Source organism: Pseudomonas sp. P1.31, from assembly GCF_001269815.1.
GTDB lineage: Bacteria > Pseudomonadota > Gammaproteobacteria > Pseudomonadales > Pseudomonadaceae > Aquipseudomonas > Aquipseudomonas rustica.
Genome location: NZ_LHVN01000023.1, coordinates 57,672 through 113,043, shown reverse-complemented (window position 1 = coordinate 113,043; position 55,372 = coordinate 57,672). Strand labels below are relative to the sequence as shown.

56 protein-coding genes (2 of these 56 only partly in view) are annotated in these 55,372 nt (G+C 59.1%); 23 read left to right on the top strand and 33 right to left on the bottom strand.

Features of this window, described 5'->3' with window-relative positions:
- From AD669_RS15515 to AD669_RS15505, 3 genes are all read right to left on the bottom strand, one after another.
- Nucleotides 1-227, bottom strand: the 5' portion of a protein-coding gene (locus tag AD669_RS15515; RefSeq protein ID WP_053121299.1) for an SOS response-associated peptidase. Its footprint begins 454 nt before the window's first position; only the first 227 of its 681 coding nucleotides appear in the window; its start codon is at nt 225-227; its stop codon lies beyond the left edge, outside the window.
- Between the two features lie 47 nt (nt 228-274).
- On the bottom strand, nt 275-1,117 hold the full coding sequence (locus AD669_RS15510; RefSeq protein WP_053121297.1) for an ABC transporter permease: 843 nt from the start codon (nt 1,115-1,117) through the stop codon (nt 275-277).
- 61 nt (nt 1,118-1,178) lie between these two features.
- Nucleotides 1,179-2,165 (bottom strand): aliphatic sulfonate ABC transporter substrate-binding protein, encoded by a 987-nt coding sequence (locus AD669_RS15505; RefSeq protein WP_053121295.1) that lies wholly within the window; start codon nt 2,163-2,165, stop codon nt 1,179-1,181.
- Between the two features lie 296 nt (nt 2,166-2,461).
- Here AD669_RS15505 and AD669_RS15500 point away from each other — a divergent pair, with 296 nt between their 5' ends.
- From AD669_RS15500 to AD669_RS15490, 3 genes are all read left to right on the top strand, one after another.
- Nucleotides 2,462-3,409, top strand: coding sequence for an ABC transporter substrate-binding protein (locus tag AD669_RS15500; protein WP_053121293.1), 948 nt, complete (start codon nt 2,462-2,464; stop codon nt 3,407-3,409).
- A gap of 131 nt (nt 3,410-3,540) precedes the next feature.
- On the top strand, nt 3,541-4,440 hold the full coding sequence (locus tag AD669_RS15495) for a polysaccharide deacetylase family protein (RefSeq protein WP_053121291.1): 900 nt from the start codon (nt 3,541-3,543) through the stop codon (nt 4,438-4,440).
- 108 nt (nt 4,441-4,548) lie between these two features.
- Nucleotides 4,549-4,788 carry a DUF1652 domain-containing protein gene (locus AD669_RS15490; protein ID WP_053121289.1) on the top strand — a complete coding sequence of 80 codons (240 nt, stop codon included), beginning with the start codon at nt 4,549-4,551 and terminating at the stop codon, nt 4,786-4,788.
- A 4-nt stretch (nt 4,789-4,792) separates the two neighbouring features.
- Here the strand turns inward: AD669_RS15490 and AD669_RS15485 are convergent, their stop codons facing one another.
- A complete protein-coding gene (locus AD669_RS15485) occupies nt 4,793-5,155 on the bottom strand; it encodes an NUDIX hydrolase (protein WP_053121286.1) in 363 nt (120 codons plus the stop codon).
- A 210-nt stretch (nt 5,156-5,365) separates the two neighbouring features.
- Here AD669_RS15485 and AD669_RS15480 point away from each other — a divergent pair, with 210 nt between their 5' ends.
- The gene (locus AD669_RS15480; protein WP_053121284.1) at nt 5,366-5,563 is read left to right on the top strand and encodes a hypothetical protein; all 198 of its coding nucleotides are present in this window, start codon (nt 5,366-5,368) and stop codon (nt 5,561-5,563) included.
- Nucleotides 5,564-5,674: 111 nt separating this feature from the next.
- Here the strand turns inward: AD669_RS15480 and AD669_RS15475 are convergent, their stop codons facing one another.
- A complete protein-coding gene (locus AD669_RS15475; RefSeq protein WP_053121283.1) occupies nt 5,675-5,914 on the bottom strand; it encodes a hypothetical protein in 240 nt (79 codons plus the stop codon).
- 186 nt (nt 5,915-6,100) lie between these two features.
- Here AD669_RS15475 and AD669_RS15470 point away from each other — a divergent pair, with 186 nt between their 5' ends.
- Nucleotides 6,101-6,436 carry a hypothetical protein gene (locus AD669_RS15470; protein ID WP_053121280.1) on the top strand — a complete coding sequence of 112 codons (336 nt, stop codon included), beginning with the start codon at nt 6,101-6,103 and terminating at the stop codon, nt 6,434-6,436.
- A 62-nt stretch (nt 6,437-6,498) separates the two neighbouring features.
- Here the strand turns inward: AD669_RS15470 and AD669_RS15465 are convergent, their stop codons facing one another.
- A complete protein-coding gene (locus tag AD669_RS15465) occupies nt 6,499-7,047 on the bottom strand; it encodes an Rrf2 family transcriptional regulator (protein ID WP_053121278.1) in 549 nt (182 codons plus the stop codon).
- Between the two features lie 293 nt (nt 7,048-7,340).
- Here AD669_RS15465 and AD669_RS15460 point away from each other — a divergent pair, with 293 nt between their 5' ends.
- The gene (locus AD669_RS15460) at nt 7,341-8,546 is read left to right on the top strand and encodes an NAD(P)/FAD-dependent oxidoreductase (RefSeq protein ID WP_053121276.1); all 1,206 of its coding nucleotides are present in this window, start codon (nt 7,341-7,343) and stop codon (nt 8,544-8,546) included.
- 167 nt (nt 8,547-8,713) lie between these two features.
- Entirely contained in the window at nt 8,714-9,319 is a 606-nt protein-coding gene (locus AD669_RS15455) for a DUF6338 family protein (RefSeq protein ID WP_053121274.1), read from the top strand.
- Nucleotides 9,320-9,580: 261 nt separating this feature from the next.
- Here the strand turns inward: AD669_RS15455 and AD669_RS15450 are convergent, their stop codons facing one another.
- Nucleotides 9,581-10,465 carry a LysR substrate-binding domain-containing protein gene (locus AD669_RS15450; RefSeq protein WP_053121272.1) on the bottom strand — a complete coding sequence of 295 codons (885 nt, stop codon included), beginning with the start codon at nt 10,463-10,465 and terminating at the stop codon, nt 9,581-9,583.
- Nucleotides 10,466-10,622: 157 nt separating this feature from the next.
- Here AD669_RS15450 and AD669_RS15445 point away from each other — a divergent pair, with 157 nt between their 5' ends.
- On the top strand, nt 10,623-13,643 hold the full coding sequence (locus AD669_RS15445; protein WP_053121270.1) for an FAD-binding and (Fe-S)-binding domain-containing protein: 3,021 nt from the start codon (nt 10,623-10,625) through the stop codon (nt 13,641-13,643).
- On the opposite strand, the gene AD669_RS15440 is transcribed toward AD669_RS15445, so the two are convergent.
- The 3 genes from AD669_RS15440 to AD669_RS15430 form a co-directional block, all read right to left on the bottom strand.
- Nucleotides 13,576-14,265 (bottom strand): paraquat-inducible protein A, encoded by a 690-nt coding sequence (locus AD669_RS15440; RefSeq protein ID WP_053121268.1) that lies wholly within the window; start codon nt 14,263-14,265, stop codon nt 13,576-13,578. The two genes, AD669_RS15445 and AD669_RS15440, sit on opposite strands and share 68 nt — an antisense overlap.
- Complete coding sequence (locus tag AD669_RS15435) at nt 14,262-14,858, bottom strand: paraquat-inducible protein A (RefSeq protein WP_053121267.1); 597 nt, start codon at nt 14,856-14,858, stop codon at nt 14,262-14,264. The genes AD669_RS15440 and AD669_RS15435 overlap by 4 nt, the downstream gene beginning before the upstream one ends.
- 167 nt (nt 14,859-15,025) lie before the next feature.
- The gene (locus tag AD669_RS15430; protein ID WP_053121265.1) at nt 15,026-16,417 is read right to left on the bottom strand and encodes an aldehyde dehydrogenase family protein; all 1,392 of its coding nucleotides are present in this window, start codon (nt 16,415-16,417) and stop codon (nt 15,026-15,028) included.
- Nucleotides 16,418-16,520: 103 nt separating this feature from the next.
- On the opposite strand from AD669_RS15430, the gene AD669_RS15425 reads away from it, so the two are divergent.
- The 4 genes from AD669_RS15425 to AD669_RS15410 all read left to right on the top strand — a co-directional run bounded on the left by AD669_RS15425 (nt 16,521) and on the right by AD669_RS15410 (nt 19,023).
- On the top strand, nt 16,521-17,399 hold the full coding sequence (locus AD669_RS15425) for a LysR family transcriptional regulator (RefSeq protein ID WP_008086098.1): 879 nt from the start codon (nt 16,521-16,523) through the stop codon (nt 17,397-17,399).
- 82 nt (nt 17,400-17,481) lie between these two features.
- Nucleotides 17,482-18,144 (top strand): M24 family metallopeptidase, encoded by a 663-nt coding sequence (locus tag AD669_RS15420; protein ID WP_008086100.1) that lies wholly within the window; start codon nt 17,482-17,484, stop codon nt 18,142-18,144.
- 9 nt (nt 18,145-18,153) lie between these two features.
- Nucleotides 18,154-18,498 (top strand): gamma-glutamylcyclotransferase family protein, encoded by a 345-nt coding sequence (locus tag AD669_RS15415; protein ID WP_053121263.1) that lies wholly within the window; start codon nt 18,154-18,156, stop codon nt 18,496-18,498.
- Between the two features lie 96 nt (nt 18,499-18,594).
- A complete protein-coding gene (locus AD669_RS15410) occupies nt 18,595-19,023 on the top strand; it encodes a molybdopterin-binding protein (RefSeq protein ID WP_053121261.1) in 429 nt (142 codons plus the stop codon).
- A 54-nt stretch (nt 19,024-19,077) separates the two neighbouring features.
- On the opposite strand, the gene AD669_RS15405 is transcribed toward AD669_RS15410, so the two are convergent.
- Entirely contained in the window at nt 19,078-19,701 is a 624-nt protein-coding gene (locus AD669_RS15405; RefSeq protein ID WP_053121259.1) for a glutathione S-transferase family protein, read from the bottom strand.
- A 98-nt stretch (nt 19,702-19,799) separates the two neighbouring features.
- Nucleotides 19,800-21,215: a cytosine permease gene (locus tag AD669_RS15400; RefSeq protein ID WP_053121257.1), complete on the bottom strand. Its 1,416-nt coding sequence runs from the start codon at nt 21,213-21,215 to the stop codon at nt 19,800-19,802.
- Nucleotides 21,216-21,599: 384 nt separating this feature from the next.
- On the opposite strand from AD669_RS15400, the gene AD669_RS15395 reads away from it, so the two are divergent.
- Nucleotides 21,600-22,511, top strand: coding sequence for a LysR family transcriptional regulator (locus AD669_RS15395; protein ID WP_053121255.1), 912 nt, complete (start codon nt 21,600-21,602; stop codon nt 22,509-22,511).
- An 18-nt stretch (nt 22,512-22,529) separates the two neighbouring features.
- Here the strand turns inward: AD669_RS15395 and argE are convergent, their stop codons facing one another.
- From argE to AD669_RS15370, 5 genes are all read right to left on the bottom strand, one after another.
- On the bottom strand, nt 22,530-23,678 hold the full coding sequence (gene argE / locus AD669_RS15390) for an acetylornithine deacetylase (RefSeq protein ID WP_053121253.1): 1,149 nt from the start codon (nt 23,676-23,678) through the stop codon (nt 22,530-22,532).
- Nucleotides 23,675-24,352 carry a DUF1028 domain-containing protein gene (locus tag AD669_RS15385; RefSeq protein WP_053121251.1) on the bottom strand — a complete coding sequence of 226 codons (678 nt, stop codon included), beginning with the start codon at nt 24,350-24,352 and terminating at the stop codon, nt 23,675-23,677. Before AD669_RS15385 ends, argE begins: the two co-directional genes overlap by 4 nt.
- A gap of 126 nt (nt 24,353-24,478) precedes the next feature.
- Nucleotides 24,479-24,895, bottom strand: a complete 417-nt coding sequence (locus AD669_RS15380) for a RidA family protein (RefSeq protein ID WP_053121249.1) — start codon at nt 24,893-24,895, stop codon at nt 24,479-24,481.
- A gap of 58 nt (nt 24,896-24,953) precedes the next feature.
- Nucleotides 24,954-26,273, bottom strand: a complete 1,320-nt coding sequence (locus AD669_RS15375; protein WP_053121247.1) for an NAD(P)/FAD-dependent oxidoreductase — start codon at nt 26,271-26,273, stop codon at nt 24,954-24,956.
- Between the two features lie 366 nt (nt 26,274-26,639).
- Complete coding sequence (locus tag AD669_RS15370) at nt 26,640-27,458, bottom strand: alpha/beta fold hydrolase (protein ID WP_053121245.1); 819 nt, start codon at nt 27,456-27,458, stop codon at nt 26,640-26,642.
- Between the two features lie 208 nt (nt 27,459-27,666).
- Between AD669_RS15370 and AD669_RS15365 the strand changes: the two genes are divergently transcribed.
- Nucleotides 27,667-28,197 carry a hypothetical protein gene (locus AD669_RS15365; protein WP_256218865.1) on the top strand — a complete coding sequence of 177 codons (531 nt, stop codon included), beginning with the start codon at nt 27,667-27,669 and terminating at the stop codon, nt 28,195-28,197.
- Between the two features lie 43 nt (nt 28,198-28,240).
- Nucleotides 28,241-28,657 (top strand): hypothetical protein, encoded by a 417-nt coding sequence (locus tag AD669_RS15360; protein ID WP_156316165.1) that lies wholly within the window; start codon nt 28,241-28,243, stop codon nt 28,655-28,657.
- A gap of 77 nt (nt 28,658-28,734) precedes the next feature.
- On the opposite strand, the gene AD669_RS15355 is transcribed toward AD669_RS15360, so the two are convergent.
- Nucleotides 28,735-29,778, bottom strand: coding sequence for an LLM class flavin-dependent oxidoreductase (locus tag AD669_RS15355; protein WP_053121241.1), 1,044 nt, complete (start codon nt 29,776-29,778; stop codon nt 28,735-28,737).
- Nucleotides 29,779-29,938: 160 nt separating this feature from the next.
- The gene (locus AD669_RS15350) at nt 29,939-30,424 is read right to left on the bottom strand and encodes a flavin reductase family protein (protein ID WP_053121239.1); all 486 of its coding nucleotides are present in this window, start codon (nt 30,422-30,424) and stop codon (nt 29,939-29,941) included.
- Nucleotides 30,425-30,748: 324 nt separating this feature from the next.
- Here AD669_RS15350 and AD669_RS15345 point away from each other — a divergent pair, with 324 nt between their 5' ends.
- A complete protein-coding gene (locus tag AD669_RS15345) occupies nt 30,749-32,155 on the top strand; it encodes a cytosine permease (protein ID WP_053121237.1) in 1,407 nt (468 codons plus the stop codon).
- 249 nt (nt 32,156-32,404) lie between these two features.
- Complete coding sequence (locus AD669_RS15340) at nt 32,405-33,505, top strand: polyamine ABC transporter substrate-binding protein (RefSeq protein ID WP_053121234.1); 1,101 nt, start codon at nt 32,405-32,407, stop codon at nt 33,503-33,505.
- 103 nt (nt 33,506-33,608) lie between these two features.
- On the opposite strand, the gene AD669_RS15335 is transcribed toward AD669_RS15340, so the two are convergent.
- Nucleotides 33,609-34,586: a TerC family protein gene (locus tag AD669_RS15335; RefSeq protein WP_053121232.1), complete on the bottom strand. Its 978-nt coding sequence runs from the start codon at nt 34,584-34,586 to the stop codon at nt 33,609-33,611.
- A gap of 196 nt (nt 34,587-34,782) precedes the next feature.
- On the opposite strand from AD669_RS15335, the gene AD669_RS15330 reads away from it, so the two are divergent.
- A complete protein-coding gene (locus tag AD669_RS15330; protein WP_053121229.1) occupies nt 34,783-35,727 on the top strand; it encodes a Dyp-type peroxidase in 945 nt (314 codons plus the stop codon).
- Here the strand turns inward: AD669_RS15330 and AD669_RS15325 are convergent, their stop codons facing one another.
- Nucleotides 35,728-36,516 (bottom strand): helix-turn-helix domain-containing protein, encoded by a 789-nt coding sequence (locus AD669_RS15325; protein ID WP_053121228.1) that lies wholly within the window; start codon nt 36,514-36,516, stop codon nt 35,728-35,730.
- 84 nt (nt 36,517-36,600) lie between these two features.
- Here AD669_RS15325 and AD669_RS15320 point away from each other — a divergent pair, with 84 nt between their 5' ends.
- The gene (locus tag AD669_RS15320) at nt 36,601-37,599 is read left to right on the top strand and encodes a bile acid:sodium symporter family protein (protein WP_053121226.1); all 999 of its coding nucleotides are present in this window, start codon (nt 36,601-36,603) and stop codon (nt 37,597-37,599) included.
- A gap of 268 nt (nt 37,600-37,867) precedes the next feature.
- Here the strand turns inward: AD669_RS15320 and AD669_RS28795 are convergent, their stop codons facing one another.
- The 3 genes from AD669_RS28795 to AD669_RS15305 form a co-directional block, all read right to left on the bottom strand.
- Entirely contained in the window at nt 37,868-38,311 is a 444-nt protein-coding gene (locus AD669_RS28795) for a hypothetical protein (RefSeq protein WP_082341455.1), read from the bottom strand.
- A gap of 702 nt (nt 38,312-39,013) precedes the next feature.
- A complete protein-coding gene (locus tag AD669_RS15310; protein ID WP_053121221.1) occupies nt 39,014-40,186 on the bottom strand; it encodes a cystathionine gamma-synthase in 1,173 nt (390 codons plus the stop codon).
- Nucleotides 40,183-41,559, bottom strand: a complete 1,377-nt coding sequence (locus AD669_RS15305; protein ID WP_053121219.1) for a pyridoxal-phosphate dependent enzyme — start codon at nt 41,557-41,559, stop codon at nt 40,183-40,185. Before AD669_RS15305 ends, AD669_RS15310 begins: the two co-directional genes overlap by 4 nt.
- Nucleotides 41,560-41,858: 299 nt before the next feature.
- On the opposite strand from AD669_RS15305, the gene metE reads away from it, so the two are divergent.
- Nucleotides 41,859-44,147: a 5-methyltetrahydropteroyltriglutamate--homocysteine S-methyltransferase gene (gene metE, locus AD669_RS15300; protein ID WP_053121502.1), complete on the top strand. Its 2,289-nt coding sequence runs from the start codon at nt 41,859-41,861 to the stop codon at nt 44,145-44,147.
- 731 nt (nt 44,148-44,878) lie between these two features.
- Here metE and AD669_RS15295 read toward each other — a convergent pair.
- The 8 genes from AD669_RS15295 to phnD form a co-directional block, all read right to left on the bottom strand.
- Entirely contained in the window at nt 44,879-45,814 is a 936-nt protein-coding gene (locus tag AD669_RS15295; protein ID WP_053121217.1) for a Ppx/GppA family phosphatase, read from the bottom strand.
- Nucleotides 45,815-46,164: 350 nt separating this feature from the next.
- On the bottom strand, nt 46,165-46,992 hold the full coding sequence (gene phnX / locus AD669_RS15290) for a phosphonoacetaldehyde hydrolase (protein WP_053121216.1): 828 nt from the start codon (nt 46,990-46,992) through the stop codon (nt 46,165-46,167).
- 76 nt (nt 46,993-47,068) lie between these two features.
- Nucleotides 47,069-47,938, bottom strand: a complete 870-nt coding sequence (locus tag AD669_RS15285) for a LysR substrate-binding domain-containing protein (RefSeq protein ID WP_053121214.1) — start codon at nt 47,936-47,938, stop codon at nt 47,069-47,071.
- A 10-nt stretch (nt 47,939-47,948) separates the two neighbouring features.
- Nucleotides 47,949-49,244 (bottom strand): MFS transporter, encoded by a 1,296-nt coding sequence (locus tag AD669_RS15280; protein WP_053121212.1) that lies wholly within the window; start codon nt 49,242-49,244, stop codon nt 47,949-47,951.
- 129 nt (nt 49,245-49,373) lie between these two features.
- Nucleotides 49,374-50,465, bottom strand: a complete 1,092-nt coding sequence (psrA, locus tag AD669_RS15275) for an iron-containing alcohol dehydrogenase PsrA (protein WP_053121210.1) — start codon at nt 50,463-50,465, stop codon at nt 49,374-49,376.
- Between the two features lie 110 nt (nt 50,466-50,575).
- Nucleotides 50,576-51,394: a phosphonate ABC transporter, permease protein PhnE gene (gene phnE, locus AD669_RS15270; RefSeq protein WP_053121208.1), complete on the bottom strand. Its 819-nt coding sequence runs from the start codon at nt 51,392-51,394 to the stop codon at nt 50,576-50,578.
- A gap of 2 nt (nt 51,395-51,396) precedes the next feature.
- Complete coding sequence (phnC, locus tag AD669_RS15265) at nt 51,397-52,188, bottom strand: phosphonate ABC transporter ATP-binding protein (protein WP_053121206.1); 792 nt, start codon at nt 52,186-52,188, stop codon at nt 51,397-51,399.
- The gene (gene phnD / locus AD669_RS15260) at nt 52,185-53,051 is read right to left on the bottom strand and encodes a phosphonate ABC transporter substrate-binding protein (protein WP_082341454.1); all 867 of its coding nucleotides are present in this window, start codon (nt 53,049-53,051) and stop codon (nt 52,185-52,187) included. Before phnD ends, phnC begins: the two co-directional genes overlap by 4 nt.
- 109 nt (nt 53,052-53,160) lie before the next feature.
- Here phnD and AD669_RS15255 point away from each other — a divergent pair, with 109 nt between their 5' ends.
- The 3 genes from AD669_RS15255 (at nt 53,161) to map (ending at nt 55,101) form a co-directional block, all read left to right on the top strand.
- Nucleotides 53,161-54,018, top strand: a complete 858-nt coding sequence (locus AD669_RS15255; RefSeq protein WP_053121205.1) for a LysR substrate-binding domain-containing protein — start codon at nt 53,161-53,163, stop codon at nt 54,016-54,018.
- 67 nt (nt 54,019-54,085) lie between these two features.
- Nucleotides 54,086-54,313 carry a ParD-like family protein gene (locus tag AD669_RS15250; RefSeq protein WP_007918027.1) on the top strand — a complete coding sequence of 76 codons (228 nt, stop codon included), beginning with the start codon at nt 54,086-54,088 and terminating at the stop codon, nt 54,311-54,313.
- Nucleotides 54,310-55,101: a type I methionyl aminopeptidase gene (gene map / locus AD669_RS15245; RefSeq protein ID WP_053121203.1), complete on the top strand. Its 792-nt coding sequence runs from the start codon at nt 54,310-54,312 to the stop codon at nt 55,099-55,101. The genes AD669_RS15250 and map overlap by 4 nt, the downstream gene beginning before the upstream one ends.
- A gap of 109 nt (nt 55,102-55,210) precedes the next feature.
- On the opposite strand, the gene AD669_RS15240 is transcribed toward map, so the two are convergent.
- A protein-coding gene (locus AD669_RS15240) for an alpha/beta fold hydrolase (RefSeq protein ID WP_053121201.1) crosses the window boundary here: on the bottom strand, nt 55,211-55,372 show its 3' end. It continues 732 nt past the right edge of the window; the window shows 162 of its 894 coding nt (coding positions 733-894); its start codon lies beyond the right edge, outside the window; the stop codon is at nt 55,211-55,213.

Genomic DNA, 55,372 nt, shown 5'->3' with positions numbered 1-55,372 from the left:
TTGATCGGCGCGGCGCGATCCTTGGCCCAATGCGGACGCCAGCCCCAGCGCAGGCTATCGGCGTAAATCTGCTGTTCGTGTTGATGAAGAATCGCCAGCGACGTGGTCGGCGCCGCGTTGTAATGCGCCAGTGGGGCATCGCCGACATGATTGATCAGTGCGTCGGGAATGCTCAGCACCGCGACAAAGTCATGGATGCCCCGGTACTGCGAGAGTCTTCCGCACATGGCTGAACCTCCGGTTGGACGCTTTCAGCTTAGATGCTAACGGTCATTCAATCCTTGGCGCCCTGACCGGTGAACGTGTCGCGCCAGTTCAGGCAGCGACGTTCGAGCGCTGCGAGCAAGCCATCGCTGAGTTTGCCAAGCAAGGCCAGCACGATGATCGCCGCCAGCACGATATCGGGACGCGAGGTTTCGCGGCCGTCACTGAGCAAATAACCCAGGCCTTTGGTTGCGGCGATCAGTTCGGCAGCGACAAGAAACATCCACGCCAGACTCATGCCGCTGCGCAGCCCGGTGAACAGGCCGGGCAGGGCGGCGGGCAACAGAATCCGGCGCACCAGTTGCAAGCGACTGAAACCGTAGATACGCCCGACTTCCACCAGTTTGCGGTCGATATTGCGGATCGCCGCGACCACGTTGACGTAGACCGGGAAGAACGCGCCGATGGCGATCAGGACGATTTTCGAGGTCTCGTCGATGCCCAGCCAAAGCAGCAAAAGCGGCACCCAGGCCAGACTCGGAATCGAACGCAACGCGGCGAACATCGGTTCCAGATACGCCTCGGCTTCGCGGCTCAAACCGACCCACGCCGCGAACACCAGCGCCAGGCTCGCACCAATGGCGAAACCCAGCAGCACACGAATCAGGCTGGCGCCGATGTGTTTCCACAGCGCACCTTCGGCAAGGTCGGTAAGCGTCACGGCGATCTCACTGGGCGCCGGCATCTGGTAGGACGGCAGCCAGCCGATGCGTACGATAATTTCCAGCACGACGATGATCAGCAACGGCAACGCGAGGCCTTTCAGACGGCGCTGCCATGCCGGGTTGAAAACGGATTTCGGCTGTCGCGACAGAGTAAGTGGCGCGGGCAGGTCTTTGCTGTGACTGGTCATGATCAGGGCTCCGCTCACCACAAATCCGCGCCGGGCGCGGATTCGTGGTGAGTCTGGTCAGTTACTGGCGAGCGACGGCTTGCTGCACACCGCTGTCGAGCAATTGATCGATGACTTGATCGACATTGACGCCACGGCGCACCAGTTCTTCCGATACCAGAATCGGCGCGGCAGCCTTGGAGGCGCTGACGTCGTTGGCGGTCAGTTGCGGGCTGCTCAGGTCGGTGCGCGACAGTTGCAGTTTGGCCACGTCCAGCGGCAGGCCGGATTCTTTGGCGAGGAGGGCGGCGAATTCATCAGGATTTTTCAGCGCCCATTCGCGCGCCTGCTCGTAGGCTTTGATCACGGTGTCGATGGTTTGCGGATGTTCCTTGGCGTACTGCTCGGTGACGCTGACCACGCCATAGCTATTAAAGGCAGGGTTGCGATAGAGCAAGCGCGAACCGGCCTGAACCTGGCTGGCGGCCATGTGCGGATCGAGGCCGGCCCAGGCGTCGACGTCGCCTTTTTCCAGCGCAGTGCGACCGTCCGGATGTTGCAGGTGCACCAGTTCAACGTCGTCTTTTTTCAGCCCGGCCTGTTGCAGGCTGCGCAAGGTGAACAGGTATGGATCGGTGCCTTTGGTGGCAGCGATTTTCTTGCCCTTGAGGTCGGCAACGGTCTGGTACGGCGAGTCTTTGCGCACCACCAACGCTGTCCATTCGGCACGGCTGTACACGTAAACCGATTTGATCGGGCTGCCATTGGCGCGGCTCAGCACCGCGGCGAGGCTGGCGCTGGAGGCGAAATCGACGCCGCCACTGTTGAGGTATTCCAGTGAACGGTTGCTGCCTTGGCTGAGCACCCAACTGACTTTGGTTTGCGGCAGGGCTTTTTCGAGGAAGCCGAAATGTTTAAGCACTAGGCTGACTGGCGAGTAATAGGCGTAGTCGAGGTGCACTTCGGCCGGCGCGGTCTCGGCGGCGTGGGCAATCGGTTGCAGGCTCAAGAGAATGGCGCTCGCAGCCAGCAGCGTCTTGATTCGAAAGAACGGGAAGAACGGTTTCATGGGGGAACGCTCCGGCAAAGGCACAGATTTCTTATGTCCAAAAAGATATTTTTAGCGAATGCTTCCTGCATCAATGGAATATTGCAGGCTCTGTGCCATATCCGTTTTAGCCCGTGTTTATTGGGTTTTTCGCTGGTTTGCTCGTTTTGAACTGTTGCCTGGTGAACAGCATGCCGAGCCACTGTTGCGCCGCGAACAGTTGGAAACGACAGTGATGAGCTTATGCATTAATCGAATTTCAAAACTGAATATTAAGAGCGTTATGGTCTATGCAAATCCCCTTTGCAGGACTCGCCATGAAGCTTTCCCGATTCCTACGCAGTGCGCTGACTGCGGCACTGTTTGCTTCACCACTTTCCTACGCGGCCGAGCCAGTCGTCCTGCATATTGGCGATCAGAATTACTACAACATCCGCGCCTCTATTGAAGCGTCCGGCGTGTTGAAAGATGCGCCGTATACGGTCGACTGGAAACATTTCCAGGCCGCCGCGCCACTGGCCGAAGCCTTGCAAACCGGCTCGCTGGATCTGGGCTTTTTAGGTGATTCAGGCTTTCTGTTTCTGGCAGCCAAGCAGGCGCCGGTAAAGCTGATCGGCGTGTCGCGGCAAAACCCCGACACCATTGCGTTGCTGGTACCGAAAGATTCCCCGGTGAAAACCATCGCTGATCTGAAGGGTAAAAAAGTCGCCTATTGGCCCGGTGCCTGGAGTCAGCAGTTGACCTTGCGCGCGCTGGAGCAGGGTGGTCTACCGGAGAACTACGTCGACTTCGTCAAATTGATGCCGATCGATGCAGCCGCCGCGTTGCCGCAGGGCAGCATCGACGCGTTCCCGGTGTGGGAACCGTACATTTCCCAACAGATCGTGTTCTCCGGCGCGCGACCGATTCTGACCGCGAAAAACCTGATGCCGGGGCTCAGTGCCATCGCCGCGTCGACACCGTCGATCGACAGTAAACGTGAAGCCATCGCCGATTTCCTCGGGCGTTTGAAACTGGCGCGGGCGTGGGTCGACAGTCATACCGATGAGTACGCCGACCTCTGGGCGAAGAAGGCCAATCTCGATCAACAGGTTTCGCGGCACTGGTTGCGCCAGGCGCACATGACGGTCGGCCCGGTTGATCAGCAGGCAGCGACGGATCTGCAAAGCACTGCGGACTTCCTGTTCAAGGTCAAGGCACTGCCGACGCGACTGGCCACCGCCGGCATTATCGACACCTCGTTTCAGCAAGCGTTGGCGCACTGAGCAAGCGCCGGAACCAAACCCTGTGTACCTTATCCAACCTCGGCTCGCGGATCGGAGCGCAGGGATGGATAAGGGCGAGGGAGTTTTGCCAATCGACAATATGACGGCAGCGGTCGGGCTCAAGGCAAAACATGACATCGCTATTCAAAATATTCTGTGCGGCGGCCATCGCTTTCGGGCTGGCTGGCTGCATTGCCGCGCCCATCGAATTGACCGCGCAAACCGAAACACAGCTGAAAGCGCAGGCGCCGGTGCGTTTTTTGCTGACCTTCGATGATGGCCCCAGTGCTTCAAGTTTCTGGAATCCGTCGGCGACGGTGCTCGATAGCCTCAAGGACAACCCGATTCAGCCGGGCATCAAAGCGGTATTTTTCGTGCAGACCCGCGCACCGAGGGCCGGTAACAGTGAGATCGGTCGCGGCATCATGCGTCGCGAACACGATGAAGGTCATATTCTCGCGTTCCACACTGCCACCCACTGGCACACCAATCACCGTTCACTGAGCCCGCAAGAACTTGAAGAATCGTTGAGCAATGGCACGGCAGACATCGCCGCGATTACCGGTGCGCCGCCGAAACTGCTGCGTCCGCCATTCTGGAATTACGACAAACGTACTTTCGCCGCGTATCAGCAGCATGGCTTGCACGTGTTGTTGACCGATTTAAGCGCCAATGACGGCAAGATCTGGGGCTTCAATGCCAGCCCGAGGCGTCGTGCGAACATGCTGCGGCAGTTGTCGGAAGTCCGTGAGCAGATTGCGCACGGAGAGTTTCCGGTGGTGGACGGTGTGATTCCGGTGGTGGTGACTTTCCATGATCTGAACCGCTACACCGCTCGGCATACGCGCGAATATCTGCAGATCCTGCTCGACAGTGCGGCGACGACAGGCGTGCCACTGGCGGATCAGCCGTTTTATGTGGATCACGCAGCACTGGAAAAAGCCGCGCTGGCACGCACGGTTCATCAAAGTTCTCAGCCGGTGCATTTGCCGGGGATCTGGAACTGGATCTGGGATCGTGATGCTGATTAAAGTCGACCGAAAAATGTGAGGGAGTTGGCATTTTTCGGGGCGGCGGATTTCAAAACGCTCATCTATGCTCTACGGGTCGACCGACTCATCGCCTGCGAGGCGTGCCCCATGCTTGCCATTACGGACATTTGCCGCATTGTCGAATCCGGGTTTCCGGGGTTCACATGCAACTGCATTGCGACGCAGGGACTGCTACAGATCAAGGTGAGTGAGCCGGCCAGCGGCGACATCAAGTTGCAGCTCAATGGCGTTTCCCCGGAACACCTCGTCACCATCCGTGACATTTCCAACTTCATCGGTGAATTGCGCACGGAAATCAGCGCCGGGCGCCGGGCATTCGCCGGTTAAGCCGTCATAAGCGCCGCTGAAACGCCTGAACGATGCGCAACGTCGCGTCGCTGGTTTTCAGATTCTGCACTGCGTTCAGCGGATGCCACATGCAGTCGCTGATTTCATTCTGTGGACGTACTTCCTCAATGTTCAGTACCGAGGCCTCGTAGACGTGATGTTGCGTGCGGCCGCTCTGTAACTCCATCAAGTACAAAACGTCTTCGGCTTCCAGCCCGGTTTCTTCATGCAATTCGCGCACAGCCGCAGCGGCTTTGGTTTCCCCAGGCTCGACTTTGCCGCCGGGCAATGTCCAGCAACATCTGGGTTTGCGAACCAGGAGGATATGGCGATCCTGCTCGCAAATGACGGTGGCGCGTACTTTCATCTGTTACCTGTTTACCGGTTGTCACAAAAACGAAATAAAACTGCAATATTCGAGCCGGGCCATTGTTTAAAGGTTCCCTGTAGATGTTGAGTATTGTTCTGCATCGAAAGTGCCTGATTGTTGGCTGCCGGGCGGTCGGCCACTCCAGTAAATCAGGGTGTAAGGTTAAAAGCGTGAAGCTGAATAACCGTGTTGCAAAAGGAGGTACCCATGAGCATGCCCATGTTGAACAAGATGCACATGAACGGCTATGACGTACTCAGCGTGAACAACGGCCCTTGGCGGGTTTGCACGCAAGGTGATCGCCTGGCGTCATTTGCCAGCAGAGAGGAGGCGCTGGCGTATGCCGCAGCACTTCCTGGCTACAGAAAACGCTCGGTGAAAGCGCAAAGTCACAACGTTAGTTGAATTGTGGCGAGGGGGCTTGCTCCCGCTGGACTGCGCAGCAGGCCCTTTTTTACGATAAAGAGCGAGGGCCGCTTCGCGACCCAGCGGGAGCAAGCTCCCTCGCGACAAGTGTCAGTGGACTTTGGTTCGGCTGATTGCGCGTGCCTTCACTTCCTTGGCATAGAGTTGCAGCCGCTCTTCGTCGCTTTGCAGCACTTCGCAAGAGCGCAGCACCGTTTGCGCGTCAGCCTCGTTGCCCGATTTGCGCAATTGTTCGGCGATACGTTTGAGGTCGACCGCTGACCATCTCAGGTCCGATGCGACGGCTTGCAGGTCGCGTTGAAGTTCGTGTTCGTATTCATTGAGCCGCATGATCACCTCCAGAACATTCTCGGTAAAAAAGAGTAGTCGTATTTTCGCCGGTGGGGCGGAGCGATGCTGTCATTAAGCTGAGCGGTTGTGAAAATTTGTCGAAAGCGCGTCAACGGCGCAATGCCACGATGGATGTGTAACCAGTTACACGTTACATTCGCTTTTTTTCAGATTAGAGAAGCACCCATGCGGATATGGATCGGAAGTTTGACGTTGGCGGTATTGGCAGGTTGCTCCTTGCCGGCGTCACTGGTTCCGGGTGAACCCAATCTCAGCAAGACCAGCGAAAAAACGCCCAAAGACTACGCCGCGTGCATTTTGCCGCTGTGGCAGCAGGACGTTTCCAAGACATCGCAAACGTCGATTTCCAACGGTTATCGCATCACCGCGCCGAGCATCATCACGGCCGACGAGATTCTCGATATCGTCAAATACAAGGACGGTAGCCGCGTCTCGCTGTATCAGGGGCCGCCCTGGGCCAAGTCCGGCTCGTTGCGCAAATCGGTGCGTGACTGCCTGTAACGGCGTTCCCGGATGAAAAAAAAGCAGAAACCTCGGTTTCTGCTTTTTTATTGGGCGCTTGGTCAGTCAGTAATGTCGGTCAGCGTGATGGTGCCGACATTGCCTTTCTTCTCGCGGCGATCCTGAATCCAGTCTTCCACTTGCTGGCCGAATTCCGCCGGGGCCTTGCGCCCGACTTTTCTCGCGATATCGAGAATGGTTTGCTGGGCAAGTGCCTCTTCCATGCGCTTTTGCGCGGTCATCATCGCGCCGTGAATCGAGCAGGTGCCTTCGATGGCCCACTCCGGCGGATTGCCTTCAAACAGGGCGCAACGCCCCCGGATGTCGCGGCATTCGAAAATATTCTTGCGTCCATCGATGGCGTTGACGATGTCGAGCAGGGTGATTTCATCCGCCGGCCGCGCCAGGCTGAACCCTCCACGCACGCCTTCACTGGCCACCACCAATTTGCCTTTGGCCAGTTTGGTAAAAATCTTCGCCAGATATTCGACTGGCACGCCTTGCAACTCGGCGAGGTCGCGCACGCTGGCCTCGCGAGAGTCACCACCATTGCCCACCAAAAATGCCAGGCAATGAATGCCGTATTCGACGCCTGCGCTGTAAAGAGACATTTTTATCTCCGACTTAAGTTGTCGTAAATATTATCAGCCTGAGGGAGGCTCGGCAATCTGTCTGCTTGGACTGATTTCGTTCTTTATGTGCTTGAAAGCAGCAAGAATGGCTGTTTTTGGTGGATTCTTATCATTCTGCTTGATCAGATTATTCGATCAAAACAATCGAATAATCTGACTTGTTGGTTTTATATCCGACCAATACAGTCGGCGCTATCGGAGTGGCGACGACGGGCCTCCGGCGAAATTCGTTTCACATCTTTCAACGGCTTGGCTTTTTCTGGAGAAACACAATGAAGCAGCAGATTCTGGTTATCGGCGCAGGTTTTGGTGGTATGTGGTCGGCACTGAGCGCGACACGTCTGGTCGATCTGCATGGACGTGATGATGTTGAAATCAGCGTTCTGGCCCCGCAAGCCGAGCTGCGTGTACGTCCGCGTTTCTACGAACCGAACGCTCATCAACTGGCGGCACCGCTGGGTGAACTGTTCGAAGCAGTCGGCGTTCACTTCATCAAAGGCGCCGCGAACACCATCGATGTCGCAGCGAAAACCGTTGGCTACACCGATACGGCCGGGCAGCAACAAGTCTTCCACTTCGACAAACTGGTACTGGCTTCGGGCAGCGGTCTGGCGCAATCGGCCACGCCGGGTGTGGCGCAACATGCGTTTGACGTTGACCAGATCGAAGCGGCCATGCGTCTGGAAACCCATCTAAAATCCCTCAAAGACCAACCGTCGAGCAAGGCGCGCAATACCGTGGTGGTTGCGGGCGGCGGTTTCACCGGCATTGAAACCGCGACTGAAATGCCAGGGCGTCTACGCGAGATTCTCGGCGAGGAAGCCGATATCAACGTGATCATCGTTGATCGCGGGCAGAAGATCGGCGCCGCAATGGGTGAAGAAATCAGCCATTCCATCCTTGAGGCGAGTGAAGAGCTGGGCGTTGAATGGCGTCTGGGTGTCTCGGTGCAGTCGGTCGATGCCAATGGCGCGACGCTGTCGGACGGTCAACACATCGCGGCAAAAACCGTGGTCTGGACGACCGGCGTGCGCGCCAGTTCGTTGACCGAGCAGATCCCTGCCGAACGCGATAAACAAGGTCGCCTGCACGTTGATGCGAACCTGAAAGTCATCGGTCAGGACGATATTTTTGCCACCGGCGATGTCGCCTACGCCGCCACCGACCACCTCGGTAATTTCGCGCTGATGACCTGCCAGCACGCTATTTCATTGGGTCGTCATGCTGGCAACAATGTCGCTGCGCAGATTCTCGGTATCGACCCAACGCCGTATAGCCAGCCGAAATACGTGACCTGTCTGGATCTCGGCGCTTGGGGCGCGGTGTACACCGAAGGCTGGGATCGTCAGGTGAAACTGGTCAAACAGGAAGGCAAAACCCTGAAGACGCAGATCAACACCCAGTGGATTTATCCGCCAGCGGCTGATCGTGTGAGTGCGCTGGCGGCGGCGGATCCGATGATTCCTGTGGTTGCGTAATTCTGAGCCTGTAAAAAATCCCGCTTACAAAAGCGGGATTTTTTTGCCTGCCGCAAAAGCGCGCAACGAGATGTGACAGTTGGGGGTGGGCGTATTTTCTGCGTCGACTAGGCTTTGGATCGCCGGGCTATGAATGGGCCTGCATGTCTTTCAAGGAGCCTCGGATCATGGATGATCTGGTCAAAGAAGTTATTCCGTTGTTGCAGTATTTGATCCCCGGATTCCTGTCAGCGTGGATTTTCTACTCGCTGACGGCGTTCAAGCGTCCGGATACGTTCGGACAGATTGTGCAGGCGCTGATTTTTACTTTTGTGATTCAAGGGGCTGTGTTGGGGGTTGGATCTGTCTGTTTATGGGTTGGCGCGAAGGGATTTTCTGTAGGGCAATGGGATGCGAGGGCTGAGACGGTGTGGGCTTTTGTCGTGTCGATAACGCTGGGATTGCTTTCCTGTTATCTGGCAACCAATGACCAATTGCACAGTTGGCTGCGCAGTAGAAACGTCACGAAACAAACTTCCTACCCCAGTGAATGGTTCAGCATTTTTGCCCAGCACCATCGCCTTGTCACCCTGCACTTGACCGATGAAAGGCGCGTTTTTGGCTGGCCGGTGGAGTGGCCGCCGGAATCCAATAGCGGCCAGTTTGTGATGCAAAACCCCTGTTGGCTGGACGCCGATGGAACAGAGGTGCCTTTTGGCGCCGAGTATTTGCTGATAGATTCCGGCAAGGTCAAGTGGGTCGAGTTCGGCCCGAAATTGGAGAGTTCGCTATGACAGCCAGAGCACCGCAACCAATGCCAGAGTGGGTGGCGCGTCGTTATACAAAGGATGGCAAGCCGGTGGCGAATGCGCTGCCCAAGGCGCCTAGTGGCCCGCCGCCGCTGAAGGGTTGACCCCGCCAATTGCGTCATGCCGCGGATTATAGGTTGTGAGGGCCGGCCTCTTCGCGAGCAAGCCCGCTCCCACATTTTGGAATGCATCTCCCTGTGGGAGCGGGCTTGCTCGCGAAGGCTGCGTGACTGACAACACATCACCTCAAAGTGTCTCCACCAACCAATCGCGAAACGCCTTCAACGATGGCAACGTCTCATTGCGCGGCGGATACACCAGGTAGTAGCTGCGCCGACTGGTAATCGGCTCGCCCAGTTGCAGCAATTCACCCTTCAACAGTTCCTCTTCCACCAGAATCCGCGGCACCAGCCCTACGCCAATATTCGCTCGCACCGCCTGAATCAAATGCGAGGTCATTTCAAAACTCGGCCCGATGCGCATGCTGCGGTGCGGCAGGCTGTGATGGCTGAACCATTCCGTCCACGCCTGCGCGTTGCTGCTGACATTGAGCAGCAGTTGCCCGGCGATGTGCGCTTCGGCGTCATCGCGCTCGGCCTTTGATAACTGCGCGCTGGCAATCACCACCAATTCTTCGGTATGCAGGGGCAGGGCGGTCAAGCCCGGCCACTCCCCGCCACCCACACAAATCGCGGCGTCGATTTCGCTGGTATCAAAGTCGATCGCTTCGATGCGCGAATGCAAATGCACGGTCATGCCTGGGTGCGCTGTGTAGAAATCCTTGAGGCGCGGCAACAGCCATTTCGAGCCAAACGTCGGCAACGTCGCCAGACGCAAACTGTGAATGCCCGAACCAAAAGCCATCGCCTGCAACGTCGCGCTGCGAATCTGCCCGAGTGCTTCCGAGAGTTCGCGCTGATACATGCGCCCGACATCGGTCAGCACCACTTTGCGGCCCTCGCGGCTGAACAGGCGCATGCCGAGCATCTTCTCAAGAATCTGCACCTGACGGCTGACCGCACTCTGTGTCAGCGACAGCTCATGGGCGGCGCGGGTGTAGCTTTCATGGCGCGCTGCTGCCTCGAAGGCCAGCAATAACGACATGGAAGGGGTGAGCGTGCGCGGATTCATTCGTTAAAGTCATCAATAGCGGGTCGAATTTACGGTTGTCCCAGCGTCGGTCAGCAATGAACATGGGCACCATTAGATGGCGGAGCCTGACGCAATCATTCGTTGCGTACAACTGTTCACCGCCACACGGCCCGATTTGACCGAGATAACCTGACCGATGATTGCCCAGCTGTCCCCCGCCAAAGCCCTCGCAACTGATTACCAACAGTTCCTCAAAGCCCTGAAGGCCAGCGGCTTTCGTGGGGAAATCAGCGCCGATTACGCCAGTCGCGTGGTGTTGGCGACCGATAACTCGATCTATCAGCGTCTGCCGCAAGCGGCGGTATTTCCGATGGATGCCGAGGATGTGGCACGAGTCGCACGACTGATTGCCGAACCAGCGTTTCAGCAAGTGGTGATCACCCCGCGTGGCGGCGGCACCGGCACCAACGGCCAATCGCTGACCGATGGCATCGTCGTCGACCTGTCGCGGCACATGAACCGCATTCTTGAAATCAACGTTGAGCAGCGCTGGGTGCGCGTGCAGGCCGGCGTGGTCAAGGATCAGCTCAACGCCGCGCTGAAATCCGCCGGGTTGTTTTTCGCCCCGGAATTGTCGACCTCCAACCGCGCCACCGTCGGCGGCATGATCAACACCGACGCCAGCGGCCAGGGCAGTTGCACCTACGGCAAGACCCGCGATCATGTGCTCGAACTCGACATGATCCTGCGTGGCGGCGAACGCTTGCACGGCCAGCCGCTGGAAGAAAGCGAGCTTGCAGCGCTGTGTGCCCGCGAGGATCGCGTCGGTGAAGTCTATCGCTGTGCGCGGCAGATCATTGATGAGCAGGGCGATCTGATCCGGGAACGCTTTCCCGATCTCAATCGCTGCCTGACCGGTTACGACCTCGCGCATCTGCGTGAGGCGGACAACCGTTTCAACCTCAACAGCGTGCTCTGCGGCGCGGAAGGCTCGCTGGGTTTTGTCGTTGAGGCGCGGCTCAATGTGCTGCCGATTCCCAAGCACACGATGCTGGTCAACATCCGCTACGCCGGGTTCATGGACGCGCTGCGCGATGCCCGTGCACTGATGGCGCTCAAGCCGTTGTCGATCGAAACGGTCGACTCGAAAGTTCTGCTGCTGGCGATGCAGGACATCGTCTGGCACGGCGTCGCTGAATACTTTCCTGAAAGTGCTGAGCGGCCGACGCTGGGGATCAACCTCGTCGAGTTTTGCGGCGACGATCCCGAAGACCTGCAGCAGCGGGTTGAAAGCTTTATCGAACACTTGACCAGCGACCAGACCGTCGAGCGCTTGGGTCACACCTTGGCGGTCGGTCAGGCCGCGGTGAACAAGGTTTACGGCATGCGCAAACGCGCGGTCGGCCTGCTCGGCAACGTGGCCGGGGAAGCGCGGCCGCAACCGTTTGTCGAGGACACCGCTGTGCCGCCGCAACACCTGGCCGAGTACATCGCCGAGTTGCGCGACCTGCTCGACAGCCACGGTTTGCAGTACGGCATGTTCGGCCACGTCGACGCCGGCGTACTGCACGTGCGGCCAATTCTCGACATGAAGGATCCGCAGCAGGCGGCGCTGGTACGTCCGGTGTCCGATGGCGTTGCGGCGTTGACCCAGCGTTACGGCGGTCTGCTGTGGGGCGAACACGGCAAAGGTCTGCGCTCGGAATACGCCCCGGCGTTTTTCGGCGAGTTGTACCCGGCGCTGCAAGCCCTGAAAGCGGCGTTCGATCCGTTCAACCAGTTCAACCCCGGCAAGATCGCCACCCCGGCCAACAGCGGCGCGGCGTTGCTGAAAATCGACGAAGTCACCCTGCGCGGTGAATTCGATCGGCAGATCGACGAAAAGGTTTGGCAGAGCTACGGCGCGGCCATGCATTGCAACGGCAACGGCGCCTGCTACAACTTCGATCCCGATGACGCGATGTGCCCTTCGTGGAAAGCCACCCGTGAGCGTTCGCAGTCGCCCAAGGGCCGCGCTTCACTGGTGCGTGAGTGGCTGCGTTTGCAGGGCGAGGCCGGTGTCGATGTACTCTCTGACGCGATTCGCAAACCGGCATTTTTCAGCACGCTGTGGCAGCGCTGGCGCAACACCCGTGCGCAATCCGAGGATTTCTCCCACGAGGTCTACGACGCCATGGCCGGTTGTCTGGCGTGCAAATCCTGCGCGGGACAGTGCCCGGTGAAGGTCAATGTGCCGGAGTTTCGTTCGCGGTTTCTCGAGCTGTATCACAGCCGTTATCTGCGCCCGGCGCGGGATTATCTGATTGCTTCGCTGGAGTACAGCATTCCGTACATGGCGCGGATTCCGGCGCTGTACAACGGTTTGATGGGCGCCGCGTGGGTGCGCGGCTTGCTGGAGCGTGTCGGTGGCATGGTTGATGTGCCGCTGCTCAGCCGTTTTGATTTCCATGCGGCGATGCGCCGTTGGCAGGTGTTGCCAGCGACGGTGGACAACCTGTCAGCGCTGACTCAGGCACAACGTGAACGCAGTGTGGTGTTGGTGCAGGACGCCTTTACGCGCTACTTCGAGGCGCCGTTGTTGGCGGATCTGGTCGAGTTGATTTCGCGTCTCGGTTACCAGGTTTACCTCGCGCCGTTCAGTGCCAATGGCAAGCCGCTGCACGTGCAGGGTTTCTTGTCGGTGTTTAATCGCGCGGCATTGCGCAATGCCCGCCAGCTCGGTGAGTTGGCGCAAATCGGCGTGCCGCTGGTGGGACTTGATCCGGCGATGACTCTGGTCTATCGCCAGGAATACCTGAAGGTGCCGGGCATGCAGAACTGCCCGGAAGTGGCACTGATGCAGGAGTGGTTGCTCAAGGTCATGCCCGAGCAAAAGAAACGTGGCGAAGCGTTCCGCCTGCTCGCGCATTGCACCGAGAAAACCAACGCCCCGGCCGCCACCCGTCAGTGGGAGCAAGTGTTTGAGCGGGCGGGATTGCAACTGGCGACGCAGGCCACCGGCTGCTGCGGGATGTCCGGCACCTACGGTCACGAAGCGCGTAATCGCGAAACGTCGGCGGTGATCTACGAGCAATCATGGGCGCGTCAGATCGAGGCGCCGGTGGAGCAGGGCGAGGCGCTGGCCACCGGTTATTCATGCCGCAGTCAGGTCAAGCGCCAGTCGGATCGGGCACTGCGCCATCCGTTGCAGGTGTTGCTGCAGGTTCTGCGCGGCTGAGGTCTGCGTCGTCCGGGGCGTTACGCCAGATCATGCGCGGGTCGAAACTCATCGCCGCGAGCATGGTGAAGACCACGACCAAGCCGAAAAACAGAATGCCCGGTCGTGGTTCGATGTCACCGAGCGCCTGAAACTTCACCAGCGCCGCGACCAATGCCACGACCAAAACGTCGAGCATCGACCAATAGCCGATCAGCTCGACGAAACGGTACAGCTTCGAACGTTCCTTGCGCGCCCAGTCGCTGTCGCGTTGCACGGTGACAAGGAGCAAAGTCAGGGCGACGAATTTGATCCCCGGCACGGCAATACTGGCGATGAAAATGATCAGCGCGATGTCCCAGGCACCGGCCTCCCAGAACTCCAGCACGCCGCTCATGATCGTGCTGTCGGCGCCGTTGCCGAGCATGGTGGTGTTCATCACTGGCAGCAAATTGGCCGGGACATAGAACGCCAATGCGGCGAGCATGTACGCCCAGGTGCGCGCCATCGAATTGGTTTTGCGCCGATGCAATGGTGCGTCGCAACGCGGGCACTCGTGCGGCTCGTCGGTCATGTCACACGCCAGCCCGCAACTGTGGCACAGGCACAGATTGAGTTCGGTGGCGGTCGGTGGTCGCTTCATAGAATGTCCCAGAGATCGCGAATGTCGCGGCCGGCAATACGGATCATCATCAGGCTCAGCGCGGCCAGTGCGAACAGGCCGATGCCGGGCAACACGTCAAGCAATCCGGCGAGTTTGAACACCGCGACCATTGCGCCCAGCAGGCAGACTTCGAGCATGCTCCACGGGCGCAACGTTTCCAGCCAGCGCATGCAAACCTTGAAGCCCGGCGCGCGTTGCGAGCGCATCGCGTAACTGAGCACCCAGACCAGCAGCACCAGTTGAAACGCCGGGGCGATGATGATGGCAATCGCCGCGACCATCGCAATAAACGTGATGGGGCCCTGACTCAGCGCGAGCACCGAATCCCACAGCGTCGCGCTGTTTTTCAGGCCTTGCAGGCTGATGCTCATGACCGGGTAGAAATTGGCGAACAACCACAGCATTGCGGCGGTGAACGTCAGCGCCAGACGCTGCTCAACGCTCAGACCGTTAAAGCGCTGCAGCACACCGCCGCAACGTACGCAGAGGGTTTTCTGGTGTTTGGCGAGCGCGACTTTTTCATACACACAGTCGCAATGCTCGCAGATGATCAGGGTTTCGGGGTTGACCATGGACAACGCTCGACAGCAGGCCGCAGGGGCAGGAAGACTCGGGCATTATAGACGCATGTGTAGGAGCTGCCGAAGGCTGCGATCTTTTGATCTGGCTTTTTTAGAGCAAGGTCAAAAGATCGCAGCCTTCGGCAGCTCCTACAGGGGGAGGTGGCGGGGCTTGGGAATTATTTACGATCCAGCCACACGGTTTGCGCGTTGCAGAATTCGCGGACGCCGAAGTGCGACAGCTCGCGGCCGAAACCGCTTTTCTTCACGCCGCCGAAGGTCACGCGCGGGTCGCTGGCGGAATAGCCGTTGATGAACACGCCGCCGGTTTCCAGTTCGCTGGTCAGTTGCTGGGCCAGTTGCACGTTGGCGGTGTAGATCGTCGCGGTCAGGCCGAATTCGCTGTCGTTGGCCAATGCCACAGCATGCGCGCAATCCCGGGCGGTGATGATCGAGGCGACCGGGCCGAACAGTTCCTGTTTGAACGAGGTCATGCGGTCGGTGACATCAGCCAGCACGGTAGGCTCGTAGTAGTTGCCGGCACCTTCAGATTTGCCGCCGCCGAGCAGCAGCGTCGCGCCTTCTTCAAGGGTGTCGCGCACTTGCTGATCGAGCTCATCGCGCAGGTCGAAACGCGCCATCGGGCCGATGTAAGTGTCGGCAGCCAATGGATCGCCCACTTTCAGCTTGCGGGTGGCTTCGACGAATTTGCGGGTGAATTCTTCCACCACGCCTTCTTCGATGATCAGACGTTTGGCGGCGGCGCAGACCTGACCGGAGTTCTGGTAGCGGCCAATGACCGCTGCTTGCACGGCCTCGTCGATATCAGCATCGTTCAGCACGATAAACGGATCGGAACCACCCAATTCCAGCACGCACTTCTTCAGCGCAGCACCGGCCTGAGCGCCGATGGCCATGCCGGCACGCACGCTACCGGTCAGGGTCACCGCAGCAATGCGCGGGTCGGCAATGGCAGTGGAAACGCCTTCTTGAGTGACGTTGATCACTTCAAACACGCCGTCAGCGAAACCAGCACGGGTGAAGGCGTCACGCAGCAGATAAGCGCTGCCCATTACGTTCGGCGCATGCTTGAGCACATAAGTGTTGCCGGCAATCAACGCTGGTACAGCGCCGCGCAGCACTTGCCAGATCGGGAAGTTCCACGGCATCACCGCGAGAATCGGGCCGAGCGGACGGTATTCGATGCGCGCCTTGCCACCTTCAACCTGGGTCGGTTCCGCGTCGAGCATGGCCGGGCCGTTTTCGGCGTACCACTCGCAGAGCTTGGCGCATTTCTCGATTTCGCCACGGGCCTGAGCGATCGGCTTGCCCATTTCCTGAGTGATCATGGTCGCCATGGCTTCAGCGGTGTCACGCAGCGCGCCGGCGAGGGCGGTCAGCAAACGCGAGCGATCCTGCAGCGGCTTGCGCTTCCACTTGCCGAAGCCGTAAGCCGCGCGGGTCAGCGCGGCGTCGAGTGCGGCGGCGGATTCAAAGGCGTAGTGGCCGATCTGCTCGCCGGTGGCGGGGTTGATCGAGATGGCGTGGGTCTGGCTGGAAATCTGGCTCATGGTCTCGTCCTGCATGTTCGTCGGATGAGCCTAGAGTAGGGTGGTGTTTGTTTTCTGGAAACTGAATAATAAAGATCGTTTCTTTCACGATTGGAGAATGACTGTGGATCTGGTGCAGCTGGAAATCTTCAAAGCCGTTGCCGAACACGGCAGCATCAGCGCCGCCGCCGCGCAGATCCACCGCGTGCCGTCGAACCTGACCACGCGGATCAAGCAGCTTGAGCAGGATCTGGGTGTCGATCTGTTCATTCGCGAGAAAAGTCGTCTGCGCCTGTCGCCGGCCGGATGGAGTTTTCTCGAATACGCGCGGCGCATTCTCGACCTGGTGCAAGAGGCCCGCGCCACCGTGGCGGGCGAAGAACCGCAGGGCGCGTTTCCTTTGGGTTCACTGGAAAGTACAGCAGCGGTGCGCATCCCCGAACTGCTCGCGGCGTATAACCAACTTCATCCGAAAGTTGATCTGGACCTGTCCACCGGGCCCTCGGGGACGATGATCGACGGCGTGCTCTCCGGGCGTCTCGCGGCAGCATTCGTCGACGGCCCGGTGCTGCATCCGACGCTGGAAGGCGTACCGGCCTTCGAAGAAGAAATGGTCATCATCGCGCCACTCAATCACGCCCCGGTAAAGCGTGCAGCGGATGTGAATGGCGAGAATATTTACGCCTTCCGCTCCAACTGCTCCTATCGTCATCACTTTGAAAAGTGGTTCAGCACCGACGCCGCTGTGCCCGGAAAAATCTTCGAAATGGAGTCCTATCACGGCATGCTCGCCTGCGTCAGCGCCGGTGCCGGTCTGGCGCTGATGCCACGCAAGATGTTGCAGAGCATGCCTGGCAGCGCGACCGTCAGCGTCTGGCCGCTGGCAAAGGATTTTCGCTATCTGACTACGTGGCTGGTGTGGCGCCGGGGCACGGTGTCGCGCAGCTTGAGCATGTTTGTGCGGCTGCTTGAAGAACGCGGGGTGGTGCGCGCAGAAGAGTAATTGACACCTTGTGTCATGGCTGTATCTTTATCGGTGTTTCGCAATATAAAAAACTATACAGCGCGGCCATGAGGACAAGGAAATGACCACAGCATTAAGCGGTAAAGAAGCGGTCGGCGAACGTTTTGTGCTGGAAACGATGCGCCACGCCCAGCAATTGACCTGGAAAGCCGTCGACGCCATTGCCGAGGTGATCAAACCGGGCATGCTTGAATCCGAAGCGACGGCGCGAGGCAAGGAAATCCTCGCCGAATTGGGCATGGACCGGATCTGGCATCCGCTGCTGATTCGCTTCGGTGCCAACACGCTGAAGACCTTCAAACAGCGCTCCGACGGCGATCCGGTGCTCGGTGAGGACGACATTTTCTTTATCGACATGGGCGTGGTCTGGCAAGGCCACGAAGGCGATGCGGGTGCGACCTACACCACCGGTTCCGACTCGCAAATGATTGCCTGCGCGGCGGCTGCCAAGGAATTGTTCGACCGGGTCGAAGCGTTCTGGCGCAAGGGTGTTTCCGGCGTTGAGCTTTACCGCTATGCGACTGAACAGGCCGAAGCGATGGGTTGGGTACTGAACCTGAACATTAAAGGGCACCGGGTCAGCGATTTCCCGCATGCGATTCACCGTGGCGGCGATCTGGGCGATTTCGAGCAGGCGCCGAACGCCGGCGTTTGGATTCTGGAAATCCAGATCGCCCATCCGACGCGGCCGTTCGGCGCTTTTTACGAAGATTTGCTCATTTAGGAAAGCCTCATGACTACACCTAATGTTTTGCTTTTTTCCTACGGCACTTTGCAGGATCGCGCCGTGCAACTCTCCAACTTCGGCCGCGAGCTGCAAGGGCGCCCGGACAGTCTGCCGGGCTATAAGCAGGAAATGGTCGAGATCACCGATCCTGCGGTGCTCGCCACCAGCGGCAAGACCCACCATCCGATCGTGCAGGAAAGTAGCAATGCGGCCGATGAGATTGCCGGCACGGTTTTCCAGATCACCGCGCAGGAGCTGGCGGCAGCTGATGAATACGAAGTGGCGGACTACAAACGCGTCAGCGTGCTGCTAAAGTCTGGAGTCGATGCATGGGTTTACGTGCAGGCGTGACAACAGAGCGCAGCGCTGTAGTTGTTTTTATATAGCGCCAACTTCGATGATGCACGCCGTTTCCTAACTCCAAAGTCAATAAACAGGACATCCATCATGAAAGTCAGCGCACGCAACGTATTCAAGGGCAACGTCAGCAATGTTCAGGCCGGCGCCGTCAACGCCGAAGTGGTACTGACCCTGGCTGGCGGTGAGCAGTTGGTTGCCGTCGTGACCATGGAAAGCATCAAGAACCTTGGCATCGCCGTCGGCAAGGAAGCCGTTGCGCTGATCAAGGCGCCGTGGGTGATGCTGATGACTGAATCCAGCGACATTCGCCTGTCGGCGCGCAATTGCCTGGAAGGCACAGTGCTGAGCGTAACGGACGGTGCGGTCAACGCTGAAGTGGTGATCGAGCTGGCTGGCGGTTCGAAGGTCTACTCGATCGTTACCCGCGACGCCGTTGCCGAGCTGGGCCTGGCGAAAGGCGTCAGCGCTACGGCGGTGATCAAGGCTTCGCACATCATTCTGGGTGTTCCGGCCTGATAGTTTTTCAGGCAAATAAAAAACCGCTGATTCCGGGATCAGCGGTTTTTTGCGTTATGGCGTGCCGTTGCGGCCGTATAGGCGATAGCCCTCGCGTTGGTTCAGGCGTTCGTAATAGGCGCTGACGGCGGGCAAGTGCGGATGCTTGAGCGGTGTTTCGAACCAGCGGTTAACCGAGAGTCCGATCGGGATGTCCGCCAGTGAAAACTCGTTGCCGCTGACGTAAGCACCGGTAGATTCCAGCTGTCGATTCAGAATCTCCATGTTCTTCGACCATTGCTCGATCCCGACCGCCAGCGCAGTGCCGTCCTGATAATCAGGTGACTTGCGCACCAGCGACATCAGCGGATACGACCACGAGCGATTCAGTTCCGAAGCCTGCCAGTCAATCCACTGATCGACCCGCGCCCGGGCCATCGGCTCAGTCGGATAAAGCTGCGCGCCGCCGTAGCGCGAGGCCAGATAACGAATGATCGTATTCGATTCCCACAGGGTGAAATCGCCGTCCTGAATCACCGGCACCATGGCGCAGGGATTGAGCGCGAGGAACTCCGGCGTATGCGTCGTTTTGAACCCTGAACCCCAATCCTCCCGGTCGAACGGAAGCTGCAATTCGGCGCAGATCCACAGCACCTTACGTACATTGATCGATGAGGCTTTGCCAAGTATTCGCAGCATCGGATGTCCTTTCCATCAGGTCGTCGGGCGTAAAGAAGTACCACACCGATACGAAGAAGACCCGCTCATGGCGGGCCTTCTTTTTTCATCCAATCAAATTACAGACTGCTCGCCAACTTCCCGCCCATCATCCGTCGACGATAGGACGTATCCCGATTCGCCAGCCAGAAGTACAGCGGCGAGGTCACCAGCAAGCCCACCAGCCACGACAGATCCGCGCCGTTGATGTGTGCCGACACCGGGCCGACGTACAGCGGCGTGTTCATGAACGGGATCTGCACGGCGATGCCGATCGCGTAGGCCAGCAAGGCCTGCGGGTTGTAGCGGCCGTAGATGCCGCCATCGACCTGGAAGATCGACTGGATGTCGTATTTGCCTTTGTGGATCGCGTAGAAGTCGATCAGATTGATCGCCGTCCACGGCACCAGCACCACCAGCAATACCAGCACCATATCGACGAAATGGCCGATGAAGTCCTTGGAGGCGCCGACGGCGGCGAAGCAGCAGGCCAGCAACACGATGATCGAGATCACTGCGCGGCTCTTGGCGGTCGGGATCCAGCGGTAGGCGAAGGTCTGCACCAGAGTGATCAGCGACAGCACGGCGCCGTAGAGGTTGAGGGCGTTGTGGCTGATCACGCTGAGCAGGAACAGCACCAACATCAGCGGGCCGATGGAACCGGTGGCCATTTTCACGGCGTCCATGGTGTCCATGCCAACCGGTGTGGCAAGCACGGCAACGGCACCGAAAATGAACGCCAGACTCGAACCGAGCGCCGAACCCAGGTACGTCGTCCAGAACGTCGACGAGACTTTGACGTCGGCCGGCAAGTAACGCGAATAATCGGACACGTACGGTGCGAACGCGATCTGCCACAACGCCGCCAACGACACGGTGGCCAGCCATCCGGAGAGGTTGAAGCTGCCACGGGTGAGGAAGTCATCGGTCTGAATATGGGTGAAGATGTAGCCGAAACCGACGACGATGCCGATCCCCAGTACCCAGGTGCCGATGCGGTTGAGCACGTGGATAAAGCGGTAGCCGATGATGCCGATGATCCCCGATCCCACCGCGCCGATGACAATGCCGACCGGCACCGGAACGCTGTCGACCACGCCGTGCAACGACTTGCCGGCCAGGACGATGTTGGAGGCGAAGAAACCGATGTACATGACGCCGGCAATCAACACCACCAGCAGCGCACCGAGAGAGCCGAACTGCGCGCGGCTCTGGATCATCTGCGGAATGCCCATCTGCGGGCCTTGCGCCGAGTGCAACGCCATCAGCACGCCGCCGACCAGATGGCCGACGAGGATCGCGACGATGCCCCAGACCAGATTCAAGTGAAACAACTGCACGCCCAGCGCACCGGTGACGATGGGCAACGGCGCGATGTTGCCGCCGAACCAGAGCGTGAACAGATCCCTGACCTTTCCGTGGCGATCTTCGGGGGGCACGTATCCTATCGTGTGTTTTTCAATCAGCGGAGCGGAGGATGCTGCGGGGGTAGCCATGACGAACTCCAAGGCAAGGATGAGTACGTGGACGTACTTCGGCAAGCGCCGGCACGGGCGGCGCAATTCTTGTTGAAGCGATCATGGGTAAAGCGTCGGGATAGATAAATTAGTAAGTTTGTTGCTACAGACCTTAAAAAAAATATGCTCTGGGGGAGGCGGTGCTCCGGTATGTTCACCTCCAGTAGTCAGTGACCCTTTGTGATGATGGGATTTACCTGCAAGCAGAGATTTATCTGCAATGAGGTTCCTGTGGTGAGGGGATTTATCCCCGATGGGCTGTGCAGCGGCCCCTCTTTTGACTTTAAAAACAGGGGCCGCTTCGCGCCCCATCGGGGATAAATCCCCTCGCCACAGCGATCCTTTGATTTTCTGGAGATTCCCATGGCCGCCTACAACCTGCGCCAGCTCAAATACTTCGTCACCACCGCCGATTGCGGCAGCGTCGCCGAAGCCTCGCGCAAGCTCTACATCGCGCAGCCATCGGTCTCCACCGCGATCAAGCATCTGGAAGAAAGCTTCGGTGTGCAGCTGTTCATCCGCCATCACGCCCAGGGCGTCTCGCTGACGCCGAGCGGTTCGCGCTTCTATCGCAAGGCGCTGGAACTGTTGCGCGTTGCCCACGAGTTCGAACAGAACGCCTTGGCTGACAACGACGTGGTCTCCGGACAGATCGATATCGGCTGTTTCGAAACCGTCGCGCCGCTGTACCTGCCGCGCCTGATCGCCGGTTTCAAGGCGCGCTGGCCCGGCGTGGAAATCCGCATTCGCGACGGCGAACAGCAAGAGCTGGTGCAAGCCCTCACCGCTGGCAGCATCGACGTGGCGATGATGTTCGAGCACGACCTCGACAGCACCATCGAAACCACGCCGTTGATGCCGCCGCAGCAGCCTTATGCGCTGCTCCCGGCCAACCATCGCTTCGCGCAACAGGCAAAGGTTTCGCTGCATGATCTGGTGCTGGAACCGATGATCCTGCTCGACGTAGTGCCGAGCCGAACCTACTTCGTGAGCATCTTCGAAGAGCGCGGCCTGACGCCGAACATCGTCTTCAGCTCACCGTCGATCGAGATGGTGCGCGGCATGGTCGGCAATGGTTTCGGCTTTTCGATTCTGGTGACCAAACCGTTCAGCGACTACACCTACGACGGTCAGCAAGTCGTGTGTGTGCCGTTGGCGGAAACGGTGACCGGTTCGGGATTGTCGGCAGCGTGGTTGCGGCGCGTGCAACTGACCAAACCGGTGCAGTTGTTCGTCGACCATTGCCGTGAGGAATTGGCCCGACTGTACGCGTGAGTGCAGTCGAGCCGGGGTTCAATTGCGGATAAACGCCAGCACGCGCTGGAGCATGTCATCGCAGGCCTGCAACTGATCGAGGCTGACAAACTCATCCGGTTTGTGGCCCTGATCCATGCTGCCGGGGCCGCAGACTACGGTTGGAATGCCCACCGCATCAAACAAACCACCTTCAGTGCCGAATGCCACCGTGCCGAATTCCGTTGAGCCGCAGAACGCCGCAATCAATTCGGCAGCCTGGCTCTGCGCATCGGTGACCAGCCCCGGATAGGCCGACAACTCGCTGAAACGAATTTCACTTTGCGCACTGACCGCACGCATACGTGGCAGCACTTCACGCTCGGCATAGCTTTTCAGCGCCTCGGCAACCAAGGCCGGATCCTGCGAGGGCAGGGCACGGATCTCGAAATCGAAACGGCAATCGGCGGGCACGATGTTCAGCGCTTTACCACCGCTGATGACGCCGGTTTGCACGGTGCTGTAGGGCGGATCAAAACGCTTGTCGTGATGCTCCGGTGCTTTCAGTTGCTGACCGAGGCGCCCCAGTTCGCCGATCAGTTCGGCGGCGTACTCGATGGCGTTAACCCCGAGTGGCGCGTAGGCCGAATGGCACGGATGGCCGTGCACATCGCAGCGCATTGCCAGTTTGCCTTTGTGGCCGAGCACCGGTTTCAGTTCAGTCGGTTCGCCGATGATGCACAGCAGTGGTTTGACTGGGCGCTGCTGCAGAACCTTGAGCAAAGAACGCACGCCGAGGCAGCCGACTTCTTCGTCATACGACAACGCGATGTGCACCGGGATGCGCAACGACGTCTGCACCAGCGCCGGCACCAAGGCGAGCACGCAGGCGATGTAGCCCTTCATGTCCGCCGTGCCTCGGCCGAACAGCTTGCCATCGCGCTTAGTCAGTTCGAACGGCGGCATTGTCCACGGCTGGCCGTCGACCGGCACCACATCGGTGTGCCCGGACAGCACGATGCCCGGTTGATCCACCGGGCCGATCGTGGCGAACAGATTGGCTTTGCTGCGCTCTTCGTTGTAGATCAACGCGCAGGGCACATCGAAACCTTCGAGGTAATCACGAACGAATTCGATCAGTTGCAAGTTGGATTCACGGCTGGTGGTGTCGAACGCCACCAGCGCTCTGAGCAACTCGACGCTGTTCATCGATCATCACCGGCGACTCCGTAACCCGGGGCCTTAGCCGGGTCGAGGGCACGGTCGATGTAGTCCTGCAACTGTGGCTGGTAGGCGTCCCAGAGTTTTTGCAGCTGACCGATCGGGTTTTCATCGGCCCAGTCGACGCGCAGATTGACGATCGGCCAGGTCTGTTCACCAACCACTACAACCGCAGCAGAATGCACCGGGCCGGCTTCGCCACCGAGGGCTTGCGCGGCGTGCAGGGCTTTGAGCAGACGGTCGGCGAGTTGGCCTTCGCCGTCTTCGAAGGCGCTGACCATTGCTTCGATGACTGAGCGCCCGGCGAGCATGTTGCCGGCAGCGACGCATTGTTCGCCGGAGACCGCGTTGTGCACGCCGAGGGTCTGCGAACCGCTGAAGTGGGCGGTCTGCCCGAGGTGGTTGATCGCGGTGATCTGGCGGTACTGGCTGTAGCCGTTGCGCGTGAGGACTTTGTCCAGTGCTTCGTCCGGCGACAGGCCTTGCTCCATCAGCGCGAGCACTTCCGGGCCGAGCGAGGGCAGGGTGATGTTCTGGCTCGACACCGCGCCAACGCCCGGCAGCAACCATGGGCAGCGCGCGCCGACGGCGATGCTGGAGGAACTGATGGCGACACCGAACTGGCCGGTTTCGGCGCAGCGGGCTGCGATTGAAAAGGTCATGGTTTTAATCCTTTTGAGGAAATGGTTGTCCTTTAGGGCCTCTTCGCGAGCAAGCTCTGCTCCTACAAAGATTTGCTTCTGTAGGAGCAAGGCTTGCCCGCGAAGGCCATAACTCGGTGTTATGCCTTACTCAGGAATCACCGCAATCACATCAATCTCCATCAACCACTGCGGCTGCCCCAGTGCCGACACCACCAGACCGGTCGAAATCGGGAACACGCCTTTGAGCCACTTGCCCACTTCGCCATACACCGCTTCGCGATAACGCGGGTCGATCAGGTAAGTGGTGGTTTTGACAATGTGGCTCATGTCGCTGCCAGCTTCTTCCAGCAACTGCTTGACGTTGCGCATCGCTTGTTCAGCCTGCGCACGCGGGTCGCCCAGACCGACCAGATTGCCATCGAAATCAGTGCCGACCTGACCACGGACATACACCGTGTTACCGGCACGCACGGCCTGGCACAGGTCGTTGTCCAGCGACTGGTTCGGGTAGGTGTCTTTGGTGTTGAACATACGGATGCGAGTGTGGGTTGTCGTGCTCATGTGCAGCTCCAGAATCAGGGTTGCCCGGCGCAATCGGCGCCGGAGCGAAAGAGGGAAATCAGGCGTCGACGGTGTCGGCGATTTTGTTGTGCGCAGGCGCGTGCAGTTCGGCTTCACGCTGCTCGGCATCGCGGTAGTCCAGATATTTGCGCTGGGTGGCGATGTGATCGGCGACGTGCTTAGCGTCGTGCCAAACACCCCAGATGAACGACGAACCGCGACGCGACTGCCACGGCAAACCGAGGAAATACACACCCGGTTCGCTCGACACACCGCGCTGATGCACAGGCTTGCCTTTGTCATCGAACGCCGCGACTTGCAGCCAGGAATAATCCACGGCAAAACCAGTGGCCCAGATGATCGAGGTGATGCCAGCCTTGGCCAGATCCAGATCGGCCAGCGGATTTTTCACGCAGTCAGGTTCTGGATACGTTTCGCGTGCTTCCGGTTCTTCCGGCAGGTCGAGGCCGTTACGCTCGATGTAAGCGTCGGCAGCGTCCAGCAGCGCCAGATAGTTTTCGTCGCCGCGATTGAGGTTGCCGACCAGATCCTGCTTGAAGGTCACCACGCCGTTGTTGAACGACTCGGTCACCCCAACCAGGGTCATGCCGCGATGGGCCAGGCCACGGAAGTCGATGGTGCGGCCACCATGGGCACCACTGACTGCAATGGTCACGTGCTCGCGGCCAGGTTTCATCGCCGCTTGATCCCACTCGCCGAGCACGCCCAGCCACCAGCAGAAATCACGGTTGCGGTAAGCGCGAGGCGGGCGGTCGTGGGCGCCGACGGACAGGAACACCTGCCTGCCGGAACGCTGCAACTCATCAGCAATCTGTACGCCGGAAGAACCGGCACCGACCACCAGCACTGCGCCTTCCGGCAGTTGCTGCGGGTTGCGATAGTCAGCGGAGTGGATCTGCAGCAGACGTTCGTCTTGCGGGGCAATCGCCGGGATTACCGGTTTCTGAAACGGGCCGGTAGCCGCGACCACTCGGCTGGCTTCTATCACGCCTTCGGAGGTTTCGACGGTGAAACCCGGACGACCGACATTGCGCACCACGCTTTTGACTTCAACGCCGGTGCGGATCGGCGCATTGAATTTCTTCGCATAGGCTTCGAAGTAATCGGCCACGCGTTCTTTCGGGGCGAAACCGTCGGGATCGACATCATCAAATTCCAGACCCGGAAAGCGGTCGTGCCACGCCGGGCCATTGGCGACCAGCGAATCCCAACGCCCGGTGCGCCAGCGCTCGGCGATGCGGTTGCGCTCCAGCACCAGGTGCGGCACACCGAGTTTGCTCAGGTGCTCGCTCATGGCGACGCCTGCCTGGCCGGCACCCACGATCAGCGTGTCTGTTTTTATTATTTCAGTGGTCATCTCTACATCCTTCCTAGCAAGGCAGTTGGATTCGGGCGCTGTTGGCTTGTCCGTTTGGCTTGAGGTCAGACTAGGGAGAGGGGGGATATCGGTAAAATATTATTAAGCTGGGATGTGAAGATAAAATTCTGATGCAGGGGGGTGAAGGCCTTTGAATACGGGGGTTCTAGCAGTGGACGAACCTGCAACTACACACAAAAATCTTCAACCAGAGTGCAATCCTTGTGGTGAGGGGATTTATCCCCGATGGGTCGCTAAGCGGCCCTTCTTTTGATTTCAAAAAAAGGGACTGCTGCGCAGTCCAACGGGGCGGTGCGACGTTTCGCTGAATCCCCTCGCCACAGGGTAATGGGAATCTTAGAGGGGTTATCGGTTGAGGAACGCCAGCAGGTCTTCATTCAATGCTTGCGCATGGGTCACCGCAAAACCATGCGGTGCACCGGCATACACCTTCAACTCAGCACCCTTGATCTGCGCAGCAGCCTGCTTACCCGTGGTTTCAAACGGCACAATCTGATCGCCGTCGCCATGAATCACCAGCGTTGGCACATCGATCTTGGCCATGTCCGGACGGAAGTCGGTTTCCGAGAACGCAGTGACGCAATCCACCGTGCCCTTGAGCGACGCCAGCAGAGCCACATTCAGGGTTTGTGTGAGCACGCCGTCAGAGACTTTCTGGCCCTGATTGGTGCCATAGAACGGCGCGGCAAAATCGGCGATGAACTGCGCACGATCCTTCAACAGGCCAGCCTTGATACCGTCGAATACCGACGTGTCGACGCCTTCCGGGAAATCAGGTTTCTTGCCGAACAACGGCGTCACCGCACCCAGCAACACAAGGCCAGCAACGCGCTCGCTGCCATGACGGGCGATGTAGCGGCTGACGTCACCACCGCCCATGGAGAAGCCCACCAGCGTCACTTCACGCAGATCCAGATGGTTGATCAATTGCGCGATGTCATCGGCGAAAGTGTCGTAGTCGTAACCTGTCCACGGCTGATCGGAGCGGCCGAAACCCCGGCGATCGAACGCGATGGTGCGGTAGCCGCGGCTGCTCAGGTATTCCATCTGGTATTCCCACATGTCGGCATCCAGCGGCCAGCCGTGGCTGAACAGCACGGGTTTGCCGCTGCCCCAGTCCTTGAAATAGATCTCGGTGCCGTCTTGGGTGGTGAATGTGCTCATGCAAACTCCTTGCGTCAGCGATGGTTTGGAAAGCCGAAATGGCAGCCCTCACTATCGGCGCAAAGCGTTGCTGCTACTTGTATGCAGGTGCTGGGTTGAAGGGTCGTCAAAGCCTGGCAGAGTTGTATGATGCAACCTTGAACCTGACGCTGGAGAACCTGGTCCGCTGTTGAACAGCCATCTGGATAGGGCGGTCTGAGCGCGGCCAGTGAAACGCATTGCAGAGGCTTTGATCTTGAGTGAGTTGAGTTATCCACGTCTGAAGGTATTTCTGGCGTTCCTTTTCTGCCCGCTGGTTCCGGGTTTCATCGCAGGGATAATCAAGACGATTGCGACCCTCGCCCATGTGGCCATGAACCCCCGATTGATCGGTGAGGTCGCTGGCGCGCAGTTGCTGCTGATGCCATTTCTCGCGCCGCTGCTGGCTCAAGCAATCTTTCTGCTGCCGTTTCTGATTTTTTCAGCGGTGATTGCACTCATGAAAATCAACCGCACGCAACGAAACTGCACAGTCATCGCTTTGTCGGGCGCTTGTCTGGCCACTTTATGGGTTGTGCCTTTTATATATGCGGTGCTTCATGATGCTAAAGGGGCGGATATCGCCGAGGAACTTATCGGTTTGGCGACGCTGTTTGCAACAGCCATCGCGTCCTGCTGGTTAACAGCACGCTTGTTTCTACCCGACCCCGCAGACCTTGATATCCTCCCGAAAATATGGGTGTTGAGTAGAACGCGTTAGCCGATTCGCTTGAGAAGTTGAGGTGGCATCGCAGCGAGTGGCTGTGAAGCTGGCTCGCTTTCTCGTCAAGGGCTGTTTAGTTGTGATCCGCCGTGGGGGAGAGGAATGTCTGATGGCGTTCGAGGAGTGTGGCGCAGGATTGGTTGCTTTTAAGGCTGGCCGCACTCAGGGCTTACAGTGTGTCGAGTGTGGCGCATCGGTGGTTACCACCCATTTTTCGCCCATGGAAATGGATGAGACCCAATATGAGGTGCACTGTCGCGGGGACTATCGAGATCAGGTGCATGTCAGAGCGGTAGCTGCAGCGAGCGGTGGCAACTTTTTAGAGGCAAGAACTTTGCTACAGAAGGATCTTCCTCTAGTGATGGTCGGTCGGGCTCAAGAGGTTTTAAAGGTTCGAAAGAGTCTTCTGGCTGTTGGAATGGCTTGCGAAATCCGCCCCGAATTTCCATGGCAATAAAGTTGTCAGGACTGTTAAAAAAAACGCCCCGAATCAATCGGGGCGTTTTCATTGGCCAGGCCTGATCAGCAGATCACTCAGCGAAACGCCGGCACCACGTGCTTGATAAACAGCTCCAGCGATTTCTTTTTCTCGGCATGCGGCAAGCTGTTGTCGCACCAGAAGCTGAACTCATCCACGCCCAGTTCCTGGTAGTACTTGATGCGCGGAATAATCTCTTCCGGCGTGCCGATCATTGCGGTTTTGTGCAGGCTTTCCAGTTCGAACTCAGGACGCCCGGCAAACTTCTCTTCCGGGCTTGGGTCGAGGAAGCCGTTGACCGGGGTTTGCTTGTTGCCGAACCACGCGTCGAAGGTGCGGTAGAAGCGCGAGATCGCTTTGGCGCCGACTTTCCAGCCGTCCGGATCGTCTGCGGTGTGTACGTGGGTATGACGCAACACCATCAATTGTGGGCGGGGTACGTCGGGGTTGTTGTCCAGTGCGGTCTGGAATTTGTTCTTCAGGTCGAGAACTTCTTCGTCGCCTTTCATCAATGGCGTGACCATCACGTTGCAGCCGTTGGCCACGGCGAAGTTGTGCGAATCCGGGTCGCGGGCGGCGATCCATATCGGCGGGTTCGGCTGCTGAATCGGCTTCGGCACGCTGGTCGAAGTGGGGAATTTCCAGATGTCGCCGTCGTGGGCGTAATCGCCTTTCCACAGGGCGCGCACCACCGGAACCATTTCACGCAAGGCCTGACCGCCGGAAGAGGCAGGCATGCCGCCGGCCATGCGATCGAATTCAACCTGATAGGCGCCACGGGCCAGCCCGACTTCCATGCGGCCATTGCTGATCACGTCGAGCAACGCGCATTCACCGGCCACCCGCAGCGGGTGCCAGAACGGCGCAATGATGGTGCCGGCGCCGAGGTGGATGGTTGTGGTTTTCGCCGCGAGGTAAGCCAGCAGCGGCATCGGGCTTGGCGAGATGGTGTATTCCATCGCGTGGTGTTCGCCGATCCACACGGTGCTGAAACCGCCGGCCTCGGCCATCAGGGTGAGTTCGGTCAGGTCTTCGAACAGTTGGCGGTGGCTGACGCTTTCGTCCCAGCGCTCCATGTGTACGAACAGGGAAAATTTCATCACGCTTCCTCGGATCTTTTGTTGTTGAGGCAAAAACTTGTAGGCCTTCGCCTGCTTACGCTGAACTCTGTAGGAGCTGCCGAAGGCTGCGATCTTTTGATCTGGTCTTTAAAGCAAAATCAAAAGATCGCAGCCTGCGGCAGCTCCTGCATTGATCTATTCAGGCCAGGACGGGCAGGGCGCCCATTTTGCCGTGGCAGTACACCAGCGGGCCGCTGTGCTGCTCGGGGACGATCAGGTTCTTCACGGCGCCGACCATGATGGCGTGGTCGCCGCCTTCGTATTCGCGCCACAGTTCACACTCGATGACAGCCGTCGCGTTGGCCAGAATCGGGTTACCCAGTTCGCTCAACGTCCACTCGATGCCGTGCGCCTTGTCCTTGCCTTTGCGGGCGAAAGCGTAGGCCTCGCTTTGCTGGCCGCCGGACAGAACATGAATCGCGAAGCGTTTGTTCTTGATCAGCACAGGGTAGGAGTCGGAGCTGTAGTTGGGGCAGAACAGCACCAGCGCAGGATCCATCGACAGCGAGCTGAAGGCGCTGGCGGTCAGGCCGACGATCTGCCCGTCATCATCCAGCGTGGTGATGACAGTGACGCCGGACGGAAACGAGCCCATGACTTGTTTGTAGATGGCTGCATCGATCATTGGACGGTCCTCGGGTGTTGTGACGCGATTTTTATGTATTTGTTGGTCTGATGGTATACCAGTAAATTTTCTTTGCAAGGGCTTTTAAGCTGAACCGATTAACGTGGTGCTTTCGTCGGAAACTCAACGTTTATTGGGCTTGCGGCTGGCCTGTGAACCGCGGTTTCAGGGAGGATGACGTATCAGTTAGCGCTGTGAACTACGGATCAGTCTTGTGAAAAGTTTGGAATACCATAATATGGTCTGCATCTGAGGGGCGGCCAGAGAGTCCCCCCGGTTTGGCTTCATACAAAGATAAGAACAGACAAACTCGAGTTCATTCCTATGCCCCAGATGTCCAGGCAAGATCCGTTGATCGAGAATCATACGGTCGACTACGTCCCACTCGCGGAACGCCACGGCAAGGCCCGCGACCTTTTCACCCTTTGGTTCAGCACCAACATTGCGCCACTGCCCATCGTCACCGGCGCCATGGTGGTTCAGGTGTTCCATCTCGATTTGCTCTGGGGCCTGCTGGCGATTGCGCTGGGGCACATGATTGGCGGCGTGGTAATTGCGCTGGCCTCGGCGCAAGGCCCGCGCATGGGCATTCCGCAGATGGTGCAGAGTCGCGGTCAGTTCGGGCGTTATGGCGCACTGTTGATCGTGTTTTTTGCGGCGATCATTTACATCGGCTTCTTCATTTCCAACATCGTGCTGGCGGGTAAATCCATCGTCGGCCTTGCGCCGTCGGTGCCGGTTCCGCTGAGCATTTTGATTGGTGCGCTGGCGGCCACGGCCATTGGCGTGATCGGCTACAACTTCATTCACACTTTGAACCGCATCGGCACCTGGGTGATGGGCAGCGCGCTGCTCGCCGGCTTCATCTACATCTTCGCCCATGACTTGCCGGCGGATTTCCTCACGCGCGGCAGCTTCAACCTGTCCGGTTGGCTGGCGACGGTATCGTTGGGGATCATCTGGCAGATCAGTTTCTCGCCGTACGTGTCCGACTATTCGCGTTATTTGCCGGCGGATATTGGCATCGCCAAGCCATTTTGGGCGACGTATCTGGGCGCGACGCTGGGCACAATTCTGTCGTTCAGCTTCGGCGCAGTGGCGGTGTTGGCGACTCCGGAAGGCACCGAGGCGATGGCGGCGGTCAAGCAGTCGACGGGCTGGCTGGGGCCGATTTTGATGGTGCTGTTTTTGCTCAATATCATCAGCCATAACGCCCTGAATCTGTATGGCGCGGTGCTGTCGATCATCACCTCGATCCAGACCTTCGCCAGCCAATGGACGCCGAGCATCAAGGTGCGCGTGGTGCTATCGAGTGTCGTGTTGGCGGGTTGCTGCGTGGTGGCGCTGGGTGCCTCGGCGGATTTCATCTCCGAGTTTATCGGGCTGATTCTGGCGCTGTTGCTGGTGCTGGTGCCGTGGGCGTCGATCAACCTGATCGACTTCTACCTGATCAAACGCGGCAACTACGACATCACCTCGATCTTCCGCGCTGACGGCGGGATTTACGGACGCTTCAATCTGCACGCGATCGTTGCGTACTTCATCGGCATCATTGTGCAACTGCCGTTCGCCAACACTTCGCTGTATGTCGGGCCGTACGCCAATCTGGTGGAGGGTGCGGATCTGTCGTGGCTGGTCGGGCTGGTGGTCACTGTGCCGCTGTATTACTGCCTGGCGACACGTGGTCAGGCGCAGCAGAGCAGGGTGGCAAAACTGAGCTATCGCTCCTAACCGATTTCTCTGGTGATGTCCCCTCACCACAATTGACTTGCGGGATGCTCACGCATCCCGGTGGTCATTCATATTGGCCACATCGATCCCCTTTTGGCCCATCCCCCACTGTGATCCGTCTACGCTGTCAGCAAGAATCAAAACCATAACGAAACGCTAGACCTTTTTACCCTCGGCTACCTTTAAAGCCGCTGCCGTGTACAGAACATAAAAACCATCGAACTCACGCCGCATTTTGGGGAAACAACCATGGTCACGATGAAACGCATTCTGGGTGCCGCCGTGTGTGGGCTGACGCTGCTGGCCAGCGCCGTCCAGGCCGAGCAACGCGAACTGCGGGTGTACAACTGGGCGGATTACATTCTGCCGTCCGTGCCCAAGGATTTCGCTGCAAAAAGCGGCATCAAAGTGATCTGGGACACCTTCGACACCAACGAATCCCTGGAAGCCAAACTGCTCACCGGCAACTCCGGTTACGACCTCGTCGTGCCGTCGAACCAGTTCCTCGAAACGCAGATCAAGGCCGGCGTGTTCCAGAAACTCGACAAGTCAAAACTACCGAACTGGAGCCATCAGGATCCGGAGCTGTTGAAACTGCTGGGCAAGAACGACCCCGGCAACCAGTACGGCGTGCCTTACATGGTCGGCACCGTGCTGATCGGCTTCAACCCGGCCAAGGTCAAAGCTGCACTGGGCGACAACGCGCCGGTGGACAGTTGGGATCTGGTGTTCAAACCGGAGAACATGGAAAAACTCAAATCCTGCGGCGTAGCGATGCTCGATTCGCCGACGGAAATTCTGCCGCTGGCCCTGCACTATTTGGGGCTCGACCCGAACAGCCAAAACCCTGCCGACTATGAAAAAGCCAAAGAGTTGATGCTCAAGGTTCGTCCGTACGTGACCTACTTCAACTCGGCCAAGTACATGACTGACATCGCCAATGGCGACATCTGCGTGGCCATCGGTTATTCGGGCAGCTTCTACCAGTTTGGCAACCGCGCCAAAGAGGCAAAAAACGGTGTCGTGGTCGACTGGCGCTTGCCGAAGGAAGGCGCGCCGATCTGGTTCGACACTTTCGCGATTCCGAAGAGCGCGAAGAACGTCGAAGAGGCCCACGAATTCCTCAACAACTTGCTCGATCCGAAAGTGATCGCGCCGATCAGTGACTTCCTCGGGTACCCGAATGCGAACAAGGATTCGATCCCGCTGATCAACAAAGAGATCACCGACAACCCGAACCTGACGCCGACCCCGGAGGCACTGAAAAACCTCTACGTCGTCCAGCCATTGCCGCAGAAACTCGAACGCGTGCGCACCCGCGTCTGGACCAGCATCAAGTCCGATAAATAGTCTCCGTCCAGACGAAATTCCCCTGTAGGAGCTGCCGCAGGCTGCGATCTTTTGATCTTGTTTTTAAAAATCAAAGTCAAAAGATCGCAGCCTGCGGCAGCTCCTATAGGGCTTCGGTTTGGTTTTGTTTTCGGGTGATGACCAGACTCAGCAACACCGAACCAAAAATCACCCCGCCCACCACCAGCAGCGACCACTCCACCGGCATGTGAAACCATGGCATCAGCACCATTTTTCCGCCGATAAACACCAGCACAATCGCCAGCCCGTACTTGAGCAAATGAAAGCGGTCAGCCATATCCGCCAGCAGGAAGTACAGCGCGCGTAGTCCCATGATCGCGAAGATGTTCGAGGTGAACACAATGAACGGGTCAGTCGTTACGGCGAAGATCGCCGGGATGCTGTCGACCGCGAACATCAAATCACTGGCCTCGATCAATACCAGCACCAGAAACATCGGCGTCGCCCAGCGCACACCGTTTTGCAGAACAAAAAAGCGTTCGCCATGAAAGCCACTGGTGATGCGCATATGACCGCGCACCCAGCGCAGCAAAGGGTTCTTGTCCAGATCCGGTTGCTGGTCAGCAAATACCAGCATCTTGATCCCGGTGATGATCAGGAACACGCCGAACGCGTACAGCAGCCATTCGAACTGCGACACCAGCCACACGCCGGCGAAAATCATCACCGCGCGCATCACAATCGCCCCGAGCACGCCGTACAGCAGCACGCGGCGTTGCAACTCCGGCGGCACCGCGAAGTAGGTGAAAATCATCACGAAGATGAACATGTTGTCGATCGACAGCGATTGCTCGATCAGATAACCGGTGAGAAATTCCAGGGTCTTCTGCCGGGCGATATCAGCGCCGAATTCGCCGTGCAAATACCACCACAACAGCGCGGCGAAACACAGAGCCAGCAAGCACCAGGCAATCACCCATGACAAGGCTTCGCGCACTGAGACGCGGTGCGCCTTGCGCCCGCCGAACACAAAGAGATCCAATGCGAGCATCGCCAGCACGAAGACGACGAAGGCGCCCCACATCCACGGTTCGCCGATATTGATATTGGTTGAAGGCATGTCACGCTCCCTGTCTTTTATTCGATTAGCGTCAGACGTGGCCATGCTAGCGACGAGTTTGCGCGAAAGAAAAATCGTTTATTTCTGCGGTAGAGTTCGATAAAAACGAAGTGTCGGGCCAACAAGGCAGTCCGACTCATCCTCGAATTTCGGGTCGCACCTTTGGTGTAACCCCTACAGGGCGGCACTTTCAGCCATGCAAACCGACATCCTCGAACCGCAAGCCGTGTGCAGCCCGATCACCCGCAGCGCGATTTTTATCGTCGCGACACTCAATGAAGGCGCCGACGCCGCCGCAACCGTGAAAGGCTGGTGCGGCGACGTCGCCGGGCTGGTGCGCTCGGTCGGCAAGCGTGTGCCGTCAGGCAATCTGACCTGCATCTGCGGCTTTTCCTCGAACGCCTGGGATCGTTTATTCGGCGGCCCGCGACCGGCGTCCCTGCACGCGTTCCGCGAATTTGGCGGGGAAGGGCGGCACGCGCCGTCAACTCCCGGCGATCTGCTGCTGCACATCCGCGCCGATCAGATGGATCTGTGTTTTGAACTGGCGACACAAATCATGGCCGCGCTGGGCGATGCCGTCACCGTGGTCGACGAGGTGCAGGGTTTCCGCTACTTCGACATGCGCAGCATCATCGGTTTTGTCGACGGCACGGAAAACCCGGTCGGGCGCAAAGCGGTGAATTTCACCATCGTCGGTGATGAAGATCCGGGCTTCAGTGGCGGCAGCTACGTGCTGGTGCAGAAATACCTGCACAACATGACTGCGTGGAATTCGCTGAGCGTTGAGGCGCAGGAGCGAGTGATCGGCCGCAAGAAACTCTCCGACATCGAACTGGACGACTCGGTCAAACCTTCCAATTCACACAGTGCACTGACGACGATCACTACCGCCGCGGGCGAGGAGGTGAAGATTCTGCGCGACAACATGCCGTTTGGCCGACCGGGAGCGGGGGAGTTTGGTACGTTCTTTATCGGCTATGCGCGTTCGCCAGAGCCGATGGAGCAGATGCTGGAAAATATGTTTGTCGGCAAGCCAGTCGGCAACTATGACAAGTTGCTGGATTTCAGCACTGCAGTTACCGGGAGCCTGTATTTCGTGCCGTCGGCTGATTTGCTGGAAGAGTTAGCGGATCGCTGATCAACGAAAGAACTCCCCCGGCGTTTCGCCAAATTGTTGCCGAAACGCCGCAATAAACGCTGACGTTGAATCGTAACCACAGGCCAGCGCCACATCGGTGACGCGTTCACCTTTCTCCAGCGGCGTCAGTGCCCCGAGCAGGCGCAGGCGTTGGCGCCAGGCGCGGAAGGTCAGGCCGGTGTCGCGCAAGAACAGGCGGGTGAGGGTCTTTTCGGTGATGCCAAATTTTTCGCTCCAGTGACTCAGGGTGGTCTGCTGCTCCGGGTGTTGCTCCAGGCTTTGGTAGATTTGTTTTAAGCGCGCGTCCTGCGGCAGCGGTAGCATCAGATCGATCTGCGGGGCGTCTGCCAGTTGATCTAGGATCACTTGGGCCATGCGCCCGTGCGGGCCGCTCTGGTCGTATTCCACCGGCACCTGACTGAACGCGCGGATCAGTTCGCGAAGCAAATCACTGACGCCGAGCACATGACAATGCTCAACCGCCCAGCCCGCCACACTGCAATCGATGTAGAGGCTGCGCATTTCCGTTTGCGGCGAACTGAATACCCGATGCGGCACACCGGCCGGAATCCACACCGCGCGCTCCGGTGGCGCGACAAAGCGGCCGGCGCTGGTCTGCACTTCGAGCACACCTTGAATCGCGTACGACAACTGCACCCACGGGTGACTATGGCGCCGGGTCAGTGCGCGATTGGGCAGTGATTCCGTGCGTCCATACAGCGGACGCGGCAGGCTGGGCAGCCCGGGAATGCTGCGGCGGATGCTTTTGTCATGTCCTTTAGGCGGCATCTCAAGGCTCTTCGGCGTTAGTCGGTAATTTGCAGTCACGTTAGAGTCGTCGGCACGCACTGGCAACCCCCGGATAAAAACACCATGACTCGCCCAAGATTTTTGCCCGATAACTTCACCCTGACGCTGATCGGCGTTGTGCTGCTCGCCAGTTTTCTGCCGGCCAGTGGCCAGGTCGCCGTCGGTTTTGGCTGGCTGACCAACATCGCCATCGCGCTGCTGTTTTTCCTGCATGGCGCCAAGCTTTCCCGCGAGTCGATCATCGCCGGCGCGGGTCACTGGCGTTTGCATCTGTTGGTGTTCGGCCTGACCTTCGTGTTGTTCCCGCTGTTGGGCCTGGCGCTGAAACCGCTGCTCTCACCGCTGATCGGCGACAAGCTGTACATGGGCATGTTGTACCTCTGCGCCTTGCCGGCCACGGTGCAGTCGGCGATTGCCTTCACCTCGCTGGCGCGGGGCAATATCCCGGCGGCGATCTGCAGCGCGGCGGCCTCGAGCCTGTTCGGCATTTTCCTCACGCCGTTGCTGGTGACGCTGTTGCTCAACGTCCACGGTGACGGCGGCTCGACGCTGGATGCGATCCTCAAGATCAGCGTGCAATTGCTCCTGCCGTTTATTGCCGGACAGATTGCCCGCCGCTGGATCGGCGCGTGGGTCGGCCGCAACAAGAGCTGGTTGAAATTCGTTGATCAGGGCTCGATTCTGCTGGTGGTGTACGGCGCGTTCAGCGAGGCGGTCAATGAAGGCATCTGGCATCAGATTCCGCTCATTGAGCTGTTGGGGCTGGTGGTGGTTTGCTGCATTTTGCTGGCGCTGGTGCTCGTGGCCTCGACGCTGTTGGGCAAGGCGTTTGGCTTCAATCAGGAAGACCGCATCACCATCCTGTTCTGCGGCTCGAAAAAGAGCCTGGCCACCGGCGTGCCGATGGCCCAGGTGTTGTTTGCCGGCAGCACGATTGGCGTGTTGATTTTGCCGCTGATGTTGTTCCATCAGATTCAGTTGATGGTCTGTGCGGTGTTGGCGCAGCGTTATGCGAAACGACCGGAGTCGGTGCCGGAGTTGATGGCACAGGTGGATCCGTAAGCTGACACCTCACGCCCGAACGCACGAATCCTTGTAGGAGCCGAGCCTGCTCGCTAAAGCGGTGTGTCTGCCACGATGGTTTTGAATGTGATGACGCCTTCGCGAGCAAGCCCGCTCCCACAGGGTTTTGTGTCGTATACAAAATCCCTGGCACACCACAAGTCATTGTAGGAGCTGAGCTTGCTCGCGAAAGCGGTGTGTCTGTCACGATGATTTTGAATGTGCCAACGCCTTCGCGAGCAAGCTCGGCTCCTACAGGATTGTTGTGTTACTGGGGGCTGTTGAACTGGTCGGAGTAGCTGCCAGTCATCAATGCCGACGCAACGCGATCAGAACCCACGCCAACGCGAGAATAGGCGAGACGGTTGGCGTTTAAGCGATCTGCGCCGTCGGATGCTACCGCATTCGCGCCGACATGATCAGAGCCGTCAGCAGCCACAGCACCCGCGCCGACATGATCTGCGCCGTCAGCAGCCACAGCACCCGCGCCGACATGATCGGAGCCGTCAGCAGCCACCGCACCCGCGCCGACGTGATCGGAGCCGTCAGCAGCCACAGCACCCGCGCCGACATGATCGGCGCCGTCTGCGGCCACCGCATTCGCGCCGACATGATCAGAACCGTCCGCAGCAACCGCACCCGCCCCAACATGATCCGACCCATCCGCCGCCACCGCTTGCGGCTGTCCGGCCCAGACTCCGGGCGCCCCCATCGTTGCCGCTACTGCGAATATAACGCCTGACAAAAGCTTGTGATTCATGATCTTCTCCACGACCCGTCAGCCACAACGCAGTTAAGCAATGCCTGCCATTCGATCACAGGCGTTCGGCTCACTGGCTTGGGTCTAGCTAATTGGCGATTGGCACGGGCGCACCATCGAGATGCACGGGTGTCGACGATTTGAACGGCTCCGCAAAGGCAACTGAACCAGTATAGATGGGCATTTGCCCGCCATTGGCCGGAAGGACGAAGGGTGAGGGGATAGTCGTTTCGCTTCCTTGCAGCCACGCGCAAAAAAGAAATCCGTCTAAAAACACTGAACCGGTTTGCGCAGGCTTTGCTAGGCTAAAACAGGTAGGCGAAGACGCAGACTGATGCGCAATCGGATAGCAAGGGGACGTGGGGCGCGTTCCGAAGGGTACACGGTTAGAAAGATCTCCGCGCTGAGATCCAGCCCTTATGCCGTGTGAAGCAGCTGAGACCGTTACTTTCACCCTGGTCCAGTACTGTGAGACTCCCGATAAACCTTGTAAGCCAGAGACCAGCACTGGCCGCCTACTCAATCACCAAAGCCCGCCCAGTGCGGGCTTTGTCTTTCTCCACAGGTCTCCCTTGTACCCCTGTGGCGAGGGGATTTATCCCCGTTGGGCTGCGAAGCAGCCCCCCTCGACAATTTCGAATCAAACCCCAAGACTTACATCCCAGCCAAAGCCTGCAACAAATCCCCCCGCAGATCCTCAACATCCTCAACCCCCACCGACAGCCGCACCAACCCGTCACCAATCCCGAGTTTAGCCCGCGTCTCAGCCGGAATCGTCGCATGCGTCATGATCGCCGGATGCTCGATCAAACTCTCCACACCGCCCAGACTTTCCGCCAACGCAAAGATCTTCACGTTCTCCAAAAACCGTCGCGCACCGGCCAGATCACTATTCAGATCAACAGAAATCATCCCGCCAAAACCACGCATCTGCCGCTTGGCCAACTCATGCTGTGGATGCGACGGCAGCCCCGGATAGTAGACACGTTTAACCTGCGGCTGCTGCTCCAGCCACTGCGCCAGCTCCAGCGCATTGCTGCAATGACGCTCCATGCGCAGCGCCAAAGTCTTCACTCCGCGCAAGGTCAGAAACGCATCGAAAGGCCCGGCAATCGCCCCGACGGCGTTTTGCAGAAAACCCAGTTTCTCCGCCAGTTCAGCGTTTTGCCCAACCACGGCAATCCCACCAATCACATCGGAGTGGCCGTTCAAATACTTGGTGGTCGAGTGCAGCACGATGTCGAAACCCAACTCCAGCGGCCGCTGGATATAGGGACTGGCGAAGGTGTTGTCGGCCACGCAAATGATCCCGCGTGCGCGGCAGATGCGTGCGATCGCAGCCAGATCCGACAGGCTCAGCAGCGGGTTGGTCGGCGTCTCGACCATGACCATGCGCGTGTCGTCCTGCAACGACGCTTCGAATGCCGACAAATCGGCCAGATCGACGAAGCTGAAACGATGCCCGGCGCTGCGCTGACGCACCTTGTCGAACAGACGGAACGTGCCGCCGTACAGATCGTTGCCGGAAACAATGTGCGAACCGGCATCGAGCAATTCCAGCACCGTCGAAATCGTCGCCAGCCCTGAAGCAAACGCAAACGCCTGCGTGCCACCTTCAAGATCCGCCACGCAACGCTCCAGCGCGAAGCGCGTCGGGTTGTGCGAGCGGCCGTAATCGAAACCTTTGTGCACGCCGGGGCTGTCTTGCAGGTAGGTGGAGTTGGCGTAGATCGGCGGCATCAGCGCGCCGGTGGTCGGATCCGGTTCCTGCCCGGCGTGGATCACCCGGGTCGCGAAGCCTTGGGATTTATCGTCGTGCTGACTCATGCGAGGGATCTCCGTAATTGGTTGAGCATGTCGACGCGGGTGATCAGGCCATGGAAGCCCGAAGCGTCAGCGATGATGGCGACGAGGCCACGGCTGAGCACGCTTTCCAGCTCGGCCAGATCGGCGTTCGGCGCGAGGGTTTGCAGTTTGTCGGTCATGGCGCTGGTCACCGGTTTGCGGAAGTGCGCGGCGTCTTCATGGACGCCGAGCAGAATGTCCGATTCGTCGATCACCCCGACCAATTGCTTGCCGTCGATCAACACCGGTAACTGCGAAACGTCGGCCAGGCGCATGCGCTGGAACGCGGTCAGCAGGGTGTCGTCGGGGCCGACGCTGATCACCCGGCCATCTTCAAAACGACGGGCAACCAGGTCGCGCAAGTCGCCATAACCTTTGCGTTTGAGCAGGCCCTGATCGGTCATCCATTGATCGTTGTAAACCTTCGACAGATAGCGCGTGCCGGTGTCGCAGACGAAACTGACTACGCGCTTCGGCTCGGTCTGTTCGCGGCAATAACGCAGCGCCGCGGCGAGGAGGGTGCCGGTGGAGGAGCCGCCGAGAATGCCCTCCGCCTTGAGTAATTGCCGAGCGTGATCGAAGCTTTCTTCGTCGCTGATCGAGTAGGCGTGGCGCACGCTGGAGAGGTCGGTGATCGACGGAATGAAGTCTTCGCCGATGCCTTCCACCGCCCATGAACCGGGCGTCGGCAGGCTGCCGTCGCGGCTGTATTGCGCCATGACCGAGCCGACCGGATCGGCCAAGACCATTTCCAGATCCGGTTGCACGCGTTTGAAAAAACGGGTCAAACCGGTCAGCGTGCCGGCCGAGCCAACGCCGACCACAATCGCGTCCAGATCATGTTCGGTCTGCGCCCAGATCTCCGGCGCGGTGCTGCATTCGTGGGCCAGCGGATTGGCGGGGTTGTTGAACTGGTCGGCGAAAAACGCGCCGGGAATGTCTTTCGCCAAGCGTGCGGCGACGTCCTGGTAATACTCGGGATGACCCTTGCCGACATCGGAGCGGGTGATGTGCACCTCGGCGCCCATGGCTTTCAAGTGCAGGACTTTCTCGGTGGACATTTTGTCCGGCACCACCAAAACCACCCGATAGCCTTTGGCGCGGCCGACCAGTGCCAGGCCCAGACCGGTGTTGCCGGCCGTCGCCTCGACGATGGTGCCACCCGGTTGCAGACGGCCATCGCGTTCGGCGGCGTCGATCATCGCCAGGCCGATGCGATCCTTGATCGAGCCGCCGGGGTTCTGTGATTCGAGTTTTAGAAACAGCGTGCACGGCCCGGTATCAAAGCGGGTCACTTGCACCAGCGGGGTGTTGCCGATCAGCCCAAGTACGGCAGGGCGGGATTCCTTTGACATGTCTTCACCTCGGTGTTGGTGATTGATCGCGTTCCATTCGCGCAGAAGATGCTCGCAAGCAACATAGGCCCGGTTGGCACCTCTCGCAACCCCGATCCCCGTAGGAGCTGCGGAACGCTGCGATCTTTTGATGTTGGTTTTTGAAGGGCAAGATCAAAGGATCGCAGCGTTCCGCAGCTCCTACAGGGTGGGAGGGATCATGAGGATTTTTTGTGATGATCAGGATTATATTGAGTTTGATTCACCTGCGACCGATGCCGACAATGCCCGCCATCAACAAGACATTGGAGTTGTTTGTTATGGCACTGGCCCATTCCCTTGGATTTCCGCGCATCGGTCGCGACCGCGAACTGAAAAAAGCGCAAGAGGCGTTCTGGAAAGGAGAACTGAACGAAGCGGGCCTGCGTGACGTCGGGCGCGAACTGCGCAAAGCCCATTGGGACTTGCAGAAGAACGCCGGCATCGAGCTGTTGCCGGTCGGCGATTTCGCCTGGTACGACCAGGTGCTAACGCACTCGCTGATGTTCGGTGTGATTCCGGAGCGCTTCCGTCCGCACGACGGCAAAGCCAGTCTGCACACCCTGTTCGGTATGGCGCGTGGCGTCAGCGACAGTTGCTGCGGCGGTGCTCACGCCCAGGAAATGACCAAGTGGTTCGACACCAACTACCACTATCTCGTCCCGGAATTCAGCGCGGATCAACAGTTCCAGTTGGGTTGGGAACAGTTGTTCGAAGAAGTCGAAGAAGCCCGCGCGCTGGGGCACAACGTCAAACCGGTGATCATCGGCCCGCTGACCTATCTGTGGCTGGGCAAGGCCAAAGGCGCTGAGTTCGACAAGCTCGATTTGCTCGATCGTTTGTTGCCGCTGTACGGCCAGATCTTCTCGCGCCTCGCTGCTCAGGGCGTGGAGTGGGTGCAGATTGATGAGCCGATTCTGGTGCTCGATCTGCCTCAGGAATGGAAGAACGCATTCGAGCGCGCCTACAACCAGATCCAGCGCGATCCGCTGAAGAAACTGTTGGCCACGTACTTTGGTGGCCTGGAAGAAAACCTTGGTCTGGCGGCGAATCTGCCCGTCGACGGTTTGCACATTGATCTGGTGCGTGCGCCGGAACAGTACCCGACGATTCTTGATCGTCTGCCGGCGTATAAAGTGTTGTCGCTGGGGGTGGTCAACGGCCGTAACGTCTGGCGCTGTGATCTGGAAAATGCCCTTGCGACGTTGCAGCATGCGCATGAGCGTCTGGGTGATCGCTTGTGGGTGGCGCCGTCCTGCTCGTTGCTGCACAGCCCGGTGGATCTGGGCCGTGAAGACAAGCTGGATGCCGAACTGAAAAGCTGGCTGGCCTTCGCCGTACAGAAGTGCGAGGAAGTGGCGGTTCTGGCCCAAGCGGTTAACGAGCCGGAAGCGCCGCGCGTGCTGCGCGCATTGACCCAGAGCCGTTCGGTGCAGGCTGCGCGTGCTGCATCGCCACGCATTCACAAACCGGCGGTTCAGGCGCGTGTGGCGGCGATCACTGCCAAGGACAGTCAGCGTCAATCGTTGTTTGCCCAGCGTATCGCCAAGCAGCGTGCCGGGCTCGATCTGCCGCTGTTTCCGACCACGACGATCGGTTCGTTCCCGCAAACCGCATCGATTCGTCTGGCTCGCCAGTCGTTCAAGCAAGGCAAGCTCAGCGAAGCGGAATACACCGAGGCGATGCACAGCGAAATCCGTCACGCGGTGGAGATTCAGGAGCGTTTGGGTCTTGATGTGTTGGTGCACGGTGAAGCCGAGCGCAATGACATGGTCGAGTACTTTGCCGAGCAACTCGACGGCTATGTGTTCACCCGGTTTGGCTGGGTGCAGAGCTACGGTTCGCGCTGCGTGAAACCGGCGGTGATTTTTGGTGATCTGAGCCGTCCGAAAGCCATGACCGTTGAATGGATTCGCTACGCCCAGGGCCTGACCCGCAAGGTTATGAAAGGCATGCTGACTGGCCCGGTGACCATGCTGATGTGGTCGTTCCCGCGTGAGGATGTCAGCCGTGAAGTGCAGGCGCGGCAACTGGCGCTGGCGATCCGTGATGAGGTGGTGGATCTGGAAGCCGCCGGCATCAAGATCGTGCAGATCGACGAAGCGGCGTTCCGTGAAGGTCTGCCGTTGCGTCAGGCGCAGTGGCAGCATTATCTGGACTGGGCGACGGAGGTGTTCCGTTTGTGCGCTTCGGGTGTGCGCGATGAAACGCAGATCCATACGCACATGTGCTACAGCGAATTCAACGACGTGATCGAGTCCATCGCGGCGATGGATGCCGACGTGATCACCATCGAAACTTCGCGCTCGGACATGGAATTGCTGGAGGCCTTCGAAGCTTTCGCCTACCCGAATGAAATCGGCCCGGGCGTCTACGACATCCACTCGCCACGGGTGCCGGATGCGTCGGAAATGGCCAATCTGTTGCGTAAAGCGGCCAAGCGTATCCCGGCGGAGCGCTTGTGGGTCAATCCTGACTGCGGCCTGAAAACCCGCGGCTGGCCAGAGACCGAAGCGGCGCTGGTGCACATGGTCACCGCTGCCCGGCAACTGCGCAAAGAACTGGCCTGATCACAAAACCTGTGGGAGCCGAGCTTGCTCGCGAAGGCGTCAGCACATTCAGCATCAGCTTTGAATGTACCGGCCTCTTCGCGAGCAAGCTCGGCTCCTACAGGGATTTGATGTTGATCACGGAACCGCGGATTAGCACAAATCCTTGTGGGAGTGAGCCTGCTCGCGAAGGCTGTGGGGTTCTTTCTGACCGAGTACATATCCATTCCTGGGGTAACGGCCGCTTTGGGTTCCGCCCTTACGGCGGGTCACCTTTTCCAAACGCCGAAAAGGTAACCCAAAAGGCTTTGCCCCAGCGTTCGGCCCGCTCGCTGGGGCTCGGGGTTCCTTCGCTCCGGAATTCATCCGGGCGCATCGCCTCCGGTTTGCTTCGCTGCACCTCCTCTCGATGCATTTGGCTGCGCCAAACGGTCGCTGCGCTCCCACCCCCGGATAAATCCCTCCACTCAGCCTGCCGATGGGGCCTGTGAATCAAAATCAAGAGCAGGCGAGCTGACACTCGGCCTAATGGTGAACACCGGCACGGTAGGAGTGAGCCTGCTCGCGATAGTTATTTGTCAGGCACTGGTTTTGATGTGGGATGTACACAAAACTTGTGGGAGCTGGCGAATATTTTTGTTTCGACACATAACCCCTGTAGGCGCCGAGCTTGCTCGCGAAGGCGTCAGCACATTCAACATCAGCTTTGAATGTAAAGGCCTCTTCGCGAGCAAGCTCGGCTCCTACAAGGATCAGTGCTTGCTCATCAGGCCGTGCAGGACGCCGAGGCGCAGGCCGGGTTCGGAGGGGGCCATTTGCGAGATGCCGAATACTTTGAACGCCGCGAGCATCAATACCAATCCGCCGGGCAGGATGCTTTGGCGGTGCGGTTGCAGGCCGGCGAGGTGCAGCTGTTGCACATTGCTCACTTTCAGCAGAAGCAGGGCCAGGCGCAACAGGCCGGCGTAGGTGATGCCGTCCTTGCCGAAGTCATTGAGGTGATTGGCCTTGAGCACTTTGGCCAGCATGCGCGCGGTACCCGACGAGCCGATGGTCTGCTGCCAACCCTGACTCCGGTAACGCCGGGCAACCCGTTCAAATTGCAGGATGGCGAAACGTTCGGCTTCTTGCAGGGCGCCGGCAGAAATTTCGCCGCCGCGAAAGAACCGCGTACTCAGCGTGCCGCTGCCAATCGCGATGCTTTCAGTCAGCAACGCTTGCGAGCCCTGGCCGAGAATCAGCTCGGTGGAACCGCCGCCTATATCCACCACCAAACGCATATCCTCAGCACCCGGCAGCGCATGCGCCACACCGGCGTAGACCAGTCGCGCTTCTTCTTGTCCGGAAATCACATCAATGGGAAACCCCAGATGCCGCTCGGCGCTGGCCAGAAACAACTGCGCATTGTCTGCCTCACGCACCGCACTGGTGGCCACTGCGCGAACCCGACCGGCCTCGAAACCGCGCAATTTCTTGCCGAATCGCGCCAACGCCTGCCAGCCTCGATCCAGTGCCAACGCATCCAGCGCGCCGCCGTCAAAACCTTCGGCGAGGCGCACCGGCTCGCGCAGGGTTTTCACTTCCTGAATCAGCAAGCCTTTGCGACTGCGCAGCGACTGGCCGATCATCAAACGAAAGGCATTCGAACCCAGGTCGATGGCGGCAAACAGCGGGGCGTCTGGTTTCATGGGAATCCTTGCTGAATATCCGCCGGAAGGCTCAAGACGGTTTGCGAGGATTCTGCCGTTGCGTTGATGACATCCTGATGACGGGGCGGGGGCGGTTCAGTGAATTTGTCGCTGTCATGACACTGTCATTATTCAGCGTCTATGCTGGGGTCAATACATCGCGTGTTCTTAAAGTTTCTGCTGCCAGTTTTGGCAGCTTTTTTTTGCCTGCGATTTGAGCGAGGCCACCGATCGTTCCCATGCTCCGCGTGGGAACGCCTCTAGGGACGCTCTGCGTCCAGTGACGCGGAGCGTCACGGGCTGCATTCCCACGCAGAGCGTGGGAACGATCAGCAGGTCAGGGGCGTGTATTAGCAGGCTTGTGGGGTTTCACCTCGGGCCAGGCGCGCGTTGATGTCTTCAATCACTTCAGGCAGCTCGGCAATCGTGTCGATCAAGTAATGCGGACGCGATGGCGCGAACATCTTGCCGATACGCTCACGCTCTTCCGCGAGACGATCCGACGGCAACGCTTTGAACTGTTCGTAGGTCAATCCGAGCGCATTCCCCGAGCAAGTCAACGCCACCGTCCACATCCCCGCGCTACGCCCTTCAAGAATCCCCGGCCAGGTGTCATCAACCTTGACGCACGCGGCCACATCATCGATGCCCAAGGCAATCACGTTGGCCAACGACTGCGCCGGATACGGCCGGCCATTGGGCACTTCATCGGTGGCGACGACATGGTCAGCGACATAACCATTCTCTCGCGCCAGCTCGACAACCTTGGCCATCACCACCGCCGGATACCCGGAGCACGAACCAATCTTCAAACCCTTGTCGCGCAACGCCGCAATCGCTTCGAGCGCACCGGGAATCACCGCCGAATGCAGGGCGATTTTCTCGATCTGCAACGGCATGAAACGCTCGTAGATCGCTGTCACATCTTCATCACTCGGCAAGCGATCGAACGCGGCTCGATAGCGCTCGGCGATCTGCGGCAGGTTGCACAACGTGCGGATGTGATCCCATTTGCCCATGCCCATCGGGCCGCGCGCTTCTTCCAGCGATACCGCGACGCCGAACTCGGCAAAGGCCTCGACAAAAATCTGCGTCGGCGCAAACGAGCCGAAGTCGACAACGGTACCGGCCCAGTCAAGGATCGCGGCTTGCAGGTGAGTCGGGTTTTTGTACTGCATGGTCAAATCTCCGATTTCGGGTAAGCGTGGGCCGTCCCTCGGCAATGAGGTAGGCGGTTTCAAGGGTCAATGCTGATCAGGTCAGCGGTGGATTCGAATCAAACAATTCGGCAATCACCGGTCGGTTGCGGCGGATGCCGAGGCAGCACAGGTGGTATTCGATGAAAAACGGGTGATCGACAAAGGTGATCGGCGTGGTGCCCGGGGTTTCGGCGTACTCGACCGCCGAAACAAAACCGATGCCGATGCCTTTGACGATCGCGTGCACGATGGCTTCGCGGCTGTTCAGTTGCATGACGCGGTTGAGGTCGATATCGAGGCGCTTGCAGCTTTCTTCAACCAGTTGCCGGGTGCGCGCACTTTGCTCGCGCATCACCCATTTCTCGCGGCTGATTTCGCTGATGTGAACCTGCGACTGGCTGGCCCACGGATGGTCATCGCGCACCACGGCAATAATCGGATAGCGGTGATACAACCGGGTGTGGAAGCGCTCATCGAATTCCGACAACGCCAGAATCGCCACGTCGATATCGAAGTTGAACAGCCGCGCGAGGGTTTCCTTTTCCGAGGAAAACGAGGTTTCCAGTTCGATGTCCGGGTGCCGCTGCATCAGCTCGTAGGTCAGATTCATCGCAATCGGCGGCGACACCGCGCCGAGCCGCAGCATGCCGTTCTTGCGTTGCTTGAAACTCTGCAGCAGTTGCACCGCTTCGTCCTCCTGGCCGAACAGACCTTGAGTGATTGCGTAGAGCTTGTGCCCGGCGGAACTCATCTCGATGTAGCGCCCGCGCCGATGAAACAGCTCGACCGAGAAGGTTTTCTCCAGCGCGTTGACCTGCTCGCTGACGGTCGGCTGACCGACGCTGAGGTACTCTGCCGCGAGGGTGAAGCTGCCGGTTTTCGCCACTGCATGAAACGAACGCAACCACTTGTGATACTGGTACATGCAAGCCCCATCAGCGTCGAATGAACAATGCCACTGCCGCGCTGCACAGGCAGGCGCTGGTGACCACTATGAAGATGAGAGACGTGTTTGCCGTGGTGTCAAGCAAACGACCGATCAAAGGCTCGGCGAGGCCGGCAAACAGATAGGACGAAAAGTTCATGATCCCGGTTGCGGTGCCGGCGCGTTTGGCACCAACCAGATCCGGACACAGTGCCCAGAAACTCGACGCCGGGCCGTAGACGAAGAAGCCGCAAAGGAACAACGCGACCAGGCCGATCACGCTGTGCGGCGGCAGGCTCCACATCCACAGACTCGTCGCGGCGCCAAGGAACATGTAGAGCATGATCGCCAGATAGCGCTTGGAGCCGAACAGCTTGTCCGACACCCAGCCGTTGCTCAACGCGCCAACCGCCATGCCGACGGGGAGGGCGACGGTGATCCATTTCGGATCGATCATGCCGTCGCCGCTTTTCCAGTCGGCGCCGAGAAAGTGCACCGGCACCCAGACGATCAAGCCGTAGCGCGCCGCGTTCTGAAAGCCCAGTGACAGCGCGGCGATCAGCAGGCGCGGATTCTTCAACACGGCTTTATAGCGTTGCGCCGAGGTATCGACTTCGCCATGCGCGGCTTCCTGATGTTTGTCGTCAGCGTTGGCCACGCCGGTATCGCCTACCGGTTCGAAGCCCAGATCCTGCGGGCGTTCACGGGCAACCAGATAGAAAATGATCCCGCCGGCGAGCATCAGCAGTACCGGCAAACGGAAGATCCAGCGCCATTCCAGTTGCAGCACTTCAAGCACGACGATGGAGGTGACGTACGACAGAATCGACGCGCAACCGGCGGCGAAGGTGTAGAAGCCATAGACCTTGCCGCGTTCGCCGGCCGCCCACCAATTGGCAATCAGCCGCCCGCCCGGCGCCCAGCCCAAGGCCTGAAAGTACCCGTTGACGCCCCACGGCAGGATCAGACTGGTGAAACCGCCGGCAAAACTGGTCACCCAGTTTGCCGCGCAAGACAGCACCGCCCCCAACGTCATGATCCGTCGGCCACCGAACTTATCGGCGAGGTTGCCGTTGATGGCCTGGCCAATCGCGTAGGCCCACAGCATCGCCGCAGAAGCCCAGCCGAGAGTTTCTTTGCTCAAACCGAACTCGGCCTGAATGCCCGGAATGGCAAAACCGAAGGTCTGCCGTCCGGTGTAGAAAAACAGGTAACAAAACATCGCCGCCAGCAGCATGCGCCACTGTGCGACCCGGAACGAGGCAGAACGTACGGCGAGACCAGGCATTGTTTCGGCACGATTCATGATCTTTTCCTTATTGTTGTGGGTTCCCGCCGTTTGTCGTCGGCGGGTGCACTCTTTTTCGGTGCGGCAGGAAATCACCACGGCTATGAGCCGTAGGCGGTGCTTGGGTGGATCGGGTGGCGTCGGGCGTCAGGCAGCTTGCGAACCGATGAAGTTCTTGCCGCGCGCGCCCTGCATCGCGAGGTGGATGATGTCTTCGGCGTCCTTGGCCGAGACGCCGTAATCGGCGAACTCGGTTTTCACCCCGAGGCGGTGGAGGAACTCGCGCAACTGCTGTTGCGCGGTGAGCAGATCCTCGCCGAATACCCGTTGCAGGATGCGGTCACGGGTGGCGTCGTGACCCCAGGCCAGACCGAGCACCAGCGGCAGGGTGAAAGAGCAGGCGATGCCGTGGGGCAAGCCGTGGCGCAGGGTCATCTCGTAGGAAATCGAATGCGCCAGCGCGGTTTTGGTGTTGGAAAACGCCAGCCCGGCCTTGAGCGCGGCGAGTGCCATGCGCGTGCGCAACTCTTGGCTCGACAGGTCTTTTTGCAGACGCGGCAAGCATTCGAGAATGTCTTCAATCGCAGAAATGGCGAAGGTGTCGGAGACCGGGTTGGCGTTAACGTTCCAGATCGCTTCCAGCGCGTGGGACAACGCATCGAGCCCGGTGGACACGGTGACGCCGGCCGGCACGGTGAGCATCAGTTGTGGATCGATGATCGCCACGCGCGGCCAGGTGCAATCCAAGTGCAGTGAGTATTTCTTCTGGCTGGCGCTGTCCCAGATCGTCGCCCACGGCGTGACTTCGCTGCCGGTGCCGGCGGTGGTCGGTGCGGCGATCAGCTGTTTGCAACGCGCCGGAGTGAACGGCTTGCCGGTCGCCAGCAGCGTCAACAACTCATCGAAATGCCCGGACTCGGTGCCGACGATCAACGCTTTGGCGGTATCGATGGCGCTGCCACCCCCGACCGCGAGCACCACATCGCAATCGCCGGCCTGCTGCCAGAACTGCTCATAAGTACTGCGCAAATGGGCGACGTCCGGGTTGGGCTGAACGTCTTCGAACACGTAGACCAGACGCTCACCGAGCAACGCTTGCAGGCGATCGACCAGCCCCAGCCCACGGGCCTCAGGGAAGGTAACGAGGGCCACGGTCTGCTGGTCGGTAATGGCAGCGAGGTCTTGCAGGCTGCCCCAGCCGAAACGGGTGTCGACGGGGTTCTGAAAACGGGCAGTCATGGTGAATCCCTCTTGTTGTTGTCGTGTGGCCACATACTCGATGGCGGCCGACAACGGCACAAATCGATAAATCGCAGGTTTGAATCGGCTCAGCCGATAGCCGCTCGACGTCAGTGTGCCGAACCGCTCTGGATCGCCGCGCGCAGGCGGCTGGAGATGGCATCGGCAACGATGACCATGAAAGTGATGACGATGATGCAGGTCGCGGTTTCCGGGTATTTGAACAACTTCAGGCTGCTCACCAGTTCGAAACCTAAGCCGCCGGCGCCGACCATGCCCAGCACCGTGGCCGAGCGCAGATTGACTTCGAAGCGGTACAAAATCACCGCAATCCACGCCGTGATTACCTGCGGCAAAACGCCAAACACGATCACCTGCAACGGTCGTGCACCGGTCGCTTGCAGCGCTTCAATCGGGCCTTGATCGATCTCTTCGATGCTCTCGGCGAAGAACTTGCCGAGCATGCCCAGACCATGCAGCGCCAGCGCCAACACGCCGGGGAACGGGCCGAGGCCAACGGCCGAGACGAAGATCAGCGCGAGGATCAGTTCGTTGATGCTGCGGGTGAAATTCAGCGCCTGACGGGTGATGTGAAACACCCAGCGATTGCGGCTCAGATTGCGCGCGGCGAGGAAGGACAGCGGAATCGCCAGCAACACGCCGAGCAGGGTTCCCCAAATGGCGATCTGCAAAGTCTCCAGCGCTGGCGCGACCAGACGCGGCAGGATGCTCAGATCCGGCGGAAAGGTGCGCGAGAGAAAGTCACCAATCTGCGGCAATCCCGCTGCCAGTTCACCGAGGCTGAGTTGCGCACCGTGCGCGCTCCAGTTCAGCGTCCACAGCACGATCACGACGATGCCGGCGGTGGTCAGCCAACTGCGTGTGCCACGGGGCCGTTCGCCGACCCACTGATAGTTTGGCGATTGCATGCTCAGGCCCTCGAGGCGGTGCGGTAGGACAGGGTGGGCGTCGGCATATCAGCGGAGTGTTCTGCCGATTGCCCCGGATAGATTCGCGCCAGATCGGCGTCGGTCATGCTCGACGCTTTGACATCGAACACCAGACTGCCGTGAGCGAGGCCAACCACGCGGTCGCCGAACTCGCGGGCATATTCGACCTGGTGCAGATTGCACAGCACGGTGATGCCCAGTTCGCGGGTGGCATCGCGCAGGTACTGCAACACCAGTCGCGCGGTTTTCGGATCGAGGCTGGCGATCGGTTCATCGGCCAGAATCACCTGCGGCCGTTGCGCCAAGGCGCGGGCAATACCGACGCGTTGCTTCTGCCCGCCAGACAATGAATCGGTGCGCTCACCGGCCTTGTGCGCCAGTTCGACGCGTTCCAGGCATTGCATCGCCAGCGCCACATCGTCACGGCGAAACAGTTGCAGAATCGAGGCGAGGGTGCCGACGGAACCGAGGCGCCCAGTCAGCACATTCTTCAATACGCTGAGGCGCGGCACGACGTTGTGGTGCTGAAAAATCATCGCCACTTCACGGCGCAAAACGCTGGTGTCGGGGCAGGCGAGGGCATCAATGCCCGCCACGTTCAGCGTGCCGCTGTCGGCCTGCGCCAAGCGATTGATGCAACGCAGCAAGGTCGATTTACCGGCGCCGGACTGACCGAGCACCACGACGAATTCGCCCGCAGCGACGTCAAGGTCGATGCCGCGCAACACCGGGTTGCTGCCGTAGTGTTTGCTCAGTTGGCGGATGCTGATCATTTCATGCTCCGCAAATCGAGATCGAGCACCTTGGCGGTTTCGCGCACCACGTCATAGGACGCGTCGGTGGTGGGCTGGAAGCCATTGAGCACGCCCTGATCACCCCACGGCACGTCCTTGATCGAGGCCAGCGCGTCGGCGACTTTCTTCTTCAATTCCGGATCAAGCGCCTTGCGCCAGACCATCGGCGATTCGGGAATCGGCTTGGAACTCCAGACAATTTCGAAGTCATCCTGCTTGACCACGCCTTTGGCCACGGCGCTGGCGAAGATGCGGTCAGCCACGGCAGCGGCGTCGACTTTCTTGTTCTCGACCGCGAGGATGCTGGCGTCGTGGGAGCCGGAGAAAATCACTCGTTTGAACAAAGTGTCCGGCACAAACCCGGCCTGCTCCAGTCCTGCTTTCGGGAACAAATGACCGGAGGCCGAGCTTGGGTCAACGAACGCGAATGTATGGCCCTTGAGGTCGGCCAGCGAATGAATGCCGCTGTCCTTGCGCGCCAGAATCACGCTTTTGTAAGCGCTCTGGCCGGTCTTCTTGGTCACCGCCACGGAGAACGCTTCGACGTCCGCCACCGAGGTCGCCAGCACGTAGGAGAACGGGCCGAGGTAGGCGACGTCGAGTTTGCCCGAGCGCAGCGCTTCGATAATGCCGTTGTAATCGGTGGCCACGAACGGCACCACCGGCATGCCGATTTTGGCTTGAAGATCGTCGAGCACTTGTTTGCTCGATTCGATCATCGCTTGGGAATCTTCGGAGGGGATCAGGCCAATGGTCAGTTTGTCCTTGGCCCAGACCTGGCTGGCACTCAGGGCAAGTACGGCAAGGCTGGCGGCACGCAGAAACTGGTTAATTGTTTGCATGGCATTCCACGGTGTGGTTGGGAGTTGCCACAGGCTAGGTCTGTCACGTGACAGTCATTCAATCAATTCAATATGCGAAACCGCAGCTAACTATTGATGGAGTCTATGGATGTCGAGCGCCAAATTGCGGGCCTTTCTCGCCGTCGCCCGCCACGGCAGTTTCAGTGCCGGGGCGCGGGCGTCGGGGCTCAGTCAACCGACACTGACCACGCAGGTGCAGAGTCTGGAGCGACAGCACAACGTCGAACTGTTTCATCGGCGTGGGCGGCGGATTGAATTGTCGGATGTCGGGCGGCAATTGCTGCCCATCGCGCAACGGCTGGCCTTGCTGGAACTGGAAGCGCACAACCTGCTGCGCGACTCCGGGCGGCTCGACAGCGGCCAGCTCAAGGTCGGTGCGGTGGGGCCGTTTCATGTGATCGAAATGGTCGACAGTTACCTGCAACAGCATCCGAATATCGACGTGTCGATCCGCGTTGGTAACTCTGCGCAGGTGTTGTCGGATTTGGAAAACTATGTGACCGATATCGCGGTGCTGGCCGGGCGTCAGGATGATCCGGCGTTGTGTTCGGTGCGTTACGCGCGGCACGCGATCATCTTGTTTGCCCACCATGAGCATCCGTTGGCCAATCGCGGCAGCGTGCGCCTGGAAGAACTGGAAGGGCAGCGACTGCTGCAGCGCGAACCCGGCTCGACCACGCGGCTGGTGCTGGAGGAGGCGCTGAATGCGGCGCAAGTGAAACCGAGGATCGCCATGGAAATTGGCAGTCGTGAGGCGTTGCGTGAAGCGGTGGTGCGCGGGCTGGGATTGGGGGTGGTGTCGGAAGCAGAGTTCATTGCCGACCCGAAAATCCGCACGATCAGAATCGAGGGCGAAGAGCTGTTCACCGAGACGTATCTTTATTGCTTGGCAGAACGGCGTTCCAGTCGGCTCATTTCGTCGTTTTTCGATGCGGCACTCGGCTGAGGGTTTGCAATCTCCGACGAGGCTTGGCTAATATACGTTCCATATACACATCGTATCGGATTCATATATGGGCATCGTAAAGATTTCAGAGGACATGCACGAGAACCTGCGGATCTCCAGCAACGCCCTCAGCCGCTCGATCAACGCGCAAGCCGAGCACTGGATGCGTATCGGCATGCTCGCCGAACTGCACCCCAACCTCGACCACAGCGCCATTTGCCGCTTGCTGATTCGCGCCGAACAAAATGGCGGGCTCGACCTGCAACAACTGACTCAGGAAGCCGTCAGCGCATGAGAAACCAGATCAAGATAAACACCCCGGCCGACATCGCTCAATCCCGCGCTGCCGGCAAACTCGCCGCTGAAGTGCTGGCGATGCTGGTGCCGCACGTCAAGGCCGGCGTGACCACCGATGAACTGGATCGGCTGTGCAACGACTACATCGTCAACGTGCAGAAAGCGGTGCCGGCCAACGTCGGCTATCACGGCTTTCCGAAAACCGTCTGCGCCTCGGTTAATGACGTGGTCTGCCACGGCATTCCATCGGGGACGCCGTTGAAGGATGGCGACATCGTCAACCTCGATATCGCGGTGATCAAGGACGGCTGGTTCGGCGACACCAGCCGCATGTACGTGGTGGGTGAGGCGACGCCTGAGGCGCAGCACCTGATCAAGACCACTTACGAAGCGATGTGCGCGGGTATTCGCGTGGTGAAACCGGGCGCGACGTTGGGCGACATCGGCCACGCGATCCAGAGCCTGGCGGAGAAGGAAGGCTTCAGCGTCGTGCGCGAGTATTGCGGGCACGGGATCGGCAAGGTCTATCACGATGAGCCGCAAATCCTGCATTACGGCTTTCCCAATCAGGGCATGAAGCTCAAGGCCGGGATGATTTTCACTGTCGAGCCGATGCTCAATGCCGGCAAACGTCACGTGAAGAACATGCCGGACGGCTGGACGGTGCTGACCAAGGATGGTTCGTTGTCGGCGCAGTGGGAGCATATGGTCGCGGTGACCGAAACCGGCTTCGAAATCCTCACCGCCTGGCCGGACGAAATTGAAGGCTATTCCCCGATCACCTAAACACCACAAAACCCCTGTAGGAGCTGTCGAGTGAAACGAGGCTGCGATCTGTTGATCTTGTTTTTAACAGCGAGATCAACAGATCGCAGCCTGCGGCAGCTCCTACAAGTTATGTGGTGTGTGCAGGGACGCTTTGCAGCCAATCAAGCAGCTCATCCCACAACGGCTGTGCGCTTTCGCGGAAGTAACCCATGTGCCCGTACGGTTTGCTGCCCGCCGGCGGCTGCAGATCCAGCAATGTCAGCGGTGCATTCACCATGGCTTTGACAAA

What these genes read in the sequence shown, in the direction of transcription:
- AD669_RS15460 (WP_053121276.1), top strand. Translation starts at nt 7,341, where the DNA reads ATGAAGCAGCAGATTCTGGTTATCGGCGCAGGTTTTGGTGGTATGTGG.
- AD669_RS15385 (WP_053121251.1), bottom strand. Translation starts at nt 24,352, where the DNA reads ATGACCTTTTCAATCGCAGCCCGCTGCGCCGAAACCGGCCAGTTCGGT.
- AD669_RS15325 (WP_053121228.1), bottom strand. Translation starts at nt 36,516, where the DNA reads ATGCCGCCTAAAGGACATGACAAAAGCATCCGCCGCAGCATTCCCGGG.
- AD669_RS15310 (WP_053121221.1), bottom strand. Translation starts at nt 40,186, where the DNA reads ATGAGTCAGCACGACGATAAATCCCAAGGCTTCGCGACCCGGGTGATC.
- AD669_RS15490 (WP_053121289.1), top strand. Translation starts at nt 4,549, where the DNA reads ATGCTTGCCATTACGGACATTTGCCGCATTGTCGAATCCGGGTTTCCG.
- AD669_RS15395 (WP_053121255.1), top strand. Translation starts at nt 21,600, where the DNA reads ATGGCCGCCTACAACCTGCGCCAGCTCAAATACTTCGTCACCACCGCC.
- AD669_RS15465 (WP_053121278.1), bottom strand. Translation starts at nt 7,047, where the DNA reads ATGTCTCTTTACAGCGCAGGCGTCGAATACGGCATTCATTGCCTGGCA.
- AD669_RS15420 (WP_008086100.1), top strand. Translation starts at nt 17,482, where the DNA reads ATGACCACAGCATTAAGCGGTAAAGAAGCGGTCGGCGAACGTTTTGTG.
- argE (WP_053121253.1), bottom strand. Translation starts at nt 23,678, where the DNA reads ATGAACAGCGTCGAGTTGCTCAGAGCGCTGGTGGCGTTCGACACCACC.
- AD669_RS15330 (WP_053121229.1), top strand. Translation starts at nt 34,783, where the DNA reads ATGCAAACCGACATCCTCGAACCGCAAGCCGTGTGCAGCCCGATCACC.
- AD669_RS15350 (WP_053121239.1), bottom strand. Translation starts at nt 30,424, where the DNA reads ATGATCGATGCAGCCATCTACAAACAAGTCATGGGCTCGTTTCCGTCC.
- AD669_RS15415 (WP_053121263.1), top strand. Translation starts at nt 18,154, where the DNA reads ATGACTACACCTAATGTTTTGCTTTTTTCCTACGGCACTTTGCAGGAT.
- psrA (WP_053121210.1), bottom strand. Translation starts at nt 50,465, where the DNA reads ATGACTGCCCGTTTTCAGAACCCCGTCGACACCCGTTTCGGCTGGGGC.
- AD669_RS15375 (WP_053121247.1), bottom strand. Translation starts at nt 26,273, where the DNA reads ATGACCACTGAAATAATAAAAACAGACACGCTGATCGTGGGTGCCGGC.
- AD669_RS15295 (WP_053121217.1), bottom strand. Translation starts at nt 45,814, where the DNA reads ATGAAACCAGACGCCCCGCTGTTTGCCGCCATCGACCTGGGTTCGAAT.
- AD669_RS15345 (WP_053121237.1), top strand. Translation starts at nt 30,749, where the DNA reads ATGCCCCAGATGTCCAGGCAAGATCCGTTGATCGAGAATCATACGGTC.
- AD669_RS15410 (WP_053121261.1), top strand. Translation starts at nt 18,595, where the DNA reads ATGAAAGTCAGCGCACGCAACGTATTCAAGGGCAACGTCAGCAATGTT.
- AD669_RS15405 (WP_053121259.1), bottom strand. Translation starts at nt 19,701, where the DNA reads ATGCTGCGAATACTTGGCAAAGCCTCATCGATCAATGTACGTAAGGTG.
- AD669_RS15510 (WP_053121297.1), bottom strand. Translation starts at nt 1,117, where the DNA reads ATGACCAGTCACAGCAAAGACCTGCCCGCGCCACTTACTCTGTCGCGA.
- AD669_RS15475 (WP_053121283.1), bottom strand. Translation starts at nt 5,914, where the DNA reads ATGCGGCTCAATGAATACGAACACGAACTTCAACGCGACCTGCAAGCC.
- AD669_RS15435 (WP_053121267.1), bottom strand. Translation starts at nt 14,858, where the DNA reads ATGGTCAACCCCGAAACCCTGATCATCTGCGAGCATTGCGACTGTGTG.
- AD669_RS15340 (WP_053121234.1), top strand. Translation starts at nt 32,405, where the DNA reads ATGGTCACGATGAAACGCATTCTGGGTGCCGCCGTGTGTGGGCTGACG.
- AD669_RS15480 (WP_053121284.1), top strand. Translation starts at nt 5,366, where the DNA reads ATGAGCATGCCCATGTTGAACAAGATGCACATGAACGGCTATGACGTA.
- AD669_RS15495 (WP_053121291.1), top strand. Translation starts at nt 3,541, where the DNA reads ATGACATCGCTATTCAAAATATTCTGTGCGGCGGCCATCGCTTTCGGG.
- AD669_RS15470 (WP_053121280.1), top strand. Translation starts at nt 6,101, where the DNA reads ATGCGGATATGGATCGGAAGTTTGACGTTGGCGGTATTGGCAGGTTGC.
- AD669_RS15380 (WP_053121249.1), bottom strand. Translation starts at nt 24,895, where the DNA reads ATGAGCACGACAACCCACACTCGCATCCGTATGTTCAACACCAAAGAC.
- AD669_RS28795 (WP_082341455.1), bottom strand. Translation starts at nt 38,311, where the DNA reads ATGGGGGCGCCCGGAGTCTGGGCCGGACAGCCGCAAGCGGTGGCGGCG.
- AD669_RS15445 (WP_053121270.1), top strand. Translation starts at nt 10,623, where the DNA reads ATGATTGCCCAGCTGTCCCCCGCCAAAGCCCTCGCAACTGATTACCAA.
- AD669_RS15370 (WP_053121245.1), bottom strand. Translation starts at nt 27,458, where the DNA reads ATGAGCACATTCACCACCCAAGACGGCACCGAGATCTATTTCAAGGAC.
- AD669_RS15250 (WP_007918027.1), top strand. Translation starts at nt 54,086, where the DNA reads ATGGGCATCGTAAAGATTTCAGAGGACATGCACGAGAACCTGCGGATC.
- AD669_RS15505 (WP_053121295.1), bottom strand. Translation starts at nt 2,165, where the DNA reads ATGAAACCGTTCTTCCCGTTCTTTCGAATCAAGACGCTGCTGGCTGCG.
- AD669_RS15440 (WP_053121268.1), bottom strand. Translation starts at nt 14,265, where the DNA reads ATGAAGCGACCACCGACCGCCACCGAACTCAATCTGTGCCTGTGCCAC.
- phnX (WP_053121216.1), bottom strand. Translation starts at nt 46,992, where the DNA reads ATGCAGTACAAAAACCCGACTCACCTGCAAGCCGCGATCCTTGACTGG.
- phnC (WP_053121206.1), bottom strand. Translation starts at nt 52,188, where the DNA reads ATGATCAGCATCCGCCAACTGAGCAAACACTACGGCAGCAACCCGGTG.
- AD669_RS15320 (WP_053121226.1), top strand. Translation starts at nt 36,601, where the DNA reads ATGACTCGCCCAAGATTTTTGCCCGATAACTTCACCCTGACGCTGATC.
- phnD (WP_082341454.1), bottom strand. Translation starts at nt 53,051, where the DNA reads ATGCAAACAATTAACCAGTTTCTGCGTGCCGCCAGCCTTGCCGTACTT.
- metE (WP_053121502.1), top strand. Translation starts at nt 41,859, where the DNA reads ATGGCACTGGCCCATTCCCTTGGATTTCCGCGCATCGGTCGCGACCGC.
- AD669_RS15355 (WP_053121241.1), bottom strand. Translation starts at nt 29,778, where the DNA reads ATGAAATTTTCCCTGTTCGTACACATGGAGCGCTGGGACGAAAGCGTC.
- AD669_RS15280 (WP_053121212.1), bottom strand. Translation starts at nt 49,244, where the DNA reads ATGAATCGTGCCGAAACAATGCCTGGTCTCGCCGTACGTTCTGCCTCG.
- AD669_RS15450 (WP_053121272.1), bottom strand. Translation starts at nt 10,465, where the DNA reads ATGAATCCGCGCACGCTCACCCCTTCCATGTCGTTATTGCTGGCCTTC.
- AD669_RS15455 (WP_053121274.1), top strand. Translation starts at nt 8,714, where the DNA reads ATGGATGATCTGGTCAAAGAAGTTATTCCGTTGTTGCAGTATTTGATC.
- AD669_RS15305 (WP_053121219.1), bottom strand. Translation starts at nt 41,559, where the DNA reads ATGTCAAAGGAATCCCGCCCTGCCGTACTTGGGCTGATCGGCAACACC.
- AD669_RS15285 (WP_053121214.1), bottom strand. Translation starts at nt 47,938, where the DNA reads ATGTACCAGTATCACAAGTGGTTGCGTTCGTTTCATGCAGTGGCGAAA.
- phnE (WP_053121208.1), bottom strand. Translation starts at nt 51,394, where the DNA reads ATGCAATCGCCAAACTATCAGTGGGTCGGCGAACGGCCCCGTGGCACA.
- AD669_RS15485 (WP_053121286.1), bottom strand. Translation starts at nt 5,155, where the DNA reads ATGAAAGTACGCGCCACCGTCATTTGCGAGCAGGATCGCCATATCCTC.
- AD669_RS15400 (WP_053121257.1), bottom strand. Translation starts at nt 21,215, where the DNA reads ATGGCTACCCCCGCAGCATCCTCCGCTCCGCTGATTGAAAAACACACG.
- AD669_RS15430 (WP_053121265.1), bottom strand. Translation starts at nt 16,417, where the DNA reads ATGAGCCAGATTTCCAGCCAGACCCACGCCATCTCGATCAACCCCGCC.
- AD669_RS15335 (WP_053121232.1), bottom strand. Translation starts at nt 34,586, where the DNA reads ATGCCTTCAACCAATATCAATATCGGCGAACCGTGGATGTGGGGCGCC.
- AD669_RS15500 (WP_053121293.1), top strand. Translation starts at nt 2,462, where the DNA reads ATGAAGCTTTCCCGATTCCTACGCAGTGCGCTGACTGCGGCACTGTTT.
- AD669_RS15255 (WP_053121205.1), top strand. Translation starts at nt 53,161, where the DNA reads ATGTCGAGCGCCAAATTGCGGGCCTTTCTCGCCGTCGCCCGCCACGGC.
- map (WP_053121203.1), top strand. Translation starts at nt 54,310, where the DNA reads ATGAGAAACCAGATCAAGATAAACACCCCGGCCGACATCGCTCAATCC.